The sequence below is a fragment of the Bradyrhizobium sp. CCBAU 53338 genome (assembly GCF_015291665.1).
GTDB lineage: Bacteria > Pseudomonadota > Alphaproteobacteria > Rhizobiales > Xanthobacteraceae > Bradyrhizobium.
Genome location: NZ_CP030049.1, coordinates 807,402 through 865,072, shown reverse-complemented (window position 1 = coordinate 865,072; position 57,671 = coordinate 807,402). Strand labels below are relative to the sequence as shown.

At 59.4% G+C, this 57,671-nt stretch carries 52 protein-coding genes and 3 pseudogenes (2 of these 55 cut by a window edge); 25 read left to right on the top strand and 30 right to left on the bottom strand.

Translation table 11 applies throughout. From position 1 onward, the window contains the following. Positions 1-635: the 5' portion of a flavin reductase gene (locus XH90_RS38230; protein ID WP_128929549.1), read on the bottom strand. The gene continues 340 nt to the left of window position 1, outside the view; the window shows 635 of its 975 coding nt (coding positions 1-635); it begins with the start codon at positions 633-635; the stop codon falls past the left edge of the window. A gap of 54 nt (positions 636-689) precedes the next feature. Next, positions 690-1,607 (bottom strand): SMP-30/gluconolactonase/LRE family protein, encoded by a 918-nt coding sequence (locus XH90_RS38225; protein WP_128929550.1) that lies wholly within the window; start codon positions 1,605-1,607, stop codon positions 690-692. A 205-nt stretch (positions 1,608-1,812) separates the two neighbouring features. On the opposite strand from XH90_RS38225, the gene XH90_RS38220 reads away from it, so the two are divergent. The 5 genes from XH90_RS38220 (at position 1,813) to XH90_RS38200 (ending at position 7,783) form a co-directional block, all read left to right on the top strand. Then, positions 1,813-3,111, top strand: coding sequence for an NtaA/DmoA family FMN-dependent monooxygenase (locus tag XH90_RS38220; RefSeq protein WP_128929551.1), 1,299 nt, complete (start codon positions 1,813-1,815; stop codon positions 3,109-3,111). A 69-nt stretch (positions 3,112-3,180) separates the two neighbouring features. After that, positions 3,181-4,191: a TRAP transporter substrate-binding protein gene (locus XH90_RS38215; protein ID WP_128929552.1), complete on the top strand. Its 1,011-nt coding sequence runs from the start codon at positions 3,181-3,183 to the stop codon at positions 4,189-4,191. Continuing rightward, a complete protein-coding gene (locus XH90_RS38210; protein WP_128929553.1) occupies positions 4,188-6,056 on the top strand; it encodes a TRAP transporter large permease subunit in 1,869 nt (622 codons plus the stop codon). Before XH90_RS38215 ends, XH90_RS38210 begins: the two co-directional genes overlap by 4 nt. Before the next feature lie 97 nt (positions 6,057-6,153). After that, positions 6,154-6,960, top strand: a complete 807-nt coding sequence (locus XH90_RS38205) for an amidohydrolase family protein (RefSeq protein ID WP_164935742.1) — start codon at positions 6,154-6,156, stop codon at positions 6,958-6,960. A gap of 115 nt (positions 6,961-7,075) precedes the next feature. Then, the gene (locus XH90_RS38200; protein WP_128929555.1) at positions 7,076-7,783 is read left to right on the top strand and encodes an RraA family protein; all 708 of its coding nucleotides are present in this window, start codon (positions 7,076-7,078) and stop codon (positions 7,781-7,783) included. A gap of 24 nt (positions 7,784-7,807) precedes the next feature. Here XH90_RS38200 and XH90_RS38195 read toward each other — a convergent pair whose 3' ends face one another. Then, complete coding sequence (locus XH90_RS38195) at positions 7,808-8,674, bottom strand: IclR family transcriptional regulator (RefSeq protein WP_128929556.1); 867 nt, start codon at positions 8,672-8,674, stop codon at positions 7,808-7,810. A gap of 655 nt (positions 8,675-9,329) precedes the next feature. Between XH90_RS38195 and XH90_RS38190 the strand changes: the two genes are divergently transcribed. Then, a complete protein-coding gene (locus XH90_RS38190) occupies positions 9,330-9,788 on the top strand; it encodes a helix-turn-helix domain-containing protein (protein ID WP_128929557.1) in 459 nt (152 codons plus the stop codon). A 625-nt stretch (positions 9,789-10,413) separates the two neighbouring features. After that, positions 10,414-12,687: a hypothetical protein gene (locus XH90_RS38185; RefSeq protein ID WP_128929558.1), complete on the top strand. Its 2,274-nt coding sequence runs from the start codon at positions 10,414-10,416 to the stop codon at positions 12,685-12,687. A gap of 546 nt (positions 12,688-13,233) precedes the next feature. On the opposite strand, the pseudogene XH90_RS38180 reads toward XH90_RS38185, so the two are convergent. Beyond that, positions 13,234-13,506, bottom strand: a pseudogene (locus tag XH90_RS38180) (IS21 family transposase); the annotation flags it as partial. Between the two features lie 178 nt (positions 13,507-13,684). Here XH90_RS38180 and XH90_RS38170 point away from each other — a divergent pair. Beyond that, positions 13,685-14,425: a hypothetical protein gene (locus tag XH90_RS38170; protein ID WP_232995572.1), complete on the top strand. Its 741-nt coding sequence runs from the start codon at positions 13,685-13,687 to the stop codon at positions 14,423-14,425. A 374-nt stretch (positions 14,426-14,799) separates the two neighbouring features. Here XH90_RS38170 and XH90_RS38165 read toward each other — a convergent pair whose 3' ends face one another. Further along, positions 14,800-15,216 (bottom strand): hypothetical protein, encoded by a 417-nt coding sequence (locus tag XH90_RS38165; protein ID WP_128929560.1) that lies wholly within the window; start codon positions 15,214-15,216, stop codon positions 14,800-14,802. A 455-nt stretch (positions 15,217-15,671) separates the two neighbouring features. Between XH90_RS38165 and XH90_RS38160 the strand changes: the two genes are divergently transcribed. From XH90_RS38160 to XH90_RS38140, 5 genes are all read left to right on the top strand, one after another. Then, a complete protein-coding gene (locus XH90_RS38160) occupies positions 15,672-15,923 on the top strand; it encodes a multiubiquitin domain-containing protein (RefSeq protein WP_042336969.1) in 252 nt (83 codons plus the stop codon). Further along, the gene (locus XH90_RS38155) at positions 15,910-16,293 is read left to right on the top strand and encodes an E2/UBC family protein (RefSeq protein WP_082847948.1); all 384 of its coding nucleotides are present in this window, start codon (positions 15,910-15,912) and stop codon (positions 16,291-16,293) included. Before XH90_RS38160 ends, XH90_RS38155 begins: the two co-directional genes overlap by 14 nt. Before the next feature lie 146 nt (positions 16,294-16,439). Next, positions 16,440-17,639, top strand: coding sequence for a ThiF family adenylyltransferase (locus tag XH90_RS38150; RefSeq protein ID WP_232995573.1), 1,200 nt, complete (start codon positions 16,440-16,442; stop codon positions 17,637-17,639). Beyond that, positions 17,593-19,197, top strand: a complete 1,605-nt coding sequence (locus XH90_RS38145; RefSeq protein ID WP_128929562.1) for a phosphotransferase — start codon at positions 17,593-17,595, stop codon at positions 19,195-19,197. Before XH90_RS38150 ends, XH90_RS38145 begins: the two co-directional genes overlap by 47 nt. 9 nt (positions 19,198-19,206) lie before the next feature. Further along, a complete protein-coding gene (locus XH90_RS38140) occupies positions 19,207-19,767 on the top strand; it encodes a DUF6527 family protein (RefSeq protein WP_128929563.1) in 561 nt (186 codons plus the stop codon). 297 nt (positions 19,768-20,064) lie between these two features. Here XH90_RS38140 and XH90_RS38135 read toward each other — a convergent pair whose 3' ends face one another. Both XH90_RS38135 and XH90_RS38130 read right to left on the bottom strand, forming a co-directional pair. Further along, positions 20,065-20,334, bottom strand: a complete 270-nt coding sequence (locus XH90_RS38135; RefSeq protein WP_128929564.1) for a WGR domain-containing protein — start codon at positions 20,332-20,334, stop codon at positions 20,065-20,067. Between the two features lie 266 nt (positions 20,335-20,600). Continuing rightward, complete coding sequence (locus XH90_RS38130) at positions 20,601-21,194, bottom strand: hypothetical protein (protein WP_128929565.1); 594 nt, start codon at positions 21,192-21,194, stop codon at positions 20,601-20,603. Here XH90_RS38130 and XH90_RS38125 point away from each other — a divergent pair. Then, positions 21,193-21,645 (top strand): hypothetical protein, encoded by a 453-nt coding sequence (locus tag XH90_RS38125; protein WP_128929566.1) that lies wholly within the window; start codon positions 21,193-21,195, stop codon positions 21,643-21,645. The genes XH90_RS38130 and XH90_RS38125 overlap by 2 nt on opposite strands. A 12-nt stretch (positions 21,646-21,657) precedes the next feature. Here the strand turns inward: XH90_RS38125 and XH90_RS38120 are convergent, their stop codons facing one another. From XH90_RS38120 to XH90_RS38110, 4 genes are all read right to left on the bottom strand, one after another. After that, positions 21,658-22,776, bottom strand: a complete 1,119-nt coding sequence (locus tag XH90_RS38120; RefSeq protein WP_128929567.1) for a hypothetical protein — start codon at positions 22,774-22,776, stop codon at positions 21,658-21,660. Beyond that, positions 22,757-23,065, bottom strand: a complete 309-nt coding sequence (locus XH90_RS40080) for a hypothetical protein (RefSeq protein ID WP_210214794.1) — start codon at positions 23,063-23,065, stop codon at positions 22,757-22,759. Before XH90_RS40080 ends, XH90_RS38120 begins: the two co-directional genes overlap by 20 nt. After that, positions 22,969-23,334 (bottom strand): hypothetical protein, encoded by a 366-nt coding sequence (locus XH90_RS40075; RefSeq protein WP_276575774.1) that lies wholly within the window; start codon positions 23,332-23,334, stop codon positions 22,969-22,971. The genes XH90_RS40080 and XH90_RS40075 overlap by 97 nt, the downstream gene beginning before the upstream one ends. A gap of 230 nt (positions 23,335-23,564) precedes the next feature. Then, on the bottom strand, positions 23,565-24,548 hold the full coding sequence (locus XH90_RS38110; protein WP_164934236.1) for a CBASS cGAMP-activated phospholipase: 984 nt from the start codon (positions 24,546-24,548) through the stop codon (positions 23,565-23,567). Positions 24,549-24,740: 192 nt separating this feature from the next. Here XH90_RS38110 and XH90_RS38105 point away from each other — a divergent pair, with 192 nt between their 5' ends. From XH90_RS38105 to XH90_RS38095, 3 genes are read left to right on the top strand one after another with little or no spacing between them, the layout of a single operon-like run. Then, positions 24,741-25,889 (top strand): cyclic GMP-AMP synthase DncV-like nucleotidyltransferase, encoded by a 1,149-nt coding sequence (locus XH90_RS38105; RefSeq protein WP_128929569.1) that lies wholly within the window; start codon positions 24,741-24,743, stop codon positions 25,887-25,889. Beyond that, positions 25,819-27,570, top strand: coding sequence for a ThiF family adenylyltransferase (locus tag XH90_RS38100; protein ID WP_128929570.1), 1,752 nt, complete (start codon positions 25,819-25,821; stop codon positions 27,568-27,570). The genes XH90_RS38105 and XH90_RS38100 overlap by 71 nt, the downstream gene beginning before the upstream one ends. Beyond that, a complete protein-coding gene (locus tag XH90_RS38095; protein WP_128929571.1) occupies positions 27,567-28,019 on the top strand; it encodes a Mov34/MPN/PAD-1 family protein in 453 nt (150 codons plus the stop codon). Before XH90_RS38100 ends, XH90_RS38095 begins: the two co-directional genes overlap by 4 nt. 28 nt (positions 28,020-28,047) lie before the next feature. On the opposite strand, the gene XH90_RS38090 is transcribed toward XH90_RS38095, so the two are convergent. After that, positions 28,048-28,944, bottom strand: a complete 897-nt coding sequence (locus XH90_RS38090; RefSeq protein WP_128929572.1) for a hypothetical protein — start codon at positions 28,942-28,944, stop codon at positions 28,048-28,050. Between the two features lie 617 nt (positions 28,945-29,561). Further along, positions 29,562-30,143: a hypothetical protein gene (locus XH90_RS38085; protein ID WP_128929573.1), complete on the bottom strand. Its 582-nt coding sequence runs from the start codon at positions 30,141-30,143 to the stop codon at positions 29,562-29,564. A gap of 157 nt (positions 30,144-30,300) precedes the next feature. On the opposite strand from XH90_RS38085, the gene XH90_RS38080 reads away from it, so the two are divergent. The 3 genes from XH90_RS38080 to XH90_RS38070 are packed head-to-tail and all read left to right on the top strand — an operon-like array spanning position 30,301 to position 33,496. Then, entirely contained in the window at positions 30,301-31,299 is a 999-nt protein-coding gene (locus tag XH90_RS38080) for a hypothetical protein (protein WP_128929574.1), read from the top strand. Continuing rightward, complete coding sequence (locus XH90_RS38075) at positions 31,293-31,781, top strand: hypothetical protein (RefSeq protein WP_128929575.1); 489 nt, start codon at positions 31,293-31,295, stop codon at positions 31,779-31,781. The genes XH90_RS38080 and XH90_RS38075 overlap by 7 nt, the downstream gene beginning before the upstream one ends. A gap of 20 nt (positions 31,782-31,801) precedes the next feature. Beyond that, positions 31,802-33,496, top strand: coding sequence for a hypothetical protein (locus XH90_RS38070; protein ID WP_128929576.1), 1,695 nt, complete (start codon positions 31,802-31,804; stop codon positions 33,494-33,496). Here the strand turns inward: XH90_RS38070 and XH90_RS38065 are convergent. The 4 genes from XH90_RS38065 to XH90_RS38050 form a co-directional block, all read right to left on the bottom strand. Beyond that, the gene (locus XH90_RS38065) at positions 33,471-34,652 is read right to left on the bottom strand and encodes a radical SAM/SPASM domain-containing protein (protein WP_128929577.1); all 1,182 of its coding nucleotides are present in this window, start codon (positions 34,650-34,652) and stop codon (positions 33,471-33,473) included. The two genes, XH90_RS38070 and XH90_RS38065, sit on opposite strands and share 26 nt — an antisense overlap. Before the next feature lie 245 nt (positions 34,653-34,897). Next, a complete protein-coding gene (locus tag XH90_RS38060) occupies positions 34,898-35,104 on the bottom strand; it encodes a hypothetical protein (RefSeq protein ID WP_050631493.1) in 207 nt (68 codons plus the stop codon). Positions 35,105-35,398: 294 nt separating this feature from the next. Next, on the bottom strand, positions 35,399-36,430 hold the full coding sequence (locus tag XH90_RS38055) for a nucleotidyl transferase AbiEii/AbiGii toxin family protein (RefSeq protein WP_232995576.1): 1,032 nt from the start codon (positions 36,428-36,430) through the stop codon (positions 35,399-35,401). A 9-nt stretch (positions 36,431-36,439) separates the two neighbouring features. Continuing rightward, on the bottom strand, positions 36,440-37,108 hold the full coding sequence (locus tag XH90_RS38050; protein ID WP_128929578.1) for a DUF6088 family protein: 669 nt from the start codon (positions 37,106-37,108) through the stop codon (positions 36,440-36,442). A 586-nt stretch (positions 37,109-37,694) separates the two neighbouring features. Between XH90_RS38050 and XH90_RS38045 the strand changes: the two genes are divergently transcribed. From XH90_RS38045 to XH90_RS38035, 3 genes are all read left to right on the top strand, one after another. Next, positions 37,695-39,008: a DUF2130 domain-containing protein gene (locus tag XH90_RS38045; protein WP_128955173.1), complete on the top strand. Its 1,314-nt coding sequence runs from the start codon at positions 37,695-37,697 to the stop codon at positions 39,006-39,008. A 606-nt stretch (positions 39,009-39,614) separates the two neighbouring features. Next, positions 39,615-40,628: an SIR2 family protein gene (locus XH90_RS38040; protein WP_232995577.1), complete on the top strand. Its 1,014-nt coding sequence runs from the start codon at positions 39,615-39,617 to the stop codon at positions 40,626-40,628. Next, positions 40,625-42,718: an ATP-binding protein gene (locus XH90_RS38035; protein ID WP_128929580.1), complete on the top strand. Its 2,094-nt coding sequence runs from the start codon at positions 40,625-40,627 to the stop codon at positions 42,716-42,718. The genes XH90_RS38040 and XH90_RS38035 overlap by 4 nt, the downstream gene beginning before the upstream one ends. Positions 42,719-43,297: 579 nt before the next feature. On the opposite strand, the gene XH90_RS38030 is transcribed toward XH90_RS38035, so the two are convergent. The 6 genes from XH90_RS38030 to XH90_RS39530 form a co-directional block, all read right to left on the bottom strand. Further along, positions 43,298-44,854, bottom strand: a complete 1,557-nt coding sequence (locus XH90_RS38030) for a hypothetical protein (RefSeq protein WP_128929581.1) — start codon at positions 44,852-44,854, stop codon at positions 43,298-43,300. A gap of 15 nt (positions 44,855-44,869) precedes the next feature. After that, a complete protein-coding gene (locus XH90_RS38025; RefSeq protein WP_128929582.1) occupies positions 44,870-45,640 on the bottom strand; it encodes a DNA-binding transcriptional regulator in 771 nt (256 codons plus the stop codon). A 1,150-nt stretch (positions 45,641-46,790) separates the two neighbouring features. Continuing rightward, positions 46,791-47,612 carry a hypothetical protein gene (locus tag XH90_RS38020; protein ID WP_232995578.1) on the bottom strand — a complete coding sequence of 274 codons (822 nt, stop codon included), beginning with the start codon at positions 47,610-47,612 and terminating at the stop codon, positions 46,791-46,793. A gap of 276 nt (positions 47,613-47,888) precedes the next feature. Beyond that, the gene (locus XH90_RS38015) at positions 47,889-48,818 is read right to left on the bottom strand and encodes a relaxase/mobilization nuclease domain-containing protein (RefSeq protein ID WP_232995579.1); all 930 of its coding nucleotides are present in this window, start codon (positions 48,816-48,818) and stop codon (positions 47,889-47,891) included. Between the two features lie 143 nt (positions 48,819-48,961). Beyond that, the gene (gene mobC, locus XH90_RS39535) at positions 48,962-49,288 is read right to left on the bottom strand and encodes a plasmid mobilization relaxosome protein MobC (RefSeq protein ID WP_237866544.1); all 327 of its coding nucleotides are present in this window, start codon (positions 49,286-49,288) and stop codon (positions 48,962-48,964) included. A 616-nt stretch (positions 49,289-49,904) separates the two neighbouring features. After that, positions 49,905-50,066: a hypothetical protein gene (locus tag XH90_RS39530; RefSeq protein WP_232995580.1), complete on the bottom strand. Its 162-nt coding sequence runs from the start codon at positions 50,064-50,066 to the stop codon at positions 49,905-49,907. A 334-nt stretch (positions 50,067-50,400) separates the two neighbouring features. Here XH90_RS39530 and XH90_RS38000 point away from each other — a divergent pair. Further along, positions 50,401-51,096: pseudogene (locus XH90_RS38000) on the top strand (transposase); the annotation flags it as partial. Between the two features lie 113 nt (positions 51,097-51,209). Here the strand turns inward: XH90_RS38000 and XH90_RS37995 are convergent. Further along, entirely contained in the window at positions 51,210-52,415 is a 1,206-nt protein-coding gene (locus XH90_RS37995; protein WP_276575773.1) for a sulfotransferase, read from the bottom strand. An 898-nt stretch (positions 52,416-53,313) separates the two neighbouring features. Between XH90_RS37995 and XH90_RS39525 the strand changes: the two are divergent. Further along, a pseudogene (locus tag XH90_RS39525) lies at positions 53,314-53,534 on the top strand (helix-turn-helix transcriptional regulator); the annotation flags it as partial. 200 nt (positions 53,535-53,734) lie between these two features. Here the strand turns inward: XH90_RS39525 and XH90_RS37990 are convergent. The 6 genes from XH90_RS37990 to XH90_RS37965 form a co-directional block, all read right to left on the bottom strand. Then, positions 53,735-54,718 carry a hypothetical protein gene (locus XH90_RS37990; protein ID WP_128929584.1) on the bottom strand — a complete coding sequence of 328 codons (984 nt, stop codon included), beginning with the start codon at positions 54,716-54,718 and terminating at the stop codon, positions 53,735-53,737. Between the two features lie 245 nt (positions 54,719-54,963). Then, positions 54,964-55,389 (bottom strand): WGR domain-containing protein, encoded by a 426-nt coding sequence (locus XH90_RS37985; RefSeq protein ID WP_371746380.1) that lies wholly within the window; start codon positions 55,387-55,389, stop codon positions 54,964-54,966. 35 nt (positions 55,390-55,424) lie between these two features. Continuing rightward, positions 55,425-55,790: a hypothetical protein gene (locus XH90_RS40070; protein ID WP_128929585.1), complete on the bottom strand. Its 366-nt coding sequence runs from the start codon at positions 55,788-55,790 to the stop codon at positions 55,425-55,427. Between the two features lie 83 nt (positions 55,791-55,873). After that, complete coding sequence (locus XH90_RS37975) at positions 55,874-56,548, bottom strand: hypothetical protein (protein WP_128929586.1); 675 nt, start codon at positions 56,546-56,548, stop codon at positions 55,874-55,876. A gap of 123 nt (positions 56,549-56,671) precedes the next feature. Beyond that, positions 56,672-57,226, bottom strand: a complete 555-nt coding sequence (locus XH90_RS37970; protein ID WP_128929587.1) for a 3'-5' exonuclease — start codon at positions 57,224-57,226, stop codon at positions 56,672-56,674. After that, a protein-coding gene (locus tag XH90_RS37965) for a hypothetical protein (RefSeq protein ID WP_128929588.1) crosses the window boundary here: on the bottom strand, positions 57,223-57,671 show its 3' portion. The gene runs 718 nt beyond the window's last position; only the last 449 of its 1,167 coding nucleotides appear in the window; the start codon falls outside the window, past its right edge; its stop codon occupies positions 57,223-57,225. The genes XH90_RS37970 and XH90_RS37965 overlap by 4 nt, the downstream gene beginning before the upstream one ends.

Here is a 57,671-nt window from a genome sequence, read left to right as displayed (position 1 = left end):
TCGAGCGCTGCCGAGAGCACGCCATGGGCACGATACATCAGCGCCGTCATGAACTCATTCATCGGGCCGCCGGCGTGCGCCTGTCCGGTCGCCTTCGACAGGTCGGTGGGATCGGCGAAGTCGGCGGCCATGCAATAGCGTCCTTGCGCAAACAGTAGCGGGCCGCGGTCGTGGCGCACGAAGCGTTCGACTTCACCCAGCATGATCAGATGATCGCCGCCGGGATATTCGGCCGCCTTGCGGCATTCGAAGCTGCACAGCGTTCCCTCGAGCAGCGGTGCGCCGCCGATGCCGCGCTTCCAGGAGACGCCCCCGAACTTGTCGCCGCCCGAGCGGCCAAAATGATTTGAGAGAGCGATCTGGTCGCTGGATAGAATGTTTACGGCGAAATGCGTGGCGACCTTGAAGGTCGGGAAGCTCTGGCTCGTTCGCTTGGCCGACCACAGCACGAGCGGTGGATCGAGCGAGACCGAGGAGAACGAGTTCGCCGTCATTCCGACGAGCTCGTCACCGTGAGCGGCGGTGACGACGGTCACGCCGGTCCCGAATTGGCCGAGGCAGCGCCGAAACGCGGCCGGATCTGCCTTGGGATCGCCGCTGTCGACGGCCGCGATGGTCGGGGAGAACTGCTGCATGGCGTGCACTCGGCCTTCTGGTCAGTCGCTCGGAGGTTGCTGCGAATATCCTGATCACGCAGCGTGGGAGTACATCGGCCGTCCCGCCACCGGCATTTCCGCTGCGAGGATCGTACCGCTCTTCGATTCCGTGATGAAGAGTGTCCGCCGATCCGGACCGCCATAGGCGCAATTGGTGGTGAGAAGTCCCTTCGGAGACTTGATGCGCAGCATCGGTTCTCCGAGCGCGCTGAACAGCCAGGTGGCGCCGAGGCCGACGTGACAGATCGCGATATTGTCGTCCTCGTCGATCGCAAGGCCATCGGGGCCGCCACCTCCGGAAAGCTGGATGAAGGTGCCAACCTTGCTTGCGGTGCCGTCGCGCATCAGCGGCACCCGCCAGATCGCATTGGCGCGCGTCACCGCCAGAAACAGCATCGTCTCGGCCTTGTTGAGCACGAGGCCATTCGGGCTCGGAATCCGGTCGAGCACGCAATCGAGCTGGCCACTGGGTCGCAATCGATAGAGGCGGCCGCTCGGATCATGCAATCCGGTCTGCCCCTGATCGGTGAAGTACATGTCGCCGTTCGAGGCGAACACGAGATCATTGACGCCCTTGAATCGCTGCAACAGCGAGCGCTCCAGGAAGGGCTCGACGCGACCCGTGGCCGGGTCGAACACCATGATGCCCTGCTTGTGGTCGGTGATGAAGCCGCGCCCGTCCCTGTGAAACTTCAGGCCGTTCGGCTCACCGTCGTACTCCGCGCCAACACTGACCTCACCGTTCGGCGTGATGCGCAACAGGCGGCCCCAAGGAATGTCGACGACCCAGAGATCGTCATTGCGGTCAAAGGATGGGCCTTCGAGAAAGGTCGGCGTCGGTGCGCCGTGAAACTGCACCTCAGCCCATTCCGAGCGCTGGCCGCTCTTGAACAGATGCTCGGGGATTGCAGTGAAGACGCGCGCCTCCACGCTTGGCGGTGCTGCATACATCGTCGAGTTCTCCCGTGCGCGGAGTTAATCCGCGTCTCGTTAAGCCGCGCATTCCGTGACGACACGTGAGCGCAACCGGCTTGACAGCCGTGGTGATTGGCTATCTATTCTTATATAAGGATAACGTTCCGAAATGAGAACGCAAGGAAAAACCGGGGCGTCGCGCCAGCGCGATGCGGCTCGGCTTTTCGGAGGGAGCGACTTCATGCGTGGCGGCATGCACTTGATCGGGTTTCTGATCAACTCGCCTATCAATCACACGATCCTGAGCTGGTCGGATCCCGCCGATCAGCGTCTCGAGGCGATGGGAAGCCTGAAGCGCTGGCAGAGGCTTGCGCAGACCTATGAGCGCGGCCTGTTCGATGGGCTGTTCTTCGCGGATACGCCGGGTGTGTTCGACCGCTACAAGGAGCGTTCCGACGAGGCGGTGCGCTACGGCGTGTGCTGGCCGCCGCACGATCCGGTCGTTCTGCTGAGTGCACTCGCCGCCGCCACCGATCGGCTCGGCCTTGCGGTGACGCTCTCCATTTCGGCCAATCATCCCTATCAGGCGGTCCGCTCGCTCTCGACGCTCGACTATATGAGCGGCGGTCGGGTCGGCTGGAACATCGTCACTGGCCATCTGCGCGGCGAGTACCGTGCACTCGGTCTCAATCAACTCGATCACGACCAGCGCTACGATCGCGCCGATGAATATATGGAAGTCTGTCGTGCGCTCTGGAGCGGGGTGCGCGAGGGCGCGGTCCAGGCCGACAGGACGACAGGCGTCTATGCTGATCCGGCCAAGGTGGACATCATCAATCACGAGGGCGAGTATTTCCGCTGCCATACGGTGCCGCCGGCTTTGCCGTCGCGGCAGGGCCATCCGGTGCTGTTCCAGGCCGGATCCTCCGGCCGCGGCCAGCGCTTCGCGCAGAAGCACGCCGACGTGGTGTTCTCCATTCAACCGCATCTGGGCGGCATGAAAACCTTCATGCAGGAGCTCGGCGCAGCATCGGGGAGCGCGGCCGCGCCCAAGGTGACGTTCGGCGTGCAGCCGATTCTCGGAAGCTCCGAGGCGGAGGCGAGGCGCCGGCTCGACGAATTCGCCGCGCGCATTCCGCTTGAGGCCGCGCTGAGCCGCTTGTCCGGTTCGCTCGGGGTGGATTTCAGCCAAGTCGAGCTCGATCTGCCGCTCGAGGAGCAGAAGACGCAGGCATCGCAGGGTCTGATGAAGGCCATGTCGGCCTCGTTCGAGAATCGCCGCTTCACGCTGCGCGAGGCGGCGGTACGCTGGGGCCTTGCGGTCGGCATGCCGCAACTGATCGGAACACCGGAGCAGGTTGCCGATCAGCTCGAGACGATCTGGCGGGAGACCGGGTGCCACGGTTTCAATATCACGCCGACGACCACGCCCTCCAGCGTCGAGGAATTCGTTGACCAGGTGATCCCAATTCTGCAGAAACGAGGTGTGTTCCGCACCGCATATGAGGGCGAGACGTTCCGCGAAAATTTGCTGAACTGAACGGCAACGGCCACGCGAGTTGGCCGCGTTCCAACGAGTATCGTTACGAGCAGGGAGGAGATCGTGACAATGAATCACACTCGGAGAGCGTTCGTGAAGACGACGCTGCTCGCGGGCATCGGCGCGCCGGCCCTTGGTCTTTTCGCGCCGAACATCGCGCGGGGGCAGGGGGCGGTCACCCTGAAATTCGCTCATCCCGACAGCAACCTCCATCCCAACCACAAGATGGCGGAAGCCTTTGCGGGCCGGGTAGGCGAACGCACCAATGGCGCTGTCAAGATCGATATCTTCGCCGGCGGACAGCTTGGCTCCAGTGTCAGCATCGCGACCGGCGTTGCGACCGGGACGGTCGATCTCGTGTACCACACCGCGGGATTCCTCTCCTCCATCTTCCCAATGATGCAGGTGCTCGATCTGCCGTTCCTGTTCCGCGACGCGCGCAGCGGCGAAAGGGTGACCGATGGCGAGATCGGCCAGATGATCTTCGCCAGCCTCGCGCCGAAGAATGTCTATGGCCTGGCCTGGAGCACCAATGGCTGGCGGGTGGTGGAGACCACCAGAAAGGTCGTGCGAGCTCCCGACGACCTTTCCGGGATGAAGTTCAGGATCCAGCAAAGCCCGGTCTTCGTCGCGATGGCCAAGGCATTCAACGCCCAGCCCGTGTCGCTCGACGTTTCCGAGATGTATCTGGCGCTGACGCAGAACACGATCGACGGCTACGAATTCCCGCTGCTCTCCGTCGTCGCGACCAAGCTGCACGAGGTGACGAAATTCGTTTCCGAAACCAATCACACCTACAACGCGATGGCGCTGCTCGGCTCGAAGTTCAAGCTCGACAAGCTCGATCCGACGCACCTGAAGGTCCTGCGTGAGGAAGCGCTGCGGTTCGGCAACGACACCCGCAAGTCGATCGTCGAGGCCTCCGCCGCGGCCAAGAAAACCTGCCAAGATGCCGGCATCCAGTTCAACCCCGTCGACTACGCGCCGTTCAGGCAAAAGGTCGAGCCCGTGTTCGCTCAGTTCCGCACGTCGATGGGCGAGCAGCTCATCGACAAACTGCTGAAAGCCGCCGAGGGATGACCGAGCAGGTCTGTGATGTTCCGGCTTCAGGGCACAGCCACGCTCTGTCGCGCTTTGGTCTCGGTGCCATCGCCGAGATCATGGTGGCGATCGCGCTGGCGTTGCAGCTGGCCATCACGCTGCTCTCCGTGCTGATTCGCGAGGTGACGCCGTTCTCCATCCTGTCGGTGGACGAAACCGCAAAATTGTCGCTGAGCGTGATTGCCTTCATGGGCGGCGCCATCGCCTATCGGCGCGCCGAACATGCCTCGATCGAGGTCATCACAAAGCGTTTGACCCCGCACTGGCGACAGGTCCTGGGCTGCGTGGTCGACCTTGGGGTGCTGGTGACGGCGATATCCATCCTCCGGGGCAGCGCCTCGCTGTTCATGGTCCGTCTCGACGAGCATCTGCCGATCACGGGTTGGCCGACCGCCACCCTGGTCGTGCCGCTCGGGCTCGGGCTGCTGCTGATCGCCCTGACCGCCGCCGAGCGGCTCTTGGCAAAGCGCGGGCGACCGCTCCTGGTCGCGCTTGCCGCCGCTACCGTGCTTGCCGGCTGCCTGTTCGCCGATGCCAGCCTCTTCACACAGACTTTCAGCTCGCGATATTCGCTGGTGGCGCTCTTGATCGTGCTGTTCGCCATGATCGGCATCGGCATGCCGATCGGCTTCGCACTGATGGCGGGCTCGCTGATCTACCTCCTGGCCAACGACATTCCACTGGTCGCGATCGCGCAGAGCATGATCGACGCCAACAGCAACTTCATCCTGCTGGCGTTACCGTTCTTCATCCTCGCCGGCGGTATCATGGATCAGGGCGGAATCAGCGTGCGCTTCGTGCGCTTTGCGATGTCGCTGGTCGGCCATTTCCGTGGCGGTCTGCTCCAGGTGGTGGTGATCACGACCTATCTCGTGTCGGGTATCTCCGGATCGAAAGCGGCCGACGTGGTCGCCGTAGGATCCGTCATGCGGCGAGAGCTTGAAAGAACGGGCTACAAGCCCCAGGAATCCGCCGCGGCGCTGGCGGCATCGGCCGCAATGTCCGAGACGATCCCGCCGAGCATCGCGATGCTGATCCTCGGAACGGTGACACCGGTTTCGATCGGCACGCTGTTCGTCGCCGGTCTGATACCCGCGGCAGTGATTGCCGTGATGCTCATGCTGCTGATCTATGTTTCCGCCCGCAACAGCGGTTTGTCCGCCAATCCCAAAGCGACCGCCGGAGAGCGAGCCAGGGCCGGCACGGACGCGTTGCTGCCGCTCGGCATGCCGGTCATCATGATCCTCGGCATCAAGTTCGGCTTCGCCACACCGACCGAAGTGTCCTCGATCGCCGTGCTGTATGGGCTTGTCCTCGCATCCGTGTTCTATCGCGCGCTCACGCTCAGGGCATGCGCCAGAATCCTGATTGAAGCCGGACGGCTGACAGGGATGGTTCTGTTCATCGTCGCGGCCGCGGGCGCATTCGGCTGGGTGTTGACCGCCGCCGGGCTGAACGCGCATCTGAGCCAGGTCGTCGCGCTGCTCGGCAACAGCAAGTTGCTGTTTCTCCTGGGTTCGATCGCCCTGATCATCATCGTCGGGGCCTTGCTGGAGGGGTTGCCGGCGATCATCATCCTCGCACCCGTCCTGATGCCGATCGCCAATCAACTCGGCATCGATTCCATTCATTATGCGATGGTAATCATCCTGTCGATCGGCGTAGGCGTCTTCATGCCGCCTGTCGGCATCGGCTTCTATATCGCTTGCGCTGTCGTACGCGCGGACATCGACCAGGCGTCGCGATCGATGGTGCCGTACCTCGTTGTGCTCTGTCTCGGCGTGCTGCTCATCGCCTATGTCCCCTGGTTTACGCACGCGCTGCCAAATCTGATCGGGAAGTGAGGCTCCGGACCGTCTGCCGCGGTCGAAGGTCTCGACGATGTCGTGCCAAGAAGAAAGAAGAACGGTGACCCGGAGTTCTCAAGCAAGTTTCAAGACCATGCCGGGACGGACCGATACCCATTTCCATGTCTTCGGCCCGGAGGCCCGATATCCCTATCGGACCGAGCTGACCTACGCGCCGCCTGCTGCAACACCCGCAGCCTATATGGCGTTGGCCGAGCGGCTTGGCATCGATCGTGCCGTCATCGTCCAGGCCAGCGTCTATGGATCGGATAACAGCCGGCAGCTCGATGCGATGCGCGAAATCGCAGGCGTGGAAACACGTGCAGTTGTCGTCGTCGATCCCGATGTCTCGGACGAAGAACTCGACGAGCTACACCACAAGGGCGCGAGAGGCGTGAGGTTCATTGCGACCCGGCCAGGCAGCTTGCCGCTCGCACAGCTGGAGCGAATTGCATCCCGGATTCGGCGATGGGGCTGGCATGTCGCGCTGATGCTCGACGGTCGCTCCATCGTCGCGCTTGAGGACCGGCTGCAAAAATTGCCGTGCCCCTTCGTGATCGATCACCTGGCCGATCCCGACGCCCAAAAGGGAACGGAACAACCTGCTTTTCAGGCTCTCCTTCGGCTGCTCCGATCGGGCAATTGCTGGACGAAGATTTCGGCGCCGTATCACATGAATACCGCTGCACCGGCTTATGACGAGCTCGAGCCGCTCGTCGAAGCCTTATTGGCTGAGGCACCGGATCGTCTGCTGTGGGCGACCGACTGGCCGCATGCCGCAACGCATGGACCGACCCCTGACGCGACAGATCTCCTTTCGGCGCTTTATTCGTGGTGCGACGAAACCGTCCTGACCAAGATCATGGTTCGAAATCCGGCGGCTCTGTACGGATTTGGCTGATGCAATGCTCGATCATGACCGTTGGCAGATGCGGCTCGTGTGAGCACCCGAGGATGCGGCTCCGGGCAACTTGAAAACCCTTCGTACGTGAAGAACGCTTACAGAAAGAGGAAACATGCAGTCCGTCATCTACAAGCGCATTCCGCAATGCCCGGCAGACCTCCTGGCCGAGGTCGCAAAATATCCGGTCTCCGATTTGCACGAGGCACTCGGCCCGGTCGAGGGGCGCATGCAGCTCATGAGCTCGCGCATGCGGCCGATCGCGCCAGGCCAGCGGATCGCGGGCCAAGCCGTCACGTCGTATAATTTCCCTGGCGACAACCTCATGATCCATGCCGCCCTCAACGTCGCGCAGCGAGGCCAGGTGCTCGTCCTCGTCAACGGCGGTGGCGCGCACGGCTCGTTGTGGGGCGACGTGGCCGCGACCTTCGCCAAGCAGAAGGGGATTGCGGGCATCATTGTCGATGGTCCGGCCCGGGATGTCGCTGCGCTGCGTGAGCTCGGCTCGCTGACCTGGTCGACGTCGATCTCCTCCAGTCATCCCGAAAAGCGCGGCCCCGGCGCGGTGAACGTGCCGATCGTTTGCGACGGCGTACGTGTGGATCCCGGTGACGTGATCGTCGCCGATGATGACGGGGCGCTCGCGATTCCGCTGCGCTCGCTCGAGCGTGCGGTGAAGGGCGCACGGGAGCGCAATCGGAAGGAGATCGAGCTGCGCGACCGTCTGAAGACCGGCTCGTCGTTGTTCGAGCTGCTGCAGATGGACAAGAACGTGCAGGCCGCCGGCGCTGAAATCAGGGATACTCTCTGGATTGACGGCTGACCGGACGGCGTCCCTGGCGCGAGGTCATTTCTTGCGCCGCTTGCCGGTGTCGGCCCGCTCGGCAGAATCTTCTGCCGGCGGATATGGGCCGCGATAGCCGAGGATCTGCGAGATCTGTTCGGCGGCCTTGAAGGTCAGCCGCTCGATGTGCTCGCGCGCAAGCAGCAGGCGCGCGGTAGGGCCGGCGATCGTCACCGAGCAGCTGACGAGGCCGGCCTCGTCAAAACAGGGGCTCGCGATGCCGGTGGCGCCATCAATTATACCATTAGCGTCGACAACGACGCCGCGGTGACGGATTTCGGGGAACATGGCGACGAGTTCCTCTTTCGAGGATGTGTCGTCCGTGAACTTTACAAACTTGGTCTGGGTCAGATACGCCGTCTGAACATTCTCTGGTAGGAATGCCAGCATCGCCTTTCCTGCGGCCGTACAATACAGCGGCCGCCGGTTGCCGATGCGGACCGCAAAGCGCAGCGGCTTTTCCGATTCGATGACATCGACGTAAGATATCTCGTGGCCCTCCTCGGAGAGGACACCGAGCAGGATCGTCTCCTCGGTCTCTCGTGCGAGCCGCTCCAGGACGGGACGCGCACATTTCGGGAACGATCGAGCCTGAGCCAGGCTCGCGCCAAGCTTGATCGCTTGATCGCCGAGAATGTAGTGGCCGTTGTCGCTGCGAGCATATCCCCCGCCTTCGAGCGCGCGCATGAGGCTGAAGACGCTCGTTTTCGGCAGTTTTAGGCGGTCACTGAGCTTTGCCAGCGTAAGACCTTCCGGTTCGGCCGCTAACGCCTGCAGGATATCCATCACCCGAAGCGCCGAACGAGGGCCGCTGAAGGCCCGTTCGGTTGTCCTCGCGTTGTTGGACATTTGTTCGTCGTGGCGTTTCATCGGTTGATCTTACTTTCATTATTCCTGTCATTCGATTAGCCAGAGCGCAAGCAGCCCAAGCGAGCATCAGTTGAGGGTCCAGATAGACCGTTCTAACAGCTATAGGTTATACTCCACGCAGCCGACCGCGACGCGGCTGGCCGTTGTCTACCCATGTCATCGCCAATGGGGCGGATTGGGCTCAGGTGCTGAAAGAATATGAAGATCTCCCCAGCCATGCCTCGCTAGGTCCGTTTAATCGGCGTGGAACGAGAAGCGCACGAGCGCAAGCTCCGACTGCACGACCCTCGGATGCGTATCGAGGGTCAGAGCCGAGCCACATTGCGGATGAAGCCGTCGGTCCTGTTAGGATGTGAGAGCAGGGCCGGGGGGCTGAACGGAAAAAGATCAGTCTTGATAAAACAGCCTTCCCCCTATGCGTAGGCTCTGCCCAGAATTACTTCTGGACTTCACCGGGCGGTTGCCCGGTCCTGGGCCAGTTCCGCAGCATTCCATGCTTATCCGGGGCGGCCCCGAAAGTCTCACCTTGCATTGAGCTACTTGACCCCGGGGAGGGGACCCCAGCCAACCGGAACTTCAGTATTTTCGTTTATTTCACTTGTTGCGTTTATTTCGAATATAGCCTACATACAATGCCGTACCGAGGAGAACAACGATTACGATGCCAGCCTACGCCGAAGAGCTGGGAGGTACTCGCCTGCCTTCCGCGAGCGAGAAGGCGGCAGCCAACCAGCTTCGTCAAATACTCGCGTCGCATGCGACTGGGGATGCCAAGCTACGCGTGCTCGACGATGCTCAAAAGGCTGCTGAGATAACCTTGTCGCCGGCCCTGTCGAGCCTCTTAATGGAATTGCTTCGGCACATCGGCCGCGGCGATGCGGTGACCCTTGTGCCTGTGCATGAGATGTTGACCACACAGCAAGCTGCCGACATCCTAAATGTCTCACGTCCGTTTCTGGTTTCTCTGCTAGAGAAGAACGAAATTCAGCACGTGACAGTGGGGCGTCATCGCAGGATTAGGGCAGAGGATCTATTCGCCTATAAGCGCACGCGTGATGAGAAGCGAGGCAACGCGCTTGCGAATCTCGCCGAGCTGGACGCGGAGCATCTGTAAGCTTGTTTGCGAATCGTTTCACCGCATTCGTCGATGCGTGCTCCCTTGCGAGTGCCCTCAAAAATAGACTGGCCTCAGGCAGCACAATTTTGATGCAGCTCTGATTTCGGATATTCCAAAATGAAGGTTGTGCAAATCAACGAAAGCTGACTGAGATCAATCGCCTGCGTGTAAAACGACCCGCTGGCTGTCTCCTGCACTCGCGCCACTCTCGGTCTCTGCGCCGAACTAGCGCTATCAAAGGCAGTATTCCCGCGACTGGACCACCGATAGATCATCGCTTCCAACTGCCCGCGAAGGTCAATCGAATGCTCTGCGTATTCAGCCCGACTGTGATCGCACCATCGGCTCTGCAGCGTGCGCGTCCGATACCTCGCCTGCTGAGGGCCCACCAGCCTCTGCTTTAGGGCGGGGAGTGTTGCGCTCCGTCTCCACGGCCTGGTTGCAAAGCAGGACGCGTGTCTGCAGACCGGAAACCTCAAACCAAGGCATCTTCTATGGAATTGGAAGCACGGTGATTCTGATTTTCGTGGTGAGTCCGGGAGAATGCCGTTCGTCAGCTGATCGTCAGCCAAGCCGTCTATCTAATTAGGCTTCACGTTCTCGCCTGGATCGGAGTTAGAATATGACGGGTATTGGCCGGCCTGGCAAATCGCTCGTTGGGGCTCCCGGAGCCGACAGCACTTGGGACTCGAGCAGTTTGCGTTCAGAATCGAGTCTCGCCGCTGGGGAGGGCGGCCAATCCTTCTATTCCATCGTGGAGCGAATGCGCTCTTGGCCTCAGGATAGAGCGGCGTTGGTCGGCAGCCAGCCGCGAACTTCGGATATGGCAGTCCCCATTTCATCGACGGGTGACGAGATCAAGGCAACAAAGCGACAAATGGAAAGCCTGCTCTCGGAAGTTGGCGCTCGCAGTAAGGCGGCCATGCAAGCGCGGAGCTCGTCAGAGGCACAAGAGCTGATCGACAAGCTCATCCAGGTCGGCTCAAAAGTTCTGGAGTACTACGCCAGCCTGCCCCAGCACGAGGCGCGCAGGATTCTGTCTGACGATCAGGCTCGCGGTCTCCGGGACGAGGTGCTCCATGCGGCGGAGCAATGTAACGCTCTGGCCACCCCGACCATCTACGCCTTGGAGCAGAGCAGGAAAAGTGCAACCGTCGTGCTCCAACGGATGCTATCCAACACTCCCTCTGACCTACTGAACCGAGCGGTTTCCGGCGTAGCAAACCGCTATGCGGACTGCATGGAGTGGTGGGGAAAGAAGGCGTTGCGTTCGGAACGGATGCAATGCGTCTGCGCCGCTACTGCTAATTTACCCAATGTAACGGCCCAAAAGCGGCAGGCCGACGAGGCCGCACTGCGGCTGCACAGCGGTTGGGCACTGCACACCAAGTGCATGCATCTGCAATCGCAGGTCGCTCTCGCACAAATCATGATTGAGCCTCTCGAAAGCACGTTCGACCCAGCCACGAGGGAAATCCTCATGGCCGAGAACGGACGGGCTCGCCTGCTCGGCACTTTCATCGATGACGTTTTTCCGGCATTCATATCGACAAAGGACGCAGTTCTACAGAGCCAAGGACGCGCACTCGACGCGGCGCACTGCGCGGTCCTGGAAGGAGTTATGGAGCGGCTTTCTGAATTTGCGTTGGGAGTGCACAACCTCGTTTCAAAGCTAAGGGGTCAGGGGACCGGTGACGACCTGCCATTGAAACTGTTGCATCAGATCGTGGAAAGCGCGTGGGTCACTGCACACGACGTTATGCGGCTGCTGGATCTACAGCCCAAAACGTCGGCCATCAATTCACCGGCGGTCGAAGCAGGGGCTGCGAAGCCGGCCAACGCTACGCGAGAGGCTGTAGCGGCCGAAGGCACTTCTGCGCGCAGGAAGGGTAAAGCCAAACGTACACCGAGCACTCTCGCCGGGAGTTCGGCACGCGACGGGACGCAGCTGCAGATCGCTACAACCGACAAAGCCACGGCGCCAGCAGCCAAAGTTGTGGTGCTCTCGGATCTGGGTACGAAGAAGCTCGTGAGCGCGGAAGAGGCGCATGCGAGGGCGACATCCTCGGCGACGGCACACTTGGCGATCTGGCAGGCCCCGCCATCAATGGAGACGCTGGCGCGCCTACTCGAGCGGTTGGACGCACTTTTGCAGTTTGATCTGGCTGGTCAGCAACGGGCCGTCTCGCAAGCCCGCCAAATGAAGCCCGAGGACGCCGACCACGTTGTGGATGCCGTGATCGAGCGCCTGCAGACCCAGGCCGCCGAAATGCAGGCTTGTGAGGGTTCGCTCGCGGAGCCTGGTCGACGTATCCTACTCACGCCAACGCAAGTGCCCGAGGTGCATGGCAAGCTAGTCCGACTCAAGATGATGCGGGCCGAGGCGCAGGGGCTCGCCAAGACTTTGGACGAGCGAAGGGCATTGACTAGGATTGAATGCATGAAGACCTACGGCTTTCCGTCGCAGAAGTACCTTGAACAGTTGCGCGCGGCCGGGGAGTTGGCGCCTGCCGATCTACCGCGCGCGTTAAAGGGCGAGCCAGGGGTGCTGTTTCAGGTTAAGCTGCAACCCAAGGCGCTGCGCAATGGTGCAATGCCGAGCCCCATGTGGGTTCACATCCATACGAAGCGACCGGTACATACGGGCCAGTTGGCGACGCTGGATGACGCCGACTTCGCCGCTTGCCACGTCAAGTCCAACGAACAACGCGGCTATAATCAGCAGTGGCAGAACGCCCGGGCGGCGACGGGCTGCGAAAACGTCGTGATTCACCGCGGCAAGCTCACGCCTGCGTTCTGTAAGTCCTTGTTGGCCACAGTGCGTAGTGACATCCCACCCTATCGGCTTGCCGAGGCGGAGCAACTGTCAACGCAGGCCGCTCGACTTGGGATCTAGGGGCTTTAACGGTAGAGTACCGAGTGGCGACATCATTGGTCAGACCAGGAAATCCGAAGCCAGTGGGCCGTAATCGGGGTCGTGGGCCTACAAGCTGGCCGGCGACAGCTTGCGCGCGACTGTCCGGTCTGGCCGCAGCGATTGGAAGGAGACAAACTGAGCGTCGGGCGCACCCTTTCGCCGACGCGGACGATCAGCCCGCGTAAGTAGGTCAGGCAGGCTTTGTTGCAGCGAGTCGCCAGCGCGATGTTTCGACAGGAGATTTGGTACAAGTGTTGCAGGTACGAGGTGAGGTCTTCGATGCGGAAATTCTTTCGGTGTTGGGAAAGATCTATGATGAAGCGGTGGCGGCGCTGCCTGCAAGTATGCGAACTCCCGTCAATCGAACAGAGCTTGCCAAGCTGGTACTTAGGCGCACGGCCGCTGGTGAGGCCGAACTGGCTCTCCTAAGAAGGCTAACGGTGGCTATTGCGCCAGTCGCTTAGGCGAGCAGCGGTTGAATGCCTCTACTTGAATTCCAGAACTATAACCGCGTTACCACGGCCGGCGCAGGTCTTCGAAGATCCGGATCAACGTCAGCTGTTCACGAGCCGGTTTAGCATCGTTCGCCGCGAGCAGTCCGTCAAGCTCTACTGGCCATCCTCCCAGCTTTGGCCGCGGCTGCACTTGGCGGTCAAACTCGAAGGAGGTCTCCCCAGACCTCAGTACCTTTCGGACCGTGTTCCGCGACACCTTCGGGTCACAGGCGATCTCCTTGATCGTCTTGCCTCTGATGAAGTGCTCACGCCGTATTCGCGCAATCGTCTCCATGACCAGCATCGCCGACCACCTGCTTCATTCCAAAGCAGGCAGCGCAACAGCCCAACTGGGTCAATGTTGGGCGCGATCCCGGCTTAGGGGGGCAATATTGCAGACGATGACGTAATTGCGGTCGCGCCCGCGGCACGAAAGGTCCACTATCTTCAAGCCCTCCACCATCTTACGAATCGGAGGGGCTATGAAGCAATATGTTGGGCTGGATGTCTCGCAGAATGAAACGTCAGTGTGTGTGCTCGACGAGGTCGGTCAGGTCTTGTTAGAGGGAAAGGCCAAGTCCGACCCCGGGCGCTCACGGCACTGCTCCGCAAGCGAGCTCCACACGCCGAGCGCATTTGTTTTGAGACCGGGACGATGGCGAGTTGGCTGTGGCACGAGCTTCGTAGGGCTGATCTTCCAGTGGTCTGTATCGACGCTCGGCATGCGCAGGCGCCTTTGTCAGTGCTCGAACCGCTCGGATTCTCAGTCATTCTCGCGCAGTCGCGCTACGACTCTCCCCTCGCAGGATCGCCTGCTGACTGCACTGCTGTCGCGGCGGCCGGAGGCGATCATCATGGTCGGATCACCCGCAACGGAGGAGGGCGCTCGCCTGCTGCGGCATGCACGCAGTCCCGTAGGTGAAACACGGGAGCTGCCATCGTCTCCAATCGATGCAGTCGTCGGTTTCGATAACTACCAGGCGGGCGATACCGTCGCCCGGCACTTCGTCGCGCAAGGACGCAAGAACTTAGCGTTCATCGACGGCACCGACCCGCGCACGACCCGCCGCCGGCTCGGATTTCGCGACAACGCCGTTGCGAGCGGCCTTACTGACCCACGTCGGCTGATCCTGGACCGCAACACGGCCTGCACGACGCTGGCGCATGCGCAGCTTCCCGGCGTAGACGCCGTGTTCACGGCTAATGATGCTGCCATCGGTTAAATGGCGGGCTTGCGCAAAGCCGGTTCTTGCGCGAGGCCTGCCTCTGAGGCCCACACTTCTTTGAACGTTCCAACGGTTCCGCTACAGCGTCCAGCACCAACATCCGGCCGACGCTTGCGACCTGCGCCAGCATACACTTCGATACGCGGCCACAACGGTCGTCTTATGTCGTCCGAATAGTCGTCCATTGTGAGCACCCTTGCTGAAGATGACTTTTCTAGCGGGGATCACGCGACTACGCAACCGACGACAGCAGGTACTTAGGGACCAACTTCAGACTACACAATTTGATGCAAACTCAACTTCGGATATTACATAATGAAGGTTATACGAATCAATCATCTTCGATGCTGGAGCCAAGGCCCGTCCTTTGCTCACGAGCGAGCTCTCGCACGTTGCAACTGCCGCAACGCTTGGCGTCGGGTTTGTTTGCGCAGGCGTCGAACCGGCGTGATCGACGGCATCGGCGACAGTGTCGTGGCTGGCGCCGGCTCCTCGACCGCGCGGGCATCAGGCAGCTCCATTGGCTGAGCTGGTGCGGGCCGCGCCTCCATGACCGCGAGAACCTCGCGTCCCTTATCAGTGATGCGCCAGCCGCCGTTCCTTCGCTCGATGAGACGTTGGGAGAAGATATCCAGGTCAGGCACGCGGGCCGCCAATCGCTTCGTGCGTTCGGCCCAGTCCCGTCCGCTGGTGGCCAGAATCGCCATATCGCGCTTGATGTCCTCCAGGACGGCGAACCCGTCCGGATAGCTGACCAGCACCTTGAGAACCGTCACCTGGAAGTTCACTGCCCCACCCGTACGCGGCTTCCGCGAACTTACTTCCCTACATCTTAGAGGCACTCGAGACCTCCTGTCGACTCACGCCATTCATTCGTTGGTTTGTCTTGGAGGTGCGGGCGTGGTGATGGCGTAGCACTCCAGCTCGGAACGGTCATGCCCGCGTCGGGATTGAGGATAGTTGACGTGCAAGCTTGAAGAATTCACCCGCGCGCGGCGCCGCAAGCAGCCGCTTAGATTGCTTCCGCGATCCAGGACGCAGCTAGGCCCGCGCGAAGCGGCGGCGTTTCGCCACTCGCTGGTAGCCGCCAGTCACGTTGAGCCGCACGAACTCGGCGCAACTGACAGGCACCTAGCTGCAAGATCCAAGGGGAGAAGACCTTGACACTGTTCTTTATTTGTTCTAGCTGATAGCATGCGCATCGGTCTTCGTCGGGAGGCCGCACCGGAGCAGGTAGGAGATCATGAACGACAAAAAAGAAAAGGAATTCCACTTTTTCGTTGATGGGGTGAAATACGAGACCGAGCATTCTTATCTCTCCGGGGCCGACATTAAGCGGATCGCCAAGATCGAAGCGAATTATCAGCTTTTTTTGGAAGAGCAGGGAGACACGCCGGATCGTCCGATCGCTGACCCAGATACAGTGCCCCTGAACGATCGGATCAAGCATTTTTTTGCAGTGCCGCCGGCGACATTTGGACATGGAAATCATTGATAAGCAGTTTGCGGCGCTCCAACAGCATTTTCCCTTGGCGCGTCGAACCCCGATGTCCAACGGAGCTGTATTGGTTGAGATTCCGGAATTCGATCTTCCAGAAGGTTGGAGCATCGCTAAAGGGACCGTCATTTTTCTGCTGCCACCGGGATATCCTTCGGCACAACCGGATTGCTTCTGGTTGGAACCGGGGCCTGTTCGCTTGGTGGACGGCGGCGCTCCAACCGCCTCGAACGATGCCAATCCGGTCCCAGGGGGTGAGCCGCGAGGCACTTGGTTTTCGTGGCACTTGCAATCTTGGAATCCAAATCGCGACAACATGCTGACCTATGTCAACGTCATCGCGCAACGTCTAAACCCCGCACGATAGTGGACGATCTTCTCATCACCTTTGCCGATCTCGACTTCGTCCGGCGCTCCGTGCTGGGCGGTCGAACCGAGTTATGCTTGGTCTTGATGTGCGGCAGAACGTCTCGGGCCGACGGTCGTGCAAGGGTGTTGGTGCGAGAGGTCGTAGTGCCCGCTGAAGACGACTACACTCGGCGCAGCCAACTCGAAGCAGAGCTGCGGCCTGCGTTCATCGCCAGGTGGGCAAAGATTGCTGCGCGGACCAAAAGTAGCCTGGTGTTTGTGCATAGCCATCCCGGGAGGGCCGCGCCCGAGTTTTCGCGCATTGACGATGCGGGCGAGGAGGTTCTCGCACACTTCTTTCGGCATCGAACCCCTGACTTGCAGCATCTGGCCCTTGTTGTGAGCGACGGAGGGTATGCATGTCGCTACCTTGGAAGCGACCGACATCTTCGTCTGATTGCGGTAGGGGATGATCGACGAGTCCTGTTTGATCCCAGTCGATCACACGACCCTTCCGATCTTTACGATCGGCAGGTTCGGGCCTTCGGTCGTGCCGGGCAGAGCATCCTCCAAAGCCTCAGGGTGGGGATCGTGGGACTTGGTGGCACGGGATCGCTGGCCGTGCAGCAATTGGCTCACCTCGGCGTCAAGGAGTTCGTTCTAGTTGATCCAGATGACGTCGAGCTGACTAATTTGAACCGCTTGGCAGGGTCCGCATCTGCCGATACGGGGCAGGCCAAAGTCGCGGTGGCCGAGCGATATATTCGCGCAGTTCAACCTCGTGCCGTAGTCACCTCTTTTCAAGAGAACGTCGTCTTCGTCGAAACCGCAAAGAAATTGCGAGACGTTGATGTGCTGTTTTGCTGCACCGATTCACACGGTAGTCGAGCCGTCCTTCAGCAATTAGCTTATCAATATCTCATTCCTTGCATCGATATCGGGACGGTTATCGCCGTTAAGGGGGGCAAGATCACTCACATTACCGGCCGCGCCCAGATGCTGTCGCCTGGATTGGCTTGCCTCACCTGCGGTGGCCTCTTGGACGGTAACGAGGTCCGCCGCGACATGATGTCGGAGGCCGAGCGCAAGCAGGATCCTTATCTCGTCGGCGCTCGTGAACCTGCGCCCGCGGTGATCTCGATCAACAGCACTATTACCTCGCTCGCCATCACCATGTTCTTGTCCGCTGTTGTCGGCGTGCCATCGCCGGCGCGGCATCTTCTGTATGATGGTCTGAGAAGTCGCCTCCGGTCGGTCAAGGGTGAGCCCGTCCAGGACTGCATCGTCTGCTCGCGGGCAGGCGTTTTGGCAAGGGGCGATGGATTGGCTCTCCAAGGCCGTCTCGCTCAAAATGTCAATCGTTGACGTTACAGCTTTTGGTCGGTCGGAGGTTGGCTGGATCGGCGCCGATCCCCCGGCTGAGGCTAAGGCGCCGTTTCAAGACCGCGGCCTCACGATCAGACAACAGCAGATTACCGCTTTTCAGCCGATGGAGCCTGCTCTGTTGGCGAGCCTTGCCGCCGTCGTAATCGTCCAGCAACAAGATTACCCATCAAGATTCCAGCGAATCGTTCGAAGCTGCCTTAAGCACCTGCTTGATTACGAATGCCGCGTCTTTGTCGTGCCGTTCGGCGTTGCTGGTCTTCCGCAAGTGTATAGATGTCTGGAAGAGGCGCGTGTGTTTGCCAGCAACCTTCCGAGCGACGTCCTGCGCAATCAGTTCACGTGGCAGAGATCATTGGGCGATCCGATGCCTCTCCCCCCGCTGCCGCACGTCACCATCTTGTCGCCCATTGCCAATTGGTCGGAAGCGGCCAACTTCTTGGTTCGGCATCTCCCCGGCGAGGCCGTACAAGAGTCTGTCAGTTTCAGCTTCGCTCCCGAATGCGAGTTTGGAGAGAACGACGCTGGTGTTGGCCAAGTCCTTCTGAAGCGCGCATTCAGAGGTTACACGGCCGTGCATTTCAGTCCAATGACCGAAGGCCGGTCCGGGGCTGCCGTATACCGTGCCTACCCGGTCTTCGGCGCCTTTCATACTATGCCGCGTTTTGTCAAACTCGGTGATCGCAGCAAGATCTTTCAAGAATTTCAGAATTACCAATTGAATGTCGAGAAATACGTGCCTTTCAATCTCGGGCCGCGATTGAACTACGATTTATGCTGTCTCGGATCGACACGCGGTGTGCTGGTCGGCGATCTCATCGAATCCTGCGAGAGTCTAAGGCTTGCCGCACGGAGCGGCCGGGCCGGGCCGGCAATATCGTGCCTGTTCGATCGAACGCTGCAAGCGTGGTATCGAAATATCGAACGCCGAGATACGCCACTTTCGCAGACCCTGGGTCCGCGCTTTCCAAAGCAATTTGACCGGCGCCGGATGCAAAGGGCGCGATCGATCGGCTCGAGATGCGACCGCGATCGACTGTTTACATTGTTCGAATACTGCGCAAGTTCTCCGGTGTTATTCGCAAAGATTCATGGCGATCTCCACGTCGACAATGTTCAGGTGAGGGGGCACGAGGCGCTCGTCATCGACTTCTATGCCAATCAGGATGGACCGCTGGTGTGGGACATAGCGACCTTGGAGGCCAGCCTATTGGTCGATGCCTTCGATAATCATGAGCTCTGGTCCTTCGATGAGTGGTGGAGGTCGATTGAGCAACCGTATGGTGGTAAGCCGCTCGACATGCTGCTCGGGCACGGTGATCCGCGCGATCCGCATCGCTGGTTTCACGAAGCCGTGCGACAGATCCGGCACTATGCCGCGCGTGTCGCGTCAGCAGATCAATACGGAGCGGCTCTTGCACTGGCCCTTCTGAACAAGGCGGCCAAAGATCCAAACCTGAAAGGTCCTGAGGATGAGCGTCGCGCCGCTGCGTACGTGTTAGCAGAGCGCATTCTCAACAACAACTTCGCACCGCAGTGAGGCGAATTCATGGGCATCGTCATTCTCAACTTTCGGGCGAAGGTTTCTTCACGAGGCGAGGCGGACCAGCACCTGTCGAAACCCGGCGATGCTGTCCTGGTCAACCGCGGTGGTCCACGTTGGCTTGTGTTGTCCTGTCCTTGCGGTTGCGGCGAACGATTTCCAGTCAACCTCGATCCAAGAAGTGGGCCCGCCTGGCGTATCTACAATGCGGAAGGAGGAAAAATGAGTGTGTTTCCTTCTGTTTGGCGCGATACCGGCTGTCAAAGTCACTACATCATCTGGCGCGGACGTATTTATCTGTTCGGATCAGACAATGATGCGGAAACAGACGCTGGTATTGCATTGGACGATTTGCTCGAGCCAGTGTCGAAACGATTGTCGTCCGCCGCTTGGCGGTCATTTGTCGAGGTCGCCGATGACCTCGGAGAGATCCCTTGGGACGTTCTGGAGGCCTGTCGGACCCTCGCTCGCAAGCGGGTGGCCGAGGAGGGAACTGGCAAGCTGAGAAGCCACTTCCGTTTACGTTCGGCCTTGGGAAGGACGGACAAGGTCGACTTCACGGCTTGAGAACGTTTGCTTCAAACGGCTGCGAATATCGAAGATAAAATAGTCAGCTCGCGTACTCGTCACTTGATTGATCAGCACGAGAGCGCGTTGGGGCAGGGCAAGTTGGGTTGAATTGCTGCGCTGGCAAATAGCTCGTTCTGCAAATGCTCGATACTAAAAGAGGTTGTGATCGGCTAGGATTACTTGGATTCGCATAATGAAGATTATGGAATACTTTTGCAATTCTTGCGAATAGGACTGAAACGACCTTAGATTACTTTGATATACTTATTTCGGCTTTTCGTCCAGCCCAGCATCTCACGCCGGGTCACAGCTTGACGAGTGCCGCTGGACGTAACCACGACTGGTTTTTCGCCTGAGCCAACACTCAAGGGCCTCGACGGCCTGCGCGTGACCATCGAACAAATCGAGCCGCCGTCGACCGCGCCCACCGAGGCGCCCCCATTCACGCACCAATGCCGTATCGCCAAACAGCGTCGGCTCGATCGTGAGCACATAGAACCGCGCCATGTTACGGGCCGGATCGCGACGCTCGAGCACGAGATATTGCACGGTGAGTTCGGACATGCGCCAGAATCGCAATTACCGAATCGACCGTCCAATTAAATAAATGAACCGATCAGGGCCTAAGATTCAGAAATTTCATTGTGGCAACAAACGCCGAGGCCAAGCGTATCCGCTTTCCGCCGATGACCCCGTCAAGCGCCGCCCGATAGAGCTTATGCCGTTGCGTCGACAACTGCGCCCAATCGATTGCGAGGCCTTTAGCGGTACAGCCCGGTCATGGATGCGCCCACACCCGCCGATCGCAAGATCGGGCGCGGCATCGTCGCCTAAAACCAGGCGTGCCTCTCCAGTTTGAACTCGGCGATGCCATTTGTCGGCTGGTCCGTAAAATATTCACCGCTTAAAGTCTTCGTCCCCGACATCCCAACACTCATTATAGCCACGCCTCGATAAATCGTAGGAAGCCCAGGCTTAGTGTACTCAGCCTTCCGTCGATTCTCGAAGACGTAGTACACATGGTATTGCGTGCCGGTAGGATCGCGTGTGGCTACAACCGCCAGCGTAGTCGAGGTCGATTCCCTGGTTTCGAGGACAAGAGACATCCCGCTCAAGTGATGTCGGATCGTCAGCGTGGCATCCCTGAGCTCCTGCCTGTCGGGTGGACCATAGCGCAGCACACCGGTCCACCGGCCACCCAAATAGGGGAATGTCATACGCTGAAGTATCGGGATAGCACGCCATGCCCCGTAGATGACGACAGCAAGAGCAGCAGGTATGCCAAAGACATACCTGGAGAATATCCAGACGTCTTCGTAGGTGTTGCCGGTGAATACATCGGCAAACTTCAACCCTGCGAATATCGCTATCGCCAGACAGACGACTATCGTAAATAGAAGCCGGGTCTGAAGAAAGTTGATCATGTCGAAGACCGAAGCCGCGATGACTGGAATAGACGAAATCTTCAGGATTCTGGCTGGACGTCCAGCAGCTTTCGATCCGCTGATTTGCTGTCTCTACCATCAGAATAACCTACCACGTTTCGCCGAGCCAATGCCGCGCGATCCTTCCCCCGAGGTGGGCCAATTCCTCGACCAGAATTTTGCGGAGACCGTGCGAGCAGCAATCGCTTTTAACGAGGCGATTCACGATGGAGCGATCATGGCTGCCGTAGATCATCATTCGCGCTGTACCATCACGGGGTGGTCCTACCGCCTCTTCCCTCCCCCCTCAGAGATACCCCCACCTGTCAACAAAGGATCGGCGTTCAACAGTTGCGTGGCGATGTCCCTCGTTCCCGGGATCCTGGCTCTCTACCTGGTCTCCAAGGGCACGACGTGGAGATTCGAACGCGGCAGCGTCAATAGGCTTTAGCGGCCCGACGACTTAACTCGGTATCTCGATCGACTCGATGGCGCCTCGCGCCACCCCCCAGGGTATGCCCAGATCGAACGTCAGTTGCGGCTTCTGCTCCTTGGCGACGTTCTTCACGAGATCATCGATTTCATGTGAGAGCGCCTTCATGCCTTCGTACTTCTCCTGTGTGTCGAAAATGAACCGGGAGCTGTCCGGGACGCGCAACTTCTTTGCTTCTTCAGGGTTGTGATACAGGTAATCCAAATGTCGCTGCACCTCCGCGAGGACCCGTAACTCGTAGAGATATCCGATTTTCAAGGCCGTCTGATCCGCGTGATACATGGTAGCGGCTATGTCGAAGCTGGGGAAATTGATCTTGGTACCCTCCTCGACCGCATCAGCCTTGACGTTCTTGCAGAGCCGTATGGCCTTCCTCAGGCCGCCGAGACACGAACTGCAACGATCTTCGATCAGCTTTATGTGTTTGAATGGGAAGTTCTCGATTGTCTTCGGCACTTTGCGATCGAGAATAACAACTCCTCGGTCGTGAATCTGTCTAGACTGCTGGTAGACGACGGTATCGTACCAGTGGGACGGAACAACATCCACCGGTCGCGCCAGAGACCCTCCAGAAACGGCGACCGCCTTCCCACCGGACGTATCGACGTCGGCGGCTGGAAAGTTCAATGGCAGGATCTTCTCGATCGAGGAACGTAGTTCGCCTAGCACTCCAAGCGAGTTGCGCGCCGTGGGAACATAGGTGCCTGCCGCGGGCCCCGACGAGTGGAATATGAGGAAACCGGTCTCCAGCACGAGCAGATCGACGTCGCTGACTCCCCGGATATGGACGTTGAGGGGCACCGACCCCTGAAGCCGAAATTCGACCGAATCGATGGATTTCTGGATTTGGTTGCCCACGCGCTCGGCCGTTTCGACACTGATTCTGGTGTACTCAGGTCCCACCTCCTGCATCGCGCCAAGCGCATATCGCGTGTAAGCATGCGACGGAGCCCTATTCTGCCAGCTTTCCGCAGCCAAGCTCTTCGACAACACTTCCTTGCGGGAAGCCTCGTTGAGTTTTCCAAGACGGTCGACGCCCCTGCGACGCAGGCGCAGTTTGTTCAGTCGACTATTGATGTCCCTTACCATGGTCCCTCTTCAAACTAATCGTGCCAAATGTGAAGCGGCCGTGACCGTTGAAATACTCGCCCTCTGCTGATTCCAGATCTTTCGAGAAAATAAGCATGCAGGAACCGAGATGGCTTCTTAAGTCCACCTCTCCGATAGCCGGGTCGTTCCGATAGTTGTACAGAAGCCTATATCCCTCTGCGTCGTCGCAGATCAGGGCTGCCCAATGCTGTCGGAGCCCGATTGATCCGTCTTCAGCCTCACTCGGATCTTGTCCCAGGTCTGAAAGATCGTGAGGGTCGCCCTCCATGCGTAGCCGAGGCTCCCGTCGGGCTTGAGGCTTCGTCCTTCGCAGGACCAGCTCCCAGCGAGATCCGGGACCTTCAGCGCCGCATTCAGAAAGGGCCATCGCCACGCGTACCGATCGAGCGTCCAATAGAGCGCCGCAAAGACCATGCCCGCACCGACGAGGGAAAGGACCGATGGTGGCAGGTTGACATTGAGCCCGAAGCGGTTCGCCACGTCGACCACGGAAAGCAGCGTGAAAACGATCGCAGCCGATACCGACGCGGCGATCAACGTTAGGTAGCGTCCGACCTTGGCTCGGTTCAGTCCACCGTGCAACGAATAGTCGTGTTGTTTCACTTCAACGTTCCATTTGGCAAATCTCGATTGCGACACATTGACCGAAACTTTAACCTCGATGATCCCGCACTAGCTTTCCGGCCCCACGAGTAGCTCGCATCTCAACCTGCTCGCGGCCTTCAGGCAATCTGCCGATGTTACGCGTTGGATCCCTCTTGCGTAGTTCACACGTGATAGAACGTCGGCTTGGTAGGCCGATGTGCCAACATATCGATGACGCGCCTATCGTTGCACAGCGCTTGATAGCAACCGTCCGCCATCCCTAGCAGGGTCTTCCGCCGGCTCTCGGTCGCGAGGTCCATCCCGAGATCGGAAATCTGCTCGGCGGAGGGCTGCTCGTCGAACCTGATGTAGCGATCGCCGAGCTGATGCTTGAGCATGAAATCGACCAGCTGTTGCTGCGAGGAAATGATGGTCGATGGAAGCCGGTTGTTCTCGAGCCAGTCCCTTTGGCCGAAATTGCGTCCCGCCGACGTCGGCAGCGAGAATTTGCTGGTGGTCGTGCCAATGCTCATCACCGATACGTCCTCGATCTTTTGATCCAGGAACTGGACAGCTTCGTGCAGCGCACAAAGGTCAGGTGCGTTCGCGACCACGCCGCCGTCAATGAAATAGCTGTTCCCGATCTCGGCCATCGGGAAGTACAGCGGCGCGGCCGCCGTCGCCATGGCGATGTCCGCGGCCTTCACCTTGTAATCGGTCATGAACCTCGGATTATGCGCGGTCTTGAACATCTGGACGCTTCCCTTGGTCATGTTGACCGTCGGAACAAGCACGCGCGTCTTCGCGTCGCCGAGCTTGGCGTCGGCGCCGAGCACGCCCTCGATCTTGCTCCGGAGCACCGTACCGTCGTACTTGGGATGTCGCCACTCGAACCACCGGGCCTGCATTTGCGCCAGCCGGCTTTTCGGCGTCTCCCCGCGGGGGAATATCTCTTCCCCGTGCTTGAGAAACATCTCCTGAATCGTCTCGGCCTTCTTTCCCATCGCCAGACCGAGGGCGATAATGCCGCCTGCCGATGTCCCCGAGATCAGGTCAAAGCATTCGTGAAGGGGGCGCTTTGCCTGCTCCTCCAGGCGCGCCAGGACCGAACTTGTGAACAGGCCTCGAAAGCCACCGCCGCTGAGAGCAAGTATCTGAAAAGTCATTGCAATCTCTAGTTTCGGAGCACGCTGTGGCATCGGAGATCCACCGAGGCTCGGGAATCCCGTATGAAATGTTCATTTTCTGTTCTACAATCTAGTGGACTCTCAAGATAGAGTCTGATTCGCGCGGTTGTGCGACTGGAGGGCATTGTCCACCGTCTAGATCTCCCTCGCTTTTCCAGATGGAGATCGGCCATGGCCAACGTCTCGAAAGTGCTGCACGCGTCTGGCGACGCGGCGTGTTTCCTGAAGAACCTGAACATCGCCGATACCGACCGCGCGTGCCTCATGGAAGCGCGCGAGAAGGTTCGAGATTGCCTGCGCAAGACGTTCGCGGCTTTGACCAAGCAGGAGCTCGGCGTGACAGTCCATCCCCGGTTTTTCACGCAGGGCAGCTTCGCATATCGGACCATCAACGATCCGTGCTGGACCCCGCCGCAGCAGATGGACCTCGACGACGGCGCCTACCTCCCGATGACGTTTATCCAGGGCGTACAGCGGCCTTCCGTCGCCGCTACCGCCTTCTTCAAGGTGGTTGACGCCGCGCTCGAGAAGCTCGCGAAGGAAGAAGGCTGGCAGTTCGGGAAGAAGCCGACCTGCTCGCGGCTGGTGATCTCGTCGAACTCGCACATCGACGTGCCGCTGTACGCGATTCCAGATGCGGAATTCGAGAAGCTCGAGAAGCAGATGAAGTCGTTCGACGCTATGGCCCGCGATGCGCGCGTCGACAGCGATGATCGTTGGGACGCGCTGCCGTCGGACTGCGTCCTGCTCGCCCATCGCGAGCACGACTGGATCTCGTCGGATCCGCGCAAGATCCGGGACTGGTTCGTCGAGGCCATCAAGATCTATGGTCCGGTGCTTCGCCGCGTCTGCCGGTACCTGAAGGCCTGGCGCGACCACCACCGCCCCCATCTCGACGACGTATCGTCGATCCTTCTGATGGTGTGCGCCTTCGAAGCGTGCGAGGACCTCGGCCGTCCGAACGTTCCCGGCCGTGACGACCTGGCGCTGCTGCGGATCGCCGAACGTCTTCCGCGCCTGCTGGAAGGCCCGGTCTACAATCCCACCGACCGCGACGAGCGCGTCGACGGCAGACTGAGTGCGGCCAGCCGCCGTATCGCGATCGACATGGCCAAGAAGTTCGATGCGGAGCTCACAGAGATCGTCGAGAAGTGCTTCGATCCCGAAGAAGCCATTGAAAGGCTGACCGCATTGTTCGGTGACCGCATTCCGGATCAGATCGATCTCGTCGACGTCACCAAGGCCGCGCATGCCGAGATACGCTCGCATGCTCCGAGGATCGCCGCCGCCCCCACGGTCGGCAAATCGACCAGTGCCTGAGCGGGACGACGATTCTGTCCGGCGCATTCACGACGCCTTCAGTCAGCGCAACTTCCGGCGCGACTTTTCGCGTCGTGGCCTTCACTACATCGGCCTTCTCGACGAGACCGGACTCAAGGTCCCGGCGGTCGTATCCGTCGACGACCTCGACTTCATCAGGCCTCCGGTCATTTGCCTGACCGACCCGGAAGCGGGATCGAAGGGGCAGGTCCCGCATGTGCTCCGCTCGGACGGCACGTTCTGCTATCTCGACCGCAAGAGCGTCGTGCTCGACCGCTACAAGCCCGCCGAGACCATCATCCAGTGCCTCGAGCGTGCGGACCAGGTGCTGCGTGACGCCGTAAGGGGCCGCCTGGTCGACGACCTCGCCGAGGAGTTCGGCGGCTACTGGTCGGACGGCGAGGTCTTGGTCGATCTGCCCCCTTCTTTCGAAGGCGACGCGAAGGTCCACATCCTCAGGCTGGACCGCGATCCGGAGCACAAAACCATCGTCGTCTCCCACGACAAAACAAGTTTCGCGAAGCTGCACCGGAGGAACACCGTGAAGGATCCTGGTCCAGGTATCCTTTGCCCGATAATTCTGGTGCCGCCGCTTTCGTTCGATCCGAAGCTGCCGTGGCCGCCCAAGGATCTGGCGCAGCTCAACGGCTGGCTGAAGAAAATGGCCCCCAATGCGCTCGGATCGATCGAAGCGGCGTTCGCCAGGACGAAAGATCTCCACATCCAATGGATCTGCCTGTCCGCGCCGAACGGAAGGTTCTTCGTATCGGCGGAGATCGCCAAACCCTATCGGACGCCGGAATTCCTGAAGAACAGGCGAGCCAGCATCGCGCGAACGCTCGATCGGATACCGGCCGCTGTCGAAATTTCGGGCTATGTGGGAGTCCCCGCCGATGAAGGCTATGTCTTTTCGAGGAATCTCGGTCACATGAAGAACCTCGCAGGAAAGCGCATCCTGCTGATCGGATGCGGAACGGTCGGCGGATTTCTTGCGCAGCACCTGGCTCAAAGCGGTGCCGGCGCCGGCGGCGGAAGATTGATGCTCGTCGACGACGACGAACTCCAGGGCGCGAATCTCGGCCGGCACCTCCTCGGCGCGCCGTATCTCACGTGGAACAAGGCCGAAGCCTGCGCCGATTTTCTGGGCCAGCAGCTGCCGCACCTGGACATCGGGTTCAGCTGCGATTCGATCATGAAGCAGCTGGCAATCCTGCAGCGGTACGACCTGTGCATCGATGCCACAGGCGAAGAAGCGCTGTCGATCGCGCTGAACGACTACGCCGTAAGAAAGCGTCCTGACTTCCCGCCGATCCTCTATACTTGGCTCGAAGGAAACGGTGCCGCCGCCGTCGGCTTCATGTCGCACGATCCCGATCTCGCCTGCTTCAAGTGTCTGAAGGTTGAGCTCGCAGGCGAGAAGAGATTCCGGCTGCTACGCGAGGGAGTGGAAATCGAGACCGCCCGGAATCTCGCGTGCGGAGACGCCCACTACATCCCCTTCCCCGTGTCGCGGGCGGCTAGCGCGGCCGGCCTCGCGTGCGACATGGTTCTCGATTGGGCGAACAACGGCGAGCGTCATCGCTGGCGGTCTCTCACGATGGATCATCGGACCGCCAACGAGGTGAAGGACGGCAATCCCAAGCGGGTCGTCAAGTGTCCCGCCTGCGGCGGAAGCGCATGATCTTTCTCGCGAAGGGCCGTCTGGTGACCCTCGCCGACGCCGTCGCGCAAGAGCTCGCGCGCTTCGCGGCTCCGCCGGAGTCGGATCGCGAGGCCGGCGGCATACTTTTGGGACGCTACCGAGGCCCGCACGTCGAAGTATTGAAGTGCACGACTCCGATGCCGGAAGACCGCCGCACCCGCTTCGGATTCGTGCGGCAGGACAAGGGCCATCAGGAAATCGCGAGCAGAGAGTGGTTCGAAAGTGGAGGGGCCGTGAACTTCGTGGGCGAGTGGCACACCCATCCCGAGCGGCATCCAACGCCGTCCTGGGTCGACCGGCGGTCGTGGCGCAAGCAGTTGCGAAGGCACAAGTCCGACCCTTTGGTATTCATCATAGTCGGTACAGCCGCGACGTACTGTGAGATCGGCTCCGACGGGCACCTCGTCGCCATGGGCAAGATCGGTTGAGCCGGCGCAAGCGCTGATCTCCCGCAAATCACAAGCCGAAGTCCCAGGTAGGCGAGCCGAAATGAATTCGGATCAGCCTAGTGAGTGCGGAAACAGATTGCGCGCTTCCTGCGATCAGCTTCAAAAGCCTCTTGCCGTCATCCATTTTATCGACTGCGAAGAGCGCCAATGCGCCCTTCATGACGGAATCGCAATCCTCGTTCGAGGCGACCGATCCAGCATATTCCACCTGATTGAAACCGATCGACAACCAGGCGCTGGCCATGTCGAGGAGCCGATTCCTTCCGCTGCCATCCGGTTGCATGTGTTTGTCCAAGGCGTGGACTCCATGCGCCAGAACGTAGGACAAAAGCTTGCCTGACGTCGTCTGAGGCGAGGGGTCTGCGATTTTCTCGAAGCAATCCGGCTTGGTTCGACAGTAATTCTGGTGATGCCGGACGAAGTCCAATCCCGAGATGTCCGACAACGGAAAATCATCCGCAACCATAAACTCTGAACAGAAATCCGGATGCCACCGCCACTTCCCGTCGACACGCCTCAATGGGCCGTCATCCTTCTCCGGATCGTACTTCGTCACCAACGGCGAAGCGATATCCTCGAACGCCATGAGAAAACGGAAGGCCGGCGGGTGGTAGTTCGGCATCGCCTCGACCCAGTAGATCTTCTTGTGTTTGACGAGTTTCTCCCAATCGAACTGAAATTCGACGGTCCCATAGAGTGACCCCAGCGACCAATTATTGGCCGACAGCCAGGTGACGCTGATGCGTGATTTGTTGAGCCGGCTCTTGTCGAAGACAAGCCCGGACTTTATCCGTCCGTCCTCGATGATCCGGCGGGCGACAGGCAGGTGCACGATATGCCGCACGGTAGTGAGTTCGGCGTACTTGTCGGCAATCTTGTATCGCTCCCATTCTGGCTGGGGCATTTCAGTCCTCGGTTGTCTTCGAGCTCCAAGTGTCGGAACCTGCCCTATCTATCGAACGAGAGGGATCGTCCTTCCGTCAGATCGCCAAGGAACGCGGCGCAACGCGATCTATCGGAGCATAGAGCAGACCGTCTCCGCCGATCTGAACCGGTCCGTCGCTGCGGCGCGCCCTCGCGTCGAGGCGTTGGCCTGCGAGAGCTCTCCGGATGACATCCGCATCGACCCCTACGAACCGGATCGAGTTCGGCATCGCTTGGGCGAGGGTCTGAGCTTGACCGAGGGGAAACGGCAGCACGCCAAGCGGCCCAACGGGTACGCCTAGATAGGTGGCGGAGTCCTCACCGTCAGACCCGAGGAACGCTCCCTCCAGAGGCCTGTTGCCGCCGGCAACGTGCTCCGCCAAGAGCTGCGATGCCATCTCGCTGAACCCCATGCCGGCCAGAAGGTAGCCGACATGAGCCCGGGCAATGTCCTGAACTATATCGTCCCGTTCGTGGGCCGACGGGGGTTCGCCGTGCGTGTCCGGATCCAGCACGTAGAGGAAAGCACCTCGTGGTGGGATTTCGACCCCCCAACGCGACATGACCGCCCAGCCCTTTGCGCGAACCGCGGTCCAGCTATTCCTTCCCGGCCACGTTCCGCAATCTCTCGACCACGACTCCCTTGAGTTGGCCGTCGGCAGTTTTTATAGGACCAGGCAACCCGGTGCCGGTGCCGTTCGATGCCTGACTGGTACCCTTTGCCTCGGCGACCGCAACTCGACCCGATCCGGAGCCGCAGATCCAATCCGGAAGCTCGGTCCCCTTTCCGGCTAGTCTGGTGACACGCAGACGCTTCGAGACGTTCGTTGGATCTCCGTCGATCGGTGTGAACCAATCGAAACCGTGGTATCGGGCGAGGTAAGCCCGGGCGAAAAATCGCCCGAACAACCCCGAAAACGCGCGCCGCATCTCCTTGCCGCGGCCAGGCCCCTTGCCCTTCCAAATGAGTCCGTCTCCGCCGGGGACGAGGAGCTCTTCGAACAGCAGGGCCAATGGCCTGCTCGATCCGCCACCGGTCTGAAGGAGCTCTCCGATGGCACATGCGGCCACGAAATCGGTATCCACCTCGCATTGGCCGCCGGGACTTATGCCGGAAAGCAACTCCTTTGGGCAGGCGCTGGGCGGCCGGACTACATAGCGAATCTTGTGAACGCTCATCTGTCCCCACGCCCCTCACAAATCTCCGTTAAAATCTAATACCATGCACGAATGTCGCAGCCTTTCCTCCCGCGCGACCATGGATTCACTTAGATTGCGCCGGACTTGTCCTGCAAGCGAAAATTGAGCAAAATTCTACCGTGCGGAGACAATCGACGTGGATGCATTCGTTTTTCTGAAGGGATTGCCAGCCGTTCTCGGCATCGTGGGCTTCTTCGTCTATCTCTGGGCCGGCCAGTACCGCATCGGCGGTGACCTCATGAAGGGCGTCGTCGATAAGCTGCGCGCCGCTCCAAATGTCGACATCAAGGATTACGCATCGCTCACGCCGACGCGCATCGGTCAATTGATCGAACGGGACACGGCCGTCCGCAGTGTGGTGAACGATCAGGACGTGAAACTGATCCGCCTCATCGTCATTCTCCATAACGTCTTGACCTTGATAGTGCTTCTAGTCTGCGCCGCACTCGTCGGCCTCGGCATTTGGCTCATCGCAAGGCCTGAGCCCCTGTCAATCGTGGCCAGACCGCCCGTTGCCGCACGTGCGAACGCCGACCTCGCGCTGACCGTTCTCGATCTGGTGAAGGTCGAATGGGATGCGAAGGGGCTGACCGAAAGCGTCAGCGTTTTCCTAGAGAACGTCGACACGAATGCGAGAACGAGCAAGAAGGCGGTATTGGCGGACGTCCGGAGCGTGACTTTCAGTGCCGACGATCTCCACGACGTCGCGAGCAACCGGAATTATCGCGGTAAGAACCGGGTACGCACGGTCATCGAATGGAGTGGACAAACCGTACATTCGGACATCGCGGATATCCTCGTTGGAATCAAATACAGGCTGATGGTCGGTGGGAAGCTGATCACTCCGCAGGGAAGCCGGTCGATAAATACTCTTTTGGCTACAATCGACGACAGTACGGAGCAGATGCCACGAGAATATTGCTTTTCGGTCGACTTCGCCGGCTGGAGCCACTCGAACTCGGCCTTAGTGGCTCCCCTCAAAGCCTGCAACTCCAAGGCGGAGGTGAACCTGCCCTTCCTTCAGCAGGTCGAATGGGGCCGCCCACCCGGCCTTGTTCTCAACGATCCTCTGGCCGACAGACCTATTGCTCGGCTGTGCATTGCCGCGCCGCAGCATTCCGGCAACAATTGCTGACGGACCATGTCGATGGCGGCACCTGCACTGCCTTTCCTTGGAGAGAGATCATGACGGAAGTGAATAGTGAAAACCTCAAGAAATGGGCCCTTGCTATCGTCGCCGAGGTCGAGCCTGACGACACGTTCGTCGTGGAAGACGGCTTCGATGCGCTGGTGGAAGAATGGCATCGCGCGGACGCACAGGATGAGGGCCGCTTCATCGGCGGGGCCGAAGTCGCGACTTTCGCCGCCATGGTCGCTCCGTTTCTTCTGGCGTTCTTCGGGGACGTCGCCAAGGACGTCGTGAAGGACAGAGTAAAGACGGCCATAGGGTCCCTGCTCGATCGGGTGCTGGATCGTCGTGCCAGGAAGGACGACGTGGAGAAGCTTCGCAAGGAAGTGTCGTCGGCGATCAATAAGAGCCGCTTCTCCGCGGCCGAGAAGGCTAAACTCGAGGCCGGTTTCGCCAAGCTGTTTGCCAAGGTTGGCCCGAAGAAATGAAGGGGACCCATCCCAGGAGTTTGCTGCGCCGCCTCGGCATTTCCGACGGCCCCGCCGCGGCGGCGATCATCATCTCGGTTTGTCTGCAGTATCTTTTTCTCGCAAAATTATGGGAGGGCTACCCGATACGGTACATGGGCGACGTCATCCATCAGAACGTCGTGCTTTCGATGATCGGCCTGACCGTGCTTGGCGCGATCGTCATCGCAGCTGCATCGCTGTACCGATGGCGAAACGGAACGAATGCCGCGTCGAAACTAGAACGACTTGCCGTGAACCCGTCCTTCGATCCCATCCGATCAACGCTGGAGCAGATCGCGGCACGTTCGACCCTGCGTTCGCAGCCTCGCCTCCTGTACACTCCGAAGAACGGTGACGCGTTGGAAGCCAGAGAACGCGTGACGCCGTCCGGCGATGCGGTCGTCGTCGGTCTCAATCAGCGTGCTAGACAACGCGATCAACCACGTGCCTTCGAAGCCATGATTGGGCATGAAGTATCGCACCTCGAACTTGGCGAAACCTGGCTTGAAATTTGGGCAAGACGCGGCATCCTCCTGCATTTTCGAACGCTCGGCTGGGCGGTCGCGATATTCTGCCTGGTGCTCGGTTTCATCGATCGCAGAGGCATCGGCAGCCATCCCCCTTTCGGAGGCTTCATTCCGGTCTTCGATGGCGCTATCTTTGCCGGCCTGTCCTCCCAGTTCGCGGTTCTGATCCTCTCGAGCGCGATCGTTTTCGTCTATTCATACTTCTTCGTCGTTCGCCGCGAGCACATCCACGATTTCCGCGGCTCCCAACTTGCCGGAACGGACGCCTTGGCCGACGTCTTCGCCGCCCAGCAGCCGCCGGCGTTCCGGCCGTTCGACGCCTTCAAAGATTTCTTCAATCTGCATCCTGATCCGGCCGCACGAACCCGCGTGATCAGAAATCGTGACCTGATCCTGATTTCGGTGATCCTGTATCCGTTGGTCATGTCGGGCTTGCAGCCGTTGACATTGTTGCTGACGGCGGGCTGGCGCGACTTTTTCGGCGTGGCGAGAGAGGCTTGGAATTTCGGCCTGACTGTCGCCTCCGGCCTCTTCCTGTATGCCGTTCTGCGCGCTGATCTTGCAAGGTTGGGTTTGGGTCTGCTTTTGGACCCACGTCGGTACGCCCTGTTCGTTCCGATCTACGCTCTGGTCGCGGGTCTAGCCACACAGATCCCGCGCATCGTGCTGGAAGTCCTATACGGCTGGCGTCATGAATTTTCGCTCGACCAGATCGCCGATCGGATTTGGAGCGGAACGCTGATCGGGGGTGCTCGCATCGCGCTCATGACGGCCGCCATCCTCGGCCTGCTCGCCTTCCTGAACGGCGTCCGCATCGCCGCAACCGGCGAAACAAGGCCGGGCAAATGGAGCGCTATAGGTGACGCGGTTGCCGCCATTCTGGTGGTCGGAGCGTTCACCATCGCAAGCCTATCGAGCCTTCAGTTCGCTATCGGCGTGCTGGCATTCTGCGCGCCTCTGATCTTCGCTTATGCAATATTGTTTGCATTAGTTTGTCGATGTCTGGACTGCGGTCGCAGGCGCACTTCTGCTCTGCGGCTGTCGACGCGATGCAGTTGCGGGAGGGACCATTTGTCTCTGCCAAAGCTTTGGACTCGACATCCATTCGAGGTCCAGCTGTCGGTACCGAACCAGGTGGACATCAAGGGTCGAGAGAAGCCGGCCTAAACTGGTCGGACTCGGCGAATGTGAATTCGCTTTCCTGGAGGGCCACTCCGAATTGCCAGGCGATCTTCTGCGGCAAAGCTTTGCGCCAGTACAAGCTCTGCTCGTGCAAGGAATGCGAGTCGCCTTCCAAGTGCTTCTTCGGACAGCCGCCCCAACAGACCGGAAGGAACGAGCAGCGGCTGCAATTGGGCTGCCGCGTTGGGTCGAAGCCGGTCCACCAGGCCGCATCGCGGCCGGGCACCATGTCGCCTCCGGCACGGCGGATGGCGACGGGGCGGTCCTTCTCGCCCACTTGAAGCCCGCACCGATAGTGATTGCCGTCCGCTCCGATCACGATCGAATCGTTGGCCAGCGCTGCACAAACGGAGGTCCTTGGCAAAGGATAGAGCGAGCGGGTTGTGGTTTCGTCGAGAGTTGCTTCGTCGGGGACCATCTGCCGGGACCGTTCGCGAAGTCTCTCAAACTCTTCCTCAGAAAGCTTCGTGCGGCTAAGAAATCCGGCGCGCTCGGAAAAGTCGGATATCCGTGCGAGTTGAAAAACGCACGGAAACGCTCTGTCGAACCAGCCGCGGTCCTTGCAGAAGGCGATGAAGCCGTCCAAATCGCATTGGTTTCCGTGATCGGCATTGAACCTTACGTCGACGCGTACCACCTCGAGCAATCCGTCGACCACCGCGGTCGCCTGATCGAACGAGGAGACAGACGGATCGGGCGCCCTGCCCCTTCTATATCGGCGTCTCTTGTCGTGGTTCGGTTTGAGGCCGTCAAAGGAAATCTGCACCTGCCGGAGGCGGTGTCGCCTCACGAAGCCGGCGATGTCGTCCGGCCAGCATGTCCCGTTCGAAATTACGGAAGCGGAGTAACTTACCCCGATCTCCTTGCATAACGATTGAAGCGCAGCGGACGCTGCATCGATGAAATCGACGTTGAGGAGCGGCTCTCCGCCGTACCAGTCGACGTGAAGGCTGTCCTTACCCGACGCGACAAGGCGCTGTCGGGTCCAATCGACTATCGCCGGAACATCGCCTTCTGCGAGAGCATCGCGGGATCTCTCTTCGTAGCAGTAGTAGCAACCCAGGTTGCAGTCCTGCGTCGTCGTGAGGGTGATGACCATAGGCGTCCGTCCACGCGCATGCCAATAGCGCTCGCGGATCATGTCTAGCTCGTCGAATTCGTGGTCGACGAGAAAGCCCCCTCGCCGTAGTGTGGCGAGGAGCGTACGCGGGATCGTCTTGGCGGCGACCCTCCGCGGAGGACCGCAAAGCAGCTGCGCAAGCTCGCGCGCGTCCTGGCCCGACAGCCGAACCGAAGCGCCCGTACCCGCGTTGTACAGGACGTTGTCGTCGCCTAGCGGGACGCAGAAGTTGTAGCGCGATGATCGCAGACGATGCCGCGCTGCAGTCACTTGTCGATATCGACGATGGCGAGGCAGATATTCGTGCCGTACCCGCAAAGCCGAGCACCGACGCGACCGGCCTTCTTCAGATCCGGAGTGATAGTTTCGACCTGAACGACGTGCAGCTTGCCGGGTCGGACCTTCAACTTTACGTCCTTGTCGTCGGAGACGATCAAGCTCACCTTCGGCTTCTTGGTCGGCTTTCGCGCCATGGCTTCCTCCCGCCCCGTTTCCGTGAACAACCTATGGTCGCACATTCTTCGCAATCGTCAAGTGCAGCCTTTTGCCCGTCCGAACTTAGGAATCCCTGACGGCGGCGTGCGCCTGGCATCGAAGCCGTATCGAGGCTAAGCGTCCAGCGAACTCGTTTTCAATCGCTCCACCGGGTTTCGCCGATGATGTGGGTACCCGACTTCGCGACGGCCGCCGACGGCAGGCACGTCGGCAAGTCCATCGGCAGGGTTGTAGCCGGTGGAGGACCGATTGAGACTTTGGTCAGGTGGCGTTCAAGGTCGCTTCGGCTGCTTTAATCTTGCCGAGGATATCCTCGAAAGAAGGGATCCTCCGAAGATCATGCCGGCCATCTTCTGGTAGTCCGCCTTCAAAGGTTCGAGCATGCCGTCGACCGGTACGATACCGAACGTTCCGGGAGTCGCCTGGTCGAGATCGAGAGGCTTCCGGTTGAAGTAGAGGCGGGCATGGCGAACGCAGCTTTCCGCGAGCTCCAGATCTTTAAGTGCGGCTTCGCCGTGTTCGGAGGTCAGAAGCCGGAATATGTCGTAGTAATGGCGCGACAATCGCTGCCCGTCCTTGTAGAGCTCCCCTCTGTTCTGGAACCAGTGTCGCTGTCCGTGTAGGATGATGATCTTGTCCCAGAACGTCCTCTCGGGCTTGATCGTCAGCACGTTTGGCACGGTGAGGTCCAGGCCGTCGGTGTCGGTGGCAGAATATGGACTGATCGTTTTCGTCTCATGCGGATCGAGCGCCGACTTAGCGCCGGATTCGATCTTCACGACGCGTCGGACGTACCGCTCGTCGGAATCCGCGAATGCGCTTGGATAGTGGAAGAGCAGGGATTGAGCGTCGGGGTCGTCCGGATCGGGCTCGATCTTGAACGTCAGTCCTTCGAGCTCACCAGCGGCGAAGTTCGTCAGCGCGTTCTGGAATTCGCCGTTAATGAAACTGCTGCACCGCTCCTTTATTTCGTCAAGCTTTCGCTTGCGTTCGTTCGATCCCATCGCGCGGAGATCGTCATCTGACGGGAAGTTTTCGCCGGGCAGGTCGTCGCGGAATACGGTGATGTCGATGTCTTCCGAGAACCGCTGGATCAGATCGAAGGCCTTCGAGAGTGACGTGCCGCCCTTGAAAAGCAGACGCTGCTCGATGCCCGCCTTGTTGTAGAGCGCGTCGAGGATCCAACAGACCCAAAAGTCCTTTTCGATGTTCTCCGGGGGGCACGAGAGACGCTGTCCGGTTTGTTGGAACAGTCCCCGCCGGTCTTCAGCGCTTGCTCGAATGATCTGCGGCAGGTCGGTCATGATCGCATCTCATTGGCCGCGGATCGGCGGGAGCGGATCTGGCGCCGTTGCGTCGGACTTGAGGATATCTTTTACGATAGGAACGAGCCAGTCGGGGAGATCACCCAAGTGGTCCTGCAAATCCTTTCGCATGCGGTGCCCGTCGTCGCCGTCGTTCAGGATGGACTTGAGGCGCTTTGCGATCTTGTCGCCATCCGAAGGAAGAACGTCGCGCAGCCAAATCAGAGCTTGCACCAACTGCGCGGCCGGGCGGTCAGCCCACAGAAGTCGACTTGGCGCGACTTTCTTGAAGTCGATGACCATTTGGTCGAGTTGGATCGGCTTCACGCGGGCGTCCGTCCACACGACCACCTTCGCCGGGACGGCGTTGGTAAGTCCCAAGTTGTTGGCGGCGGTTATTCCGTCGACCAGTACTTTGGCGCCGTCCCGTCTCGCGACCGCCTGAATCACCGACTTGTAGTCCGGTGGCGAAATCTTCTTCGTCAGTTGGTTGGTGCGAGCAAGATCGTAGAGACCTTGGTCGATGCGCCTGATGCGGTTGTCACTCCGGAGGCGGTGGAGGGCGACGTCGACAGCCGATCGAGTGCCGGTGTCCGCAAAATCGCGTGCGGTCCATACCTTGCTCGGCTGAGGGTCATGGCTCATCCGATCGTATATCTGGTTCGCTGTGCTAGCCATTTTACGGTTCCCTTGTAAGAAATTTGCGCCTTAAATCTTACAAAGTCAAGACCGCGTAAGAAATATGACTCATATTCCTTACGGCCGTCTAATTTCGGCGCCGGAACATATCGGAGCAGCGAAGCACCACGCGATGGGCCTCTTCCAGGAGCCATCGCGAGATTTCCGGCTGTTTCGGCGTCTTTGCCCAGTCAGATTACGTAAAATAGAGGATTCCCTCGGGTTGGTTTGGAAAAGTGCTAATTTACTTAGTATGGCTGAGCAAAAGGACAGAAAGCTAAACAAGCTCGAAAGGACTCTCCCTCAGGGGCTTCTGGTCGATGCTGCCTGGATGGAACGACAGGGTTATTCCACCAGCCTGCGCAGCCAATTGGCGCTTGATCCTGTTTTGTTCTCATCTAGAATATATTCCCAATAGAACGGCTCGCCCTGAGGCGTGGCCTTACGTCGACATGTCGTGATGCCTTCCGTGGAAAATCCCCCGGCCAGGTCGATATCGGCGACGCGGATGTGGACATCGAGAGCGGCGACATCGCAATCGCGCGCGGATGGTGTTCAATCCTGCTCTACGATGACGGGGGAATTCATGAGTTTCAAAGTAACCGCAGCCGGCGCTTCACACGAACCTACCCTGCATTGTCCCAACTGCAATCACGAGATCCGGTTGACGGAATCATTGGCCGCTCCCCTCCTCGCTGAAATTCGTCAGCGCTTTCAACAGCAGCTGGCCAGCAAAGATGCAGAGATGGAGCGTAAGACCGAGGCACTGCGGCTGGAACGCGAGCAGGTCGCTAAGGACCGCGAGCAAATCGAGGACCACGTTGCGAAACGATTGATCGCCGAACGTGCCCAGCTGGTCGCGGCCGAAAGCAAGAAGGCGCGAGAGGCGGCCGCGGCCGAGCTGCAGGCGAAGGAAGCGGAAGCCGCGGAGCTGCGAGCCAACCTGCTTACCAACAACGCAAAGCTTGCCGAGGCCCAAAAGCAGCAAGCCGAACTGATGCGACAGCAGCGCGCACTCGAGGGGGAAAAGCGCGAGCTCGACCTGACAATAGAGAAGCGCGTGCAGGCCTCAATCAGCGAAATCCAGATCAAGGCCAGGCAGGAAGCCGACGAGGCTGCGCGCTTACGCGTTGCAGAGAAGGACCAGACTATCGAGTCGATGTCTCGAACGATCGAGGAGCTCAAGCGCAAGGCCGAGCAGGGATCACAGCAATCCCAAGGGGAAGTACTCGAGCTCGAGCTCGAAGAGCTTCTGCGCGGACGTTTTCCGACCGATTCGATTGAGCCGGTTGGAAAAGGTGAGCTTGGGGCGGACGTTATTCAACAGATAAATGGCGCCATTGGCAAACCTGCCGGCATCATCCTTTGGGAAACCAAGCGAACCAAGGCATGGAGTGACGGATGGCTTGCCAAACTGCGTGACGACCAGCGTCGTTCCGCCGCCGACGTCGCTCTGATCATCTCTCATGCGCTGCCGAAGCACGTCGAGCAATTTGACCTAGTCGACGGCGTATGGGTGGCCCATCCGCGTTGCGCATTGCCGGTCGCCGTGGCGCTGCGCCAGGGGCTGATCGACGTAAGCGGATCGCGCCTCGTTCAGCAGGGTCAGCAGACCAAGATGGAGCAGGTTTATCACTACCTGACCGGCACGAAGTTTCGGCAGCGGGTAGAAGCTGTGGTTGAGAAATTCAACGATATGCGCGACGACCTGGACAAGGAACGCAAGTTCATGGGCCGGCAATGGGCCAAGCGCGAAACTCAGATCCTCGCCGTGGTGGAGTCGACCGTTGGCATGGTGGGCGATTTGCAGGCGATCGCCGGCAAAGCCATGCCAGAGATTCCGAGCCTGGATATGCCACTGCTTGAGAGCCACGCCGCTCCTGAACGAAAGGTGGGATGATGGCGGAAGCTGATGGCGAGCTCGAGTCGGAGAGCATACCTCGCTCCCGCCGCCTCCACCCGAGCCGGCGGACGGGATCGACTGAAGCTGGAGGCGTGAGGGAGCCAGGATAGCGGCACTCCTCGTCAGATCTCGTCTCCTCACCGGTTCAAGCGATTAGTCGAGGAAGCTAATCTCGATGCCCTTCATCCCCTCGCCGCTTCGCTGCTTACCTTTTTCACTTTGACTACCTGCCCGCCTTGCAACCTCTGATTATGTTGCTTTAAGACTTACTAGCGGGGACTCAGGTCGGTCCTGCAACTCGTCGCGAGGGTCCATGGAGTGGAAGGCGCACGGTTACCGGGTTGGTGCATCGAGCGAGACCTTCGATAGCATCCCAGAAAGCGCAGACGAACTTGATCGGTTCATCGCGCTACACCGCCGAAAGATCGAGCCGTGGCTCTCGGCGGTATTCCAAGCTGAGCATCTGAACCTCCTGCTTGGCAGCGGCTTTACCATTGCTGTGGGCTTCGCTGCCGGCGTCAAGGCGACGGGTATGGCGATTGCGACGGGGAAGTCGAAACATGCCAAGGCAATCCTCGTCACGCGACCGCAAGCGCCAAAAAGATGGGTCGCGGTCAAGCTAACATCGAAGATCAGTTGCGTAGCGCCATTGCTGTGCTCGATGGTCTTGACATCATCGATAAGGGGTCGGCGCAAGGTGTTCGCGACGACATTAACTCCGCAATCGCGACATTCCTAACCTCACTGCTTGCTACCGAGCGAGGTATTTTCGAAGCAAACAGTGCATCAGCACTGGCGACGGTGCAGTCATTTCTGCTCAGCTTCGTCAGCCGCGCCGCTTCACGCGAGCGTTTACATATCTTCACGACCAACTACGACCGGTTGATCGAACATGGCTGCGATCAAGCGGGGCTACGGATCATTGATCGCTTTGTGGGGAGCTTGCGTCCACTGTTCCGCAACACTCGGATCGAGCTCGATTATCATTACAACCCACCCGGGATCCGCGGTGAGCCGCGCTTTATGGAAGGCGTCGTCCGTCTGACCAAGCTCCACGGCAGCCTTGATTGGCGCTTCGACCCCATCGCGCATCGGATCTATCGGTCAGAGACACCATTTGGTGCCGACGACGATCATCCGAGCTTACCAGATTCTCCAGTTGATACCGTGATGATCTATCCTAATCCGGCTAAGGACGTGGAGACCACCCAATATCCTTATGCGGAGCTATTCCGTGATTTCGCCTCGGCAACTTGCAGACCCAACTCGGTGGTGGTGACCTACGGCTACGGGTTCGGTGATGACCACATCAACCGTGTTCTGCTCGATATGCTGTCGGTTCCGTCCGCACACCTCGTGATCATCGCCTTTGAACTAGACGATCGCATCAAGGGATTTCTCAATCAAACTCGTCCTGCACAAGTCAGCCTCCTCGCCGGCAACCATTTCGGAAGCCTCCAGCACCTCGTCGACGATTATCTGCCAAAGCCCGCGCTCGATTACATCACCGGGCGTATGTCTGACTTGCTGAAGAACCGCGCTTTCGCAGATGCCGCTGCGGGCCTGGCGCCAGCCGAACCGAGTCAGCCGCCAGCGGGCTCTGGAGGAGGAACGTGAGCTCCCCGATCGAACGGCTCGCTGAACTGGTCATCGGCACGGTCGAGTCGATCTCCTCGGATGAGATCCGTGTGCTGCTCGATCTCGATGCGCCACAGGCTACTGCGCTCAACACCGGCACACCGATGAGCTTCCCAAGGCTCAATAGTTACGTGCTGATACCGAATGAGGCTGGTGCTACCGTCGCCTACGTCACGTGGATCGGGATTGAACGATCGCCGTACCCCAAACGGTCGGGGCTTAAGGATTTCGGCCTGATCGATCTGCCATTCCCTCTGCGGAAGATGTCGCTCACTCCGATCGGCACCCTGTCTGTCGCTCGAAACCGACGCGAGGGAAGCAGTATGTTCGAATTGAGTCGAGGAATCGTTGCGTTCCCTTCGGTAGGCGATCAGATACCAATCCCAACGCCGGAACAAATCACAGCTATCGTCGGAGCAAAGGACAAGGACCGCCGCGTTCGCATCGGCTCGTCACCGCTGGCTGCAGATACCTCAATTATGGTCGATCCCGATAAGATCTTCGGGCGGCACGTCGCCGTACTCGGCAACACCGGTAGTGGAAAATCCTGCTCCGTCGCTGGGCTGATCCGCTGGTCACTCGATGCGGCGCAGGCCGCTCTTGAGAATGGCACAGAACAGCCGAATGCGCGGTTTATTATTCTTGATCCTAATGGGGAGTACGCCAAAGCATTTGCAGATAGGGGCGGAAATATCCGCCTGTTTCGTGTCCCGCCCATCGACCTCAACAGGGGTGAACGCGCGCTCCGTCTGCCGGCCTGGCTCTGGAACGGTCACGAGTGGACCGCGGTATCGTTCGCACGACCCGGAGCGCAGCGGCCCCTGCTGCTCCAAGCGCTTCGTGAACTAAAGAACGGGCAGCTGGCGGGGACGCCTCGCCAAACTATCGTCAGGCGGCATTTGTATTCCTATCGCATCATGATCGCCGCTATGTTGGCCGAAGGTGCCGCGACCTACGCTGGCAGCGCAAGCAATCGGCGGCGCTGCGGCGAACTGCTAGACAACATTGCATCAGACTGCAGCAATATGACGGAATCCGTTGATGGTGAGCACAAGACAGCTCTGGAAGAGATAAGCAGCATTATCGAAACTATCGCTAATTCCCGTCGGTCAGGAGACTGGTTCAACTCCTTCTCAGTACAGGACATGGAAGCGGTGCGGAGGTCACTGCAGAGCTTCGTAGATCTGGTAGAGGATGCTTTCGCCATCGCGCATCTTACGGAAGATGCACCGATACCATTCGACGTACACATGCTGCCAGAGCACCTTGAGAGGATAGCAGCGACGGAGGGAGGTGCGTTGGCCGGATTCATCAGCACGCTCGGCATGCGCATCCGCGGCATGATGTCGGACCCGAGACTCGGTCAAGTGATTGGAAGTGACCCGGCGATCACCTTCGATGCCTGGCTTGACGCGTTCGTGGGCAGCAACGCCTCGGCCAACGGACAGGTCGCAATCGTTGACCTTTCGTTGGTGCCTTCAGAAATAATCCACGTAGTCGTTGCGGTTCTGGGACGGCTGACGTTTGAGGCATTGCAGCGCTACCGACGGCTTCATCCTGATGGCAAACCTCTGCCCACGACCTTGGTTCTAGAGGAAGCACACAACTTTGTTCGGCGAGGCGCCAACGAAGATGGGCCGGCAGAAAACCCGACCCAGCTCTGTCGCGAGACGTTCGAAAAGATCGCGCGCGAAGGTCGCAAGTTTGGTCTTGGATTGATGCTATCGTCACAACGCCCATCGGAGCTCTCGCCCACGATCCTTGCACAGTGCAATACTTTCCTACTGCACCGGATCGTAAACGACCTCGATCAGGCGCTAGTTGGACGTCTCGTTCCCGACAATGTGGCGGGCTTGCTAAAGGAGCTACCTAGCCTACCATCCCGTCAGGCAATTTTGCTGGGATGGGCCACGCCGATTCCTTTGCTCGTGGAGATGGATGAACTTGCCGAGGCACATCGGCCGCAATCGTCAGACCCAGATTTCTGGGACGTTTGGATCGGCAAGAACCCACGTCCGATCGATTGGCCCACCCTCGTCGGCGATTGGACCGGCAGTGCGCAGAATTGAACAGACTGCGCTCCTCGATCAGACGTTTCCATGACTGCCGCACGCCTTATGAGTCCGACGGGAGAAAACAAGGTGAGCTGGTGATCTCATTGCTCAATGGCTTGCAGGACGAGACGGAGAGCGAGGTCGAGTTCGTCGAATCCGCTATTGTCATTCGGCGTCACAATTGATCCCTTCAGCATCCAATTTTGCATGCCGAATGACAGCTTGCCCGCTAAGTTGAGTGGCGTAAGTCGGCCGGCGTCAGCAGGCGATGAGATCGCTTCGACGGAAACACTGATCCGGCAGCAAGTGCCCGAGCATTGCTAACTGCGTTTCGTGTTGCGGGGACTTCGTGCTGAGCACAGACGAGGCTAGGGCCGAGATCGATCGGATCGACACCATTGCAATCAACTGGCGCCAAGTTTTTGAGGATGAGGGTGTCGACGAAATCGAAAGAATAGCACCTGCCTTCCCAATAGCAGACTGCTTTCCCCGCAAGCTCGTCTCCAGCCTTAGAGAGCTCAGCCGACTTTGCCGGCTGCGCTGGCCTTGCTTTTTACGGTCGTACTTCCACCGTTGTGACTGATAAGCACTTCTCTACGAGATGGAGAGCATGACCTTATCCCAGTTAGAGAATCCCTCCGCGAAAAAGGCCGGTCTTTTCGACCCCCGATCCTTATTCGATCGTTCAACTGCGCTCTCGACAAAGTCAGACGTATCGGCATTCAATGCCCGCACCACCTCTGATACAATATGGGGCCGACCACCGATGAGCGTGACCTCCGGCTCCGAGCGGCTCGATGATACAATCGGAAGTTCGATAAGCGCCGTATAGCACGACCCAAAACATTCGAGCGAAAAAGGCGTCAACAAAGCATCGTCAGAAGTCAGTTGAATTTCGTCAGGCCAATGGTTGAAGATGATATTGACGCCTGGCGTTGATGCTACGGCAAGAAATTCGATGTGAGTATCAACCCAATCGACGAAGTCGGCAAATTTAAAGCGGCGCGCTGTCTGCCGACCTGCCCGAACCATCGCCGATACAATCCTACGAAGAACTGGCGCGGCCGGAATCCAATGCGCAAATGGCCCTTCGCCTGGTGCCATTTCCAACTTGAGCTCTTTTCCCTTGAAACGGAGCGTTATCGATTTCTGCGGCCTGGCCAGTATGACGCCAATCTCGATGATGGCGACCGCCTCCTCCAGGTCGACAATTCGTTCACCGTCATAGTTGAGCGTTAGGTTCGCCTCCGCCTTCGGAAAGTCGATCAAAAATTCAAGGAAGTTGTTTGCAAGTCGCACCGGCCCGAGCTTTCCATCGAATATCGGAGTGACGAACATCTCGAGCTCTACCGAGGTCCACTCGCCTGCTTCCGAAGAAAGTTCAACCGTGGTTGACATCGATGACGATACGTTTAGCTCCAGCACCGCTTCCCGAAACTCATCGCGATCATTGTCGAGCGGAATTCCGAACCGGCGTCGCTCAATCGTCAGGTCCGTCACCTTAAGCGTGCGAGGGCCACCCAAAAAGAGCTGACCGATCTTTTCGCCCGCATTTTCTCCTGGAACGAAAAATCGACCGACAATGGATCTGTTATCAAAACCGCAAGTCTTGCGGTAGTCGACCTTCCCTGCAATATAATCGGCAGGTGCCCCTCCGAGCATTCCGTTTAAAGCCTTTGCCAGCCCTTCTCCTGCTGGAGACAATTCTACCGCACGATCGAGTGGCACAAGAATCGTGATTCTGTGAATGTTCCGCTTTCCTTTGGCTTCCTCGCTGCGAACCCGCTTGAGGGTGTCGTAGATCATTTTTTGATCGACCGGGACGAGGAGAGTGCGAATCGGCGTCCGCCCGTCTTTGACGAAAAACATGACGACGATCGCCGCCGGCAGGTCAGCATCAACGAGATGCTTGAGCGCCGACAGCTTGATCCTCGGCGGCTGAGATCCTTCTGTCGCTTTCACTTGGATCAAGAATTTCGGAAGATCGTTCTGGGAATCAAGCGGACGCTCTTTCATCCGCAAAGGCTCGCCTTCAAGGAGGTAGTCCCAGCCGAGACGGTCTGCCTGTGATTTCTGGGCACGAAACCCTTCCGGTTCACACCAACCGATGAACACATTCTCACCTCGCGCGCCAAGATCTGGAACGCTCACTGAATTCTTCATATTTTAGACCATAGCCTTAGCTACTGCTGAAACCAGATCGATAGTCGGGAAGAACCCGAGTTCGTGGAGTTGATGCAGTAATTCCTCAAATTGAAGGTGATTGGCGCTGCCCTTGGCGGCAAGCTTCGCCAGTTCATCGATTTTGCCGGCGAGTAATTCGATGTCCCGCTGGCGGCGTTTGGAGTCCGCAGGCGACAGCCGCTGCGGGCCATCGACAACAAACGCGGCCGAATGTTTTCGGACGTACTCCGCGACGTTGTCCAGCGCAATTTCGCTTTCGCCGGCCTTTGAAAAAGCCATGCTGATGCTGTACGCGGCATCTTCAAGGTACGGCCTGTCCCGCACGAGGTCCGGCGAGCTGTCTTTGCGGCGGTACCCGCTGAGAGAGAAGCTTCCGTTTTGCAGGTTGTAAAACCCGATCTCAAAAGGACCGAACGTCGCAACGCCTTTAGCGATATTGACCGACCATGGATTTTGCGGCCCGCCGCGAGCTTCGACCGCTTTGATCAGCCCGCTCACCTCTCGCGCATGAAGTCGCGCACGCTCGAGCTGAGCTTGGTCGTTCTCGAATATGGAAATGGCGTCCGGCTTCCAAGCCAAGTGCCGCGCGTGGAGTTGGTGCCAGGCACGCAGAGCGGCTTGGGCCGGACCGGGAATTTCCTCGCCTTCCATCCATCTTCGAAGCGTTCGCGTCGAAACTCCCAACAGTTGCGCAGCCTCGGCCAGGTCGAGGCCCAGAAATGTCAAAATTTCAGTCAGCTCAATACTTGTCATTATGTAAAATCCGTTTTGATAATTTGTCCTTCGTATTTTGACAATATGTCAGAAAAAAGAACCTGCTTTGTCCCCCTCCCCTTCCGCGGGAGTGTCGTCCCGACGCGCGAGTTGGCGAATGCCGTCACCAAAACAGATTGAAAAATGGACCGCCGCTACTCGGTCGTCGTCATCGCATTCCGTCGGTTCAGACGCAGATTTACCGCAAGAGTATTGGGATTCAATCCTGGCTGACGCGAGCGTCGGAACGAGTCCAGGCGTGCCAATTCAGCAGCGACGGCTATCGGAGATCCCTCGTCACGTTTTGCGGGTGACCTGCCAGCGCTGCAGTCGAATCGTTGAGATCCGAAAAGGCAGATGCGGTCGGGTCTTTCGATCAGCATGCAGTCTGGAAGGACGTCGGGCAGAAGTCGGCCGATCGGACATGTCAGAATCGTAGCGCGCGCTACGAGGAGGATGGCTGCTGGCTATCTTTCAAGAGCTCCTAAAGGATCCGCTCGCGATCGGTTTGTTACTCAATGGCGCTTAACCACCATCCAACACCCCTGTCCGGTGGCGATCGCAACGCTCTAAAGAAGGAGCTGGGCAAACGACTCCTTGAAATCGACGGGCAGGGCCAACCCGAAGGGGTAGGTCGTCGGAAAAGATCGGGGATGAAGGAGCCTTAACAAGCGGGACACGGATCGGGCTAACGACTTCACGCCGCCCGAAAAGCGGCCGGCTTCGAGTCCAGTTGAGAGGCCGCTGCCCGCTTTGGTGGCATCTGGCCCCTATCGAGCCCACGAGACGCGGCTTCCCGAAGTCTATCTTGTTGAGACGCTAGGCTGTCAGCCGGCGACCGCCGTCGTGCTGATCGTGTCGCCACGGTGGCGAGACTTGCCTGCCGATCGCCTGCAGATCATCCATCCAGGCAGCCGTTTGGTCCTCGACACCGGTAGCACACATCTCCTGCCCGGCGCCTACTATGTCGCTCTCCGTACTGGCACATCATCGCCACCGAGGAAACTCACTTTTCGCCGGCATCATCAGTCTGATCCCGACAGCCGCCTTCACAGGCATCCCGCAGTCGGGGCGCGCAGCACGCAAAGGCGTAGAGAGAGCGAAGCGTCTCCTTCTTGGCACTGTCGTGCAGCCCGCACCTCGTTCGTAATCAAAGCCTAAAGCTGCCGCGATCCGCATAACCTTTGGGCCGAATATCCAGCGCGGCGATCAGGTCCAGGCGCTGCTTCCGACAACCAAACTCGGGGTGATCTCCCACCTGGAGCCACGCTCCGTCACGGCGCTCAAGCCATCCGGATGCAAACACCTCGCCCGCCAGGAAACCGCCATTTGCCGTTCGGACCCAGCGTTCGCCGTCGATCGCAGGCCACAGAGCAACGTGGATTGATAGCTCGTCCCAATCCGCGTCGTGAACGCTGGCAATCGCCGCAATATCCTCGATCATGAATCGGTACGTTCGACCATCGTCCCCGTACCTCGGATCCAGCAGCGGCCAGCTGTTTTCTCCTGCACGCGGCGTAAACAATCCCTGGTCGATGCCAGCATTGATCCCGGCGACCATCACATTGCGCCAGGCCCGCCGCCTGCGGGACCCGTCGTATTTCACCTTGGTTACCCCCTTGGACGCGGTCGGAATCACGTCCGCACCCTCGTAGTTGAGGCGATCGAAGGAGAATCCGCGGAGGTCTTCGTCCGATGTCGGAACACCCGTCATCGCCGCGAGCCGGCTCAGGAACGGCAATTCCTCGAGCAATGCAAAGTCCGGATGCACCGGTGCACGCTCCAACATGCGGGCTCGCAGCGCTGCATGACTTGCAAAGCCGCATGCGGCTGCGATCGCCTCGGTCAGATGGGATGATTTGTAGTTCGGATAGCCCTGCCTAACCGCACGCTTCACGGACGTGAGCGCAGATTCAGTCAAAGGGATAGCGGTCAAAGGATCCACCTGTTCATATCGGCGGCCGATGTCCACAGATTACGCACCGACCTGGATATGACGGTCGATCCAAGGATTTGAAATAGTGCCCACTTTGACCCTGTGGCAGGTCCGGCGAGACGGCCGATTCGAAGAATGCACGATCTATCAGCCAGCTTTCAAGGACCTAGGCGCCTCAGGGCAGCCGCTCCATAGGGGTGTAACTTCCCGTTGACGGCTCCAATGCTGTTCGCGCGCTCGAGGAACATGACAAGCCGCCAGTGCACATCTACGTGCCAACCGATGAAACGGTTGGCGGAGCGCGCGGGCGCCTTACCTCGTCCGCTCATCGTCTCGCTTGTGACCGCGCAACTCGGCATCGATTCCCTGCTCTGCCTTGCGGCGACGGCTATTGGTGAGCTCCGAAAGCTCATTCTTTAGTGCATGCCGCCGGGTTTCAACGGCGGGCATGTCGTTCACGAATTGCCTAACCTGGCGCGCGAGCGCGTGATCTGCCGCCGCTCCAGAATGCTGCAGCTCGGCTGCGTAATCGAGATATCGCCGCCGGATCGCATCCTGACGTGACTTGATCTGCTCGTCCCAAGGACGTTTTGCAGTCGTGCCGCCCCTCACCTCCGAAAGCACCTCTTTCCGGGCGAGCCGGTCGACATCAGGTACGATTTTTCGCTTGCGCATAGCGAGCACCGCCCCGCGATCGGCCTTTTGAACTCGCCCGCGGGTTCGCCGCGGCGTTGCCTCGGCCGCTATCCCGCGAAGCCGGAGTTCGCCAGCAAATCGCTCCCGCCAAGCCTGCAGATCTGCCTTCCGAGGGTTGAGACGCTTGCCGTCGTGGCCCAGGGACCGGACGGTCAAGTGCACGTGGGGATGTTTGTCGTCGAGGTGCTGGACGAAGACATAGTCATGATTGTCCCCGAACGTTTCGATGGCAAATGCCCGGGCTGAATCCTTGACGGCGACGGCATCGGTGCCAGCCGGCATCGACAGAATGATGTTGATCGAAAGCGACCCATCACGGCGGCGCTTGTCGTCAAGGCCGGCATCATCCTCCCAGCGTTGCTGTAGGTCTTTCAATCCGGAACGACCGGCCAGACTCGCGCCCTGCTCTGTTTCCGCATCGAGCTCGCCGTTTCGCGTGATATACGCAAGGTGCGACTTGAGATGCGCCACGTCCTTGGTGCGGCCGGTGATCTTGACCATCACCTCTGGCGCTCGGCGCACGATCCGTTCGAGCTTCGCGCGCATAGCCGGCGTCAGGCGACTAGGAACCGCCGGATCGGGGATATCCCACTCGGCCCGCCGCGGGCGCCGATTGGGCGTTTCCCAAACATATGAGATCGGCGGAAGCTCGGAGGCCAGGTCTGCCGGCCGCGGCTTATGGCGCCGACTCATCGCCGCCCATCCCAATAATCCGCGTTGCCGTGCAGCGCATTGCGTAGTTGCGCGAGCTCTTTTTCGATGACCAACTGGGCCTCTTGAATTGCGGACAGATCGGGCTCGACCGCCCTGCCCTGCAGCACACTGGCGTTCGCTGCGCGCGCGATCTGATTGATGTTGCCGCCGATCTGGTTGAGCTCGCGAACAATCGCGCGGAGCGCCTCGTGCTCGCCTGGAGAATGCTGCACCGGTGATCCCAACCGCGAGCGCACCAATGCAACGATCCAGCCGGTTCGGGTCATGCCGCGCTGATGTGACACTTCCGCGAGCTGCCGCATCTCGCTCTCGCGAAATCGCACCGTCACCTTCTCCGGTCGCCCGACAGGCAGCACGGAGATGCGCGGCACTGGTTCAGCAAGTGCCTCAGCAATGAGACGCCGCAAGAGCGCGGATTTGCCGCCCTGGGTCGCTGCCAAAGCTGAGAACTCCGCAGCGACTTCGTCAGAGACGCGAAGCGAGATCAGAGCCATGCACTCCAATCCCAATCGCGATCTAATACATCGCTGGCGCGAAGCCTATCCTGCACTAGAAAAAGCGAATCCTTCCACTCCCTCCGTGTTGGTTCGAACCAACAGGCTCGGCATTCAAAGCTCGGGATTTGCTGCAGGTGAGATCCAACCCAGCCGACGATCGATGCGCAGAATTCCTCCGGGAATGGCGCCGCCGTCAGCCCCGGTGCTCTTATTCCACGAACGCCGCGCGTGGAGACCGGCAACATTGGCACCGGGTATGTGGACCGCGGCTTACCAGCAGCCTCCGGCCTCTCTACGGCGCTGTGGGGGGCGCGTTCGGCCTCCGGCTGCTGCGCTAACGCGCCATCCTTCGGATGGGAAATCCGCTCCGCCGGCATGCCAAGCGCAGCGGTCTTTCTGAGGAGACAGTCGAAGGCCAGCTTCATGCGAAAATGATCTCTTCGATGGTGATGGTCGATGCCGGCACCTCTTCCACTTCTTCTGCGCCATCGACCAACAGCACGGCATGGCGTGAGCCTTGAGACGCGAGCCGATCGACGAGAAGACAGCCCGCGCGATCTTGGTGGCGCACTCTGATCGTCACTGACGAACTCATTCGCTCATTTCGATGGACGGAAGACCTGGAGCTCTTCTCCGCGGCCGCCGTTACACGGTCTCTCTCTATGGGTCGCAATGCTACTTGCGGTGCGATCGGGCCTCGCGCCGATTGAGCTCCAGCGGCACCTTCGCTATCAGCATGGGAGCCCCCAACTCCGCTACGAATTTTGCGAGCCAGCTGGCGGGCGTGGGCGTCGGTGAAGCTCTCCTGTGCTGCACATATGGTCTCGACGGCGTTGGGCTGCTCACGCCAAGCCTGGTAGAGTTCATACACTGCACGGATTGACGAGCCCGCAAGCTTCGACCGGAGAAATTCCGGCATACCAGGCGGCGGGATCGCTCCTGATGGAAGCTGGGTTCATTGTCGCCCCGGCTTCTTCCTTCCCGTTCGCGTGCTATCACGATTGCATCGTCGGCTATTCCTGGAGCGCCTGCAGGCGGCGTTCGATGGCACCAAGCTCCAGTTGTTCGGCCATCTCGCGCACCTCGTCGAGCCAGCGGCATTCGCCCGCCATCTAAACGCCCTCCGCAAGGTCGAGTGGGTCGTCTACGCCAAGCGTCCCTTCGGCGGACCAGAACAGGTTCTGACTTATCTCGGGCGCTACACTCATCGCGTTGCGATCGCCAACGGCCGGCTTCTTACCTGTGAGCAGGGCCACGTCCGCTTCCGGTGGAAAGATTATCGCGCCGGGAACAAATCCAAAGTAATGACGCTCGACACTGAGGAGTTCCTTCGTCACTTTCTGCTTCACATATTGCCGAAGGGGTTCCGCCGCATCCGTCATTTTGGTTTCCTGGCGAACGCCTGCCGCGCCGCCAAACTCGCGCGCATCCGAGCGGCACTTGAAGCCCCGCAGCCACCTCCGCCTGCCGAAGCTGTCGACTATCGTGAGCGCTGCGCCATCCTCCTTGGTCACCGCCTCGACGTGTGCCCCATCTGCGGAGGCCGCATGGTCGAGATTGGGCCTGCGCCGCGTGCGCCGCCGCGACGCGCACCTCGCTGCGATACATCATGACCGACTACCTCGACTTATTCGCTCCCACTGCACGTCAAGCGACGCAGCAGCGCGCGCGGGAGGGACCTGTGGGCCGGTGGGGCGATCGGGCGCGCGGTGGTCACGCGTTTGTCCTATCGTCGGCCCGCCGGCGCAAGCTGTCGCCTCACCTCCGAGGACACGACCGCCGTGAGCTCCTCGTTCAACTGCGCCGCGATTGAATTTGCCACCCGCAGATTCTCTTCCTTCTTAGTGGCGGCCAGACGTTGCGCTTGCTGAAACACTGAGGCTGCGAAAGCAACCGCGGCGTGTTCCTCCGCTTGCCCACCACTATTATTGAGTTCGGCGGGGAGCTCGAACGATCCTCCCGTCTTGCCGTCCAGAAAATCCCAGCAGGTCCGAAATAAGTGGCGATAGCCTTGGGTTGCTTCCGGCCCCCTATCGACGACGCCGGCTTGCTTTGCGTACTGAAAATCCCGCTCATAACCGAGCTCTGTCAAGAGCTTCGCCCCAACCAGGTCGGTCACGACTTGCATCTCTTCGATGCTCAAGTCAGTTTGCCAAGCCTCCACTGAGCGGTCATCGACGGCCTTTCGCTCCAGGATCTTGCGATCTCCGAAAGTGCTGGAGCGGAGATAGTCCGTCTGCCCCCCCGGCGCCGATCCCGTCTCGGTCGGAGTGTAACCGAGGCCGGCAAGCACGCGCCGAATTTCGTCATCGGGGTGCGCCACAAGGGTCTCATAGTGGACCACCTGCGTCTGAGGTCGACTGCGGTATGCTGCTAGCGCAGGCAGGCCCAGGACAAGATCTGCGAGAGAAGATGCGATCGCGGGCGTGGGCTGGCCCAACGCGATATCGGCGAGACACGATGCGATGGCGGGCGGGGAACTTGCGGCCAGCAGAGGGACGCCCCATGTCGTCTTCAGTGATGCGGCGATGGCGTAGGGGTTACGCATGAGAACGAGACGCGGTGCTTCCGGATAAAGGGAATCCAAAAAGTCGAGCACCGTCCAATAGCGCGGCGTCTTGTCTATGAGAGTGCGTTTGCCTGCAGCAGCTAAATACTGGCAATAAGCTGCATCGGAAAAAGCGCGGGTAACGATCATCCGATCTATTCGCCCCAAGAACTGCGAGGTTGCGCTTTGAACCAATGATGCGCCGGCTGGGTGGCGGTGGTCGACTTTACCGAAGGCCTCAAGTGCCAACATGAGCCACGGTTCAGGCGGAGCCAAAATATCCGGGTGCCGCTGCAGCAAATGCGCTAGCAGCGTCGTCCCCGAGCGGGGAAGACCGAGCAAAAAGCACACCGCAGGCGCATGGCTTACATCGCGGTTCATCATTCAACAGCCTATCTTGGACAGACCGAGCGTCCGTCTTAAAACCTTCGTCCGGTAGAAAGAGACAACACCAGCAATGGCAATCCAGATAGGGTCAACCATCCCTATCCTCAGATGACGTGACATCCGCGAGGATGACATCATGCCGCGACAACATTCGATGGCCCTTGTGGCAGCTTTGGCTTGTTCGCTGCATGAGCGCCTACTGCGCGCTTCGGATGGACGCGCGCCATCTCCGATTGGCAATGCGTACGTAGATTGCCCGTTGTTCAGGTTTGTTGCAGATAGACCGTAACTCTCATCGATCCCATTCGTAGCGGAAATGGAAGACGACCCTATCCCTGTTTCGCATGATCTGGGTGCCATGAATTCAATCCATTTAGCCAGCCACAGCACCGCACCTGAGATCGGCTGCGCCCAGCTCCTTTCGGGGCCGGAGCCTCCAAGCATCGCCCCGCCGCGCGGAGCTAAGCCATATTGAGACCATCAGAAAAGCTATACCGTGGTTTATCGGAAATAAGCGGCAAAGCGACCGCGGAAGCCCGTCGCTTCGAGCCGCCACGATGCCATTCCCTCGCCAGCCAAAGAAGACGGTAGCTCATCTCGATGTCTAAGTGCGCCATCTGAACCCAATATCCGCCATTCGTAGGATCGGCAAAACTCAATAGTTTTGATGGAGCACATCCATACCGTGGATTGATGGCTTAACCGGCCAACGGCCTCTGCATCCAAAGAGACACGGCCGTGCTCTGCCTGTCATCTCGCAAGGAACAGAGCAGGGGTGCCGAAATCATTCCCGCATCTTCGGCATCCCCTTAAGCGCTCTTCTACTCCACACCATCATGCTCGTCGGCACGCGATCAGCCGCGCGAGCCCTCCAGAAGAGCAGGGAGCATCTCAAATGCCAGACCACCGCCGGCTGCCGCCGCGATACTTGCGGAGCCCCGAAGCGGCACGCTTTCTCGGCCTGTCCGCCGAACTTTGGAAAAGCATCGCACATACGGTACGGGGCCGACTTATCGCAAGCTCGGTGGGCTCGAAAACCTCGAAGCCTTGGTGGACCGCGGAGCCAAGAAATCGACCAGCGATCCCGGCACAGGAACGGTCTTGCTCGCAAAGCGGCAAATACCGCATTCCTTATGTGTCGCGCGCCATGGAAAACTGCCCCCCATATTGCCTCAGATGACAATGTTACCGAAGTCACCCTGGTGTCTTCTGGATCGACTGCCGCGAGTCGGAGCAAGCCGCTCGCGAAGCTCGCCCCCCAGAGCGCCGTAGCGAGCGAGCGGCTTGCGGTGCTTCAGCGAAAGAACCTGTCAGGATTAAATACGAAGGCGCGAAGCTTGGACCGATAGTGTGATCTCTGTGTTGCTGATGAGCTGTCGAGCGGCCTTTGATCGCCAATTCTTCACCAATCGCTGCACCGTGCGCCGCTGATGGCCGCTGAACCGACCGGGCGCATGCGCTTCCAGCAGGGAGAGAAGATCGACCGCAGACAAGTGCGGAGCTGCGGCGAGCCATTCCTCGATGATGGGAATGTATGGGTCGAGCATCGATGGCCGACGTGGCACAGGCTTGCGCCGCACATAGCGACGCCGATGAATGCCTCGCTGCTCACCCTGTTTCCAACCATCGCCGAGCTCTCGGGCAAAGGCCGCCAAATCACTGTGCCCCTGCGCGACAGTCATCGCTGACTTTCCAGCCCGTTGATCGACACGCTTACCCAACTCATTCTGAGCGTCCCGCATCTGTGCCAGCAATGCCACAGGATCAAGCGTCCGGTAAATCTCCCGCAGCCGACCTTTGAATGCCTCATTGAGCCTCGGGTGGACCAATGCTTTTTCGTACGGCGTAGCGGGAGGAAGATAGCACTTGATCATCTTGGCACCTTCGCGGTGCTTCTCCTTCAGCTTAAACGAGGGCTGGAAGAAATTGATGTATAGCCGGGCCGCCGCAAACAGGCGAACCAATGAACGGGCGGCATCAATGCCTTCAAACCGCCCGTAGCCCACCAGGCGGCGAACGATAGCTCCGTTCTTTTGTTCAACGAATGCCTGATCGTTCTTCTTGTAGGCCCTGGAACGAGTGACTTCGACATCGTGAGAACGGCACCACGACACGACCGTGTCGTTCATGAAGGCGCTGTCGTTGTCAAAATCGAGCCCCCGAACGGGCCAGGGAAATAGGTTCTGCGCGCTCGAGAGCTTCGACCACAAGAGCTGCTTCACGCACAACAAGCGGAAAGCATTCGGTCCACCCGCTGATCTGATCTCGCGCTTTGCGCGCATGCTGATCTTCCCTGCCATACCTGCCACCGAACTGATTCGGCAGCTCCGCCCCAGACACGGCAGAGAAGTTGTCCGGTAACATTTTTAGTGAGGCAATGCGGGGGGTCAGTTCCGGATGGCGGGAGCCGGTGACCATGTCGAATGACACATGCTCTGCTTGTGGGCAACAGCGCGGTCGACTCGATCTGTTTCACTCATTCCCGGCGATCTGGCGCCGCACGGATCCACGCCTCGCTTGAATAGCAACTGATGGAGCATTTCTATTATGGAGTTCGGTTGATCTCTCCTACTGAAACCATGACACTATTTAAATTCGCATAATTAATTATGGAATACTTTCGCAATTCTTGGAATATGGTCGAGTATGATCTCGGATTACTTTGATATACTTCCACTGACATTTTGTCCAGATCAGCCGACTTGTGGCGTGTCGCACGCCGGCTCCGAGCCCGGAAAGTGCCGCTGGACGTAACCGCGACGGGCGTTGCGCCTGAGCCAGGACTCAAGAGCCTCGACGGCTTGAACAGATCGAGTCGCCGTCGACCGCGCCCACCGAGACGGCCCCATTCGCGCACCAATGCCGTATCGCCAAAGAGCGTCGGCTCAATCGTGAGCACATAGAACCGCGCCATGTTACGGGCCGGATCGCGACGCTCGAGCACGAGATATTGCACGGTGAGTTCGGACATGCGCCAGAATCGCAGCCGCCGAATCGACCGTCCAATTAAATAAATGAATCGATCAGCGCCAACGATTCAAAAATTTCATGCTGACAACGAGACAGGTCGCGGCGAGGCTCGCGATGGGCGACTGAGCTGAGGCGCGCTCCGGCCTCGCTGGGTGGCAGCGTCTCCCCTGGAGAAGCCGTCTGAACAAGTTGCCATCGCATGGCCGCCAGGTAAATGGAGGGTTTCCTCCTCCGACCCCATGCGTTGCGCAAGACTTTCTCGACTTGCGCGACGAGCTTCGCCCTGTGCTCGGCAGGCAGTTTGTCCAGATTGATCTGCTTCCAGCGTATAGCCGGCAGGTCCGCCGCGCCAGGGACGCCCAGCAGGCTCCAATCCGGCTCGCCGCGCTTGAGGTCCGCCATCACGGCGAATGCGCAGGAGACATCGATATATTCTTCTCAACGGCTGCCTTCTCTGGATCCCAAACTAGAATCCAACACTGACCTTATCGGAATGCTTTGCGAGCTACCTTTTCAAGGTCTGCGGCCGCACTTGACGACCAGCCGTTCCGCTGAGCCCATCGGCGGACCTCAACTGGATCAAACGAATGCCCTTCCTGACGCAGCTGCGCGATTGTGCGCTCTGCGTGTTTCTTGTCTGAGGGATGATTGAGACCCGTACCCAAATTGACGGCTTGGGTCAGGCTCTGCAGCGCCTCCTCCACGGGCTCGGGCAAACTAACGGTCGGTGCCGGTGCAGTAGTGGCTCCTACGATCTGAGCTCCCCATGTCGCTCGCCAGTTTTTGCCGTCGGTATCGTTCCAAGGAAGGTAGACGATCGCTTGCGCGCCGATCGCATCGTCCAGCTTGTTCATGTCTTTGTCCGAGATGTGGCCGCCGATCAGCAGCCCATCTGACCAACTCCCCCGGGAGGTCTGCGCACTTTCCAACTTCATCTGAACGCCCTGCGCCACCAGAACGGGTTGCCCCTTGACGAGCGCCTTTACGACGTTCGGTCCGAGGAATTCGGCCACGATGGTCCGATCGAAGCCGCCCTTCTGCGGCACCACCAACGTCACGCTGGAGATATTCCTTTCCTTGCAAATTTCGAGGACGCTCTTGAAAGCGAGCCGGACCTGGTCCGGCGACCGCTCAACGACATATCGCGCGACTGATGCCACCTATTGTTCCCCTTTAATAGAAAAGCGACCGATCAAACGTAGTTGCTTTGCAAAAAGTTGCATCGCGAATGCGAGTGGTCCTTCGACAATGAGCGAGCGTCGCTTCATGTCTCCCGCCATGCTCTACCGATTTCCCAAGAGCTTGGTTCGAATGAGACTGAATAACTCGGCCTGATACTGCGCATCATGCAGGGCCTGATGATCGCCCTTCAACCGAGGCGACAGGCGCTCCGTCATTTTGCTCGATCGCGTATCGGCCCAATCGCACCCCGTCGCACCCATGAAAAGCGCCTTGATGTCCAAAGCCGTGAACCCGAATGGATTATCGCCCGTGAACCGATGGAAATAATAATTTACGAATGACCAATCGAACGGCGCGTTGAGCCCGACGAAGACGACCGAGCCGTCTTTTTCAACAAGCGCGTCGAGCCACTGCGCGAAGGCCCGCATCGCCTCCGCCGGTTCGAGCCCGTTCTTGGCAAGCTCATCCAGCGACAGGCCGGAAACCTGCAGGGCTTTCGGATCGGCATTGCGATTGATCGGCTTCAATTCGCAGGAGAAGGTCTTTGCCGGATCGTTGACAACGCAGGCGCCGATCGACAGAAGGCTGTACTCACCGGGGATCGGCCCGGCGGTTTCAACGTCGACTGAGACGAACACTTCGGTTTTACGCCTCATGAGATCAATGGCTCCGCCGGCACGAGCGAGGGTCGCGTGCGGATCGCCTGCCAATGTTCGCGGAAGGCGCGCCGGCGATCCTCGGCCGCGCCGCTGTTCTTCCAATGCAGGCCAGAGAGCGTGGTGATGTCAAACGGCAGGTCCGAGCCCTCACGCGCCGTCACCATAGTAGGCAGCCCGCGACCCAGAGCATATCCCAGCTCGAGGAAACAATTCGATCGTCCGCCGGTAATGTCGGCGATCACGACGGCGCTGCGGTGCAACTTGGCGAAGATTTCCTGATCGATACGGGCATGGTCGTGGGCTTGCCGGCCGTCGATGACGACGAGCCGGTAGCCAAGCTCGTTCTCGATCACCGGCTGCACGACGGTGTCGAAAAAGTCCTGCACGTCGGCATAGTCCGGCAGCGCCGGATTCAGCAGCCGCACCGCGAAGGCCTTTGGTC

Coding starts and splice junctions, on each gene's coding strand:
- XH90_RS38155 (WP_082847948.1), top strand. CDS start 15,910: ATGGAAATCATTGATAAGCAGTTTGCGGCGCTCCAACAGCATTTTCCC.
- XH90_RS38210 (WP_128929553.1), top strand. CDS start 4,188: ATGACCGAGCAGGTCTGTGATGTTCCGGCTTCAGGGCACAGCCACGCT.
- XH90_RS37970 (WP_128929587.1), bottom strand. CDS start 57,226: ATGAGGCGTAAAACCGAAGTGTTCGTCTCAGTCGACGTTGAAACCGCC.
- XH90_RS38015 (WP_232995579.1), bottom strand. CDS start 48,818: ATGCGCGCGAAGCTCGAACGGATCGTGCGCCGAGCGCCAGAGGTGATG.
- XH90_RS38130 (WP_128929565.1), bottom strand. CDS start 21,194: ATGATCAACTTTCTTCAGACCCGGCTTCTATTTACGATAGTCGTCTGT.
- XH90_RS40080 (WP_210214794.1), bottom strand. CDS start 23,065: ATGGAGGGCGACCCTCACGATCTTTCAGACCTGGGACAAGATCCGAGT.
- XH90_RS38040 (WP_232995577.1), top strand. CDS start 39,615: ATGGGTCGCGGTCAAGCTAACATCGAAGATCAGTTGCGTAGCGCCATT.
- XH90_RS38110 (WP_164934236.1), bottom strand. CDS start 24,548: ATGACTTTTCAGATACTTGCTCTCAGCGGCGGTGGCTTTCGAGGCCTG.
- XH90_RS38090 (WP_128929572.1), bottom strand. CDS start 28,944: ATGCCCCAGCCAGAATGGGAGCGATACAAGATTGCCGACAAGTACGCC.
- XH90_RS38225 (WP_128929550.1), bottom strand. CDS start 1,607: ATGTATGCAGCACCGCCAAGCGTGGAGGCGCGCGTCTTCACTGCAATC.
- XH90_RS37990 (WP_128929584.1), bottom strand. CDS start 54,718: ATGGCAGGGAAGATCAGCATGCGCGCAAAGCGCGAGATCAGATCAGCG.
- XH90_RS40070 (WP_128929585.1), bottom strand. CDS start 55,790: ATGGCGGACCTCAAGCGCGGCGAGCCGGATTGGAGCCTGCTGGGCGTC.
- XH90_RS38060 (WP_050631493.1), bottom strand. CDS start 35,104: ATGGCGCGAAAGCCGACCAAGAAGCCGAAGGTGAGCTTGATCGTCTCC.
- XH90_RS38025 (WP_128929582.1), bottom strand. CDS start 45,640: ATGACAAGTATTGAGCTGACTGAAATTTTGACATTTCTGGGCCTCGAC.
- XH90_RS38105 (WP_128929569.1), top strand. CDS start 24,741: ATGGCCAACGTCTCGAAAGTGCTGCACGCGTCTGGCGACGCGGCGTGT.
- XH90_RS38135 (WP_128929564.1), bottom strand. CDS start 20,334: ATGTCCGAACTCACCGTGCAATATCTCGTGCTCGAGCGTCGCGATCCG.
- XH90_RS38125 (WP_128929566.1), top strand. CDS start 21,193: ATGTCGAAGACCGAAGCCGCGATGACTGGAATAGACGAAATCTTCAGG.
- XH90_RS38095 (WP_128929571.1), top strand. CDS start 27,567: ATGATCTTTCTCGCGAAGGGCCGTCTGGTGACCCTCGCCGACGCCGTC.
- XH90_RS37995 (WP_276575773.1), bottom strand. CDS start 52,415: ATGATGAACCGCGATGTAAGCCATGCGCCTGCGGTGTGCTTTTTGCTC.
- XH90_RS38220 (WP_128929551.1), top strand. CDS start 1,813: ATGCGTGGCGGCATGCACTTGATCGGGTTTCTGATCAACTCGCCTATC.
- XH90_RS38085 (WP_128929573.1), bottom strand. CDS start 30,143: ATGAGCGTTCACAAGATTCGCTATGTAGTCCGGCCGCCCAGCGCCTGC.
- XH90_RS38100 (WP_128929570.1), top strand. CDS start 25,819: ATGCCGAGATACGCTCGCATGCTCCGAGGATCGCCGCCGCCCCCACGG.
- mobC (WP_237866544.1), bottom strand. CDS start 49,288: ATGCGGCAGCTCGCGGAAGTGTCACATCAGCGCGGCATGACCCGAACC.
- XH90_RS38205 (WP_164935742.1), top strand. CDS start 6,154: ATGCCGGGACGGACCGATACCCATTTCCATGTCTTCGGCCCGGAGGCC.
- XH90_RS38045 (WP_128955173.1), top strand. CDS start 37,695: ATGAGTTTCAAAGTAACCGCAGCCGGCGCTTCACACGAACCTACCCTG.
- XH90_RS38145 (WP_128929562.1), top strand. CDS start 17,593: ATGGATTGGCTCTCCAAGGCCGTCTCGCTCAAAATGTCAATCGTTGAC.
- XH90_RS38055 (WP_232995576.1), bottom strand. CDS start 36,430: ATGACCGACCTGCCGCAGATCATTCGAGCAAGCGCTGAAGACCGGCGG.
- XH90_RS38200 (WP_128929555.1), top strand. CDS start 7,076: ATGCAGTCCGTCATCTACAAGCGCATTCCGCAATGCCCGGCAGACCTC.
- XH90_RS38065 (WP_128929577.1), bottom strand. CDS start 34,652: ATGATCCGCGAGCGCTATTGGCATGCGCGTGGACGGACGCCTATGGTC.
- XH90_RS38120 (WP_128929567.1), bottom strand. CDS start 22,776: ATGGTAAGGGACATCAATAGTCGACTGAACAAACTGCGCCTGCGTCGC.
- XH90_RS38185 (WP_128929558.1), top strand. CDS start 10,414: ATGACGGGTATTGGCCGGCCTGGCAAATCGCTCGTTGGGGCTCCCGGA.
- XH90_RS38195 (WP_128929556.1), bottom strand. CDS start 8,674: ATGAAACGCCACGACGAACAAATGTCCAACAACGCGAGGACAACCGAA.
- XH90_RS38170 (WP_232995572.1), top strand. CDS start 13,685: ATGAAGCAATATGTTGGGCTGGATGTCTCGCAGAATGAAACGTCAGTG.
- XH90_RS38140 (WP_128929563.1), top strand. CDS start 19,207: ATGGGCATCGTCATTCTCAACTTTCGGGCGAAGGTTTCTTCACGAGGC.
- XH90_RS38050 (WP_128929578.1), bottom strand. CDS start 37,108: ATGGCTAGCACAGCGAACCAGATATACGATCGGATGAGCCATGACCCT.
- XH90_RS38215 (WP_128929552.1), top strand. CDS start 3,181: ATGAATCACACTCGGAGAGCGTTCGTGAAGACGACGCTGCTCGCGGGC.
- XH90_RS37985 (WP_371746380.1), bottom strand. CDS start 55,389: ATGTCCGAACTCACCGTGCAATATCTCGTGCTCGAGCGTCGCGATCCG.
- XH90_RS38160 (WP_042336969.1), top strand. CDS start 15,672: ATGAACGACAAAAAAGAAAAGGAATTCCACTTTTTCGTTGATGGGGTG.